Genomic DNA, 57,116 nt, shown 5'->3' with positions numbered 1-57,116 from the left:
CGACGCGCAGCTGCTCCACCGAGTACTCCGCATCAGCGGCGCGTTCGAGACACATCACCAGCGGGCCGCGTTCGACGGCCATCTGACCGCGGAGTGCGTCGATGCGAGCATCCGGGTGCACGACCCGGGGCTGCATCGGCAGCACAAGCTCGATGACCTGGTCCTGTGCGACGGCAACAGAGACCCAACCGGGCTCGACGTTGCGTCCGTCGATCGTTGCTCCCGAAGTCGCCCACCCCGGCACGCGTAGCACGACATTCGTGCCGACCGCCGGAGCATCGACAACGGTGACCCGAACAAATCCATCATGGGGGTAGGCGGTCTGCACATCGAGACGCACGGCGCCGGCATCGAACTGCGCGTCGATCGTTCCGTTGGCGTACTGCAGCACGTGGACGGCGTCGGCGGATACTGCCGCGACATACCCGCCCAGCGAGGCGAGCGTGCGTGCCACGTTCGGCGGGCAGCACGACACGGCGAACCACGGCGCGCGCATCGAAGCCGCCGCGCGGGGAGACACGGAGTCCGTCGAGGGCACGATGCCGGGTGAGCGGCGGTGCAGCGTGTTCGTGTAGAAGAACGACGTGCCGTCGACCGACGGCGAGGTAGCGACCACGTTGTAGAGCGTGCGTTCGACGACATCTGCCCAGTGCGCGTCGCCGGTGGCGAGCAGCATCCGATGGTGCGCCATGATCGACCCGACGCCCGCACAGGTTTCGCTGTACGCACGTTCGGAGGGCAACTCCCAGTCGTCGCCGAACGACTCGCCCTCGTGGTGCGCGCCCATGCCACCGGTCAGATATGTTCGGCGGGCGAGAGTGTGCTCAAGCTGCTGGCGGATCGCGCCCAGCAGGTCGTCGTCACCCGACTCGACCGCCTGGTCGATGGCTCCGGCCGCAAGGTAAGTGGCACGCACGGCATGACCGCGCAGTACATCGGCATCGCGCACGGGCACGTCGTCCTGAAAGTACTCACGCCCGAACTCGATATCGTCGAGCGTGGCGGTACCGCGGCGTTCGATGAAAAGGCGCGCCTGTTCGAGGTAGCGCTGGTTGCCGGTGGCGCGGGCGAGCTCGACGAGGGCGGGCTCCACCTCGGCGTGACCGCAGACCGAAGCGATGCCGGAGTCACCGAAGGTCTCGCACACGTGGTCGGCCGCCCTCAGCGCCGCCCGCACGAGGTCATCTTCGCCGTGGGTCCGGAGCCGCGCGACCGCCGCCTGAAACAGGTGCCCGTAGCAATAGAGCTCGTGCCCCCACTCGAGGTCGGAGTAGCGCGGAAGCTGGCCCTCACGCCCGAACTTCGTATTGAGGTATCCGTCGCTTTCCTGGGCGGGAACGATGCGGGCGATGAGCGCCTGGTAGCGCGCTTCGAGCGCAGCATCCTGGGTCCTGCCGATCTCCCACGCCATCGCCTCGATGAGCTTGTACACGTCGGAGTCGCTGAACTCGCGCCCGGTACGGGTGTCGGCGAGGTTTCCCGAGACAGCGTCGTCGAAGTTGCCGATCCAGCCGAGGCGTTCCATCCAGCCTTCGCAGTGCGCGAGGACGGCGCTGCCATTGAGTCGCTGCAGATCGGCCCAGAATCCGTCGGTGATGCGCGCGGCGTGCAAGCCGATGGGGCTGAGCGCGCCACTGGACGGAACGACAGGAGCATCGATCTGGTGCGCGGGCGTGGAGCGGGAGAAAACGAGAGTCACAGAGGTACCTTCCGGAGGCAGAGGTGGGTCACTTGACCGCGCCGAGGGTGAGTCCCTCGCGCAGAAGTCGGTAGGTGAAGAAGAAGAGCACGAGGATCGGCACCGACGTGATCACAGCGAGCGCCATGAGGCCTGGCCAGTTGATGCCGAACGCCGACACCTGGGCTGCGAGCAGGGCGCTGAGCGGGTAGTTCACCGGCGAGAGGAAGAAGTTCACCGCATAGAGGAACTCTCCCCACGCGAGCAGGAACACGAGGGTGCCGGTGGTGGCGATGCCGTTTCGGGCGAGCGGGAGCATGACGGAGAAGAACACGCGCAGGGTCGATGCGCCGTCGAGCGACGCCGCCTCTTCGATCGCGATCGGCACCGCGCGGAAGAACGGTCGCAGCAGCAGAATCGCGAATGGGGTGAGCAATGCCGTGTCGGCGAGGATGAGGCCGAGGTTGGAGTCGAGCAGGCCCCAGCCGCCGAAGATCTGGAACAGCGGGATGACGTTCGCCGTCTGCGGCAGCATCTGCAGCACGATCATCGCGCCGAGCATGATCGTGGTGATGCGCGCGTCGTAGCGGGCGAGTCCATAGCCAGCAGGAATGGCGATCGCGAGCGACAGCGCCGTGGTGCCGGCTGCGATCACGAGCGACTGCTGCATGGCGGTGTAGAGACCCGCGTTCGACAGCGCCGCGACGTAGGCATCGAGCGTTGGGGTGAAGAAAAACGACGACTGCGACCCGATGACGTCGCCCGGTGCCTTCAGCGAGGTGAGCAGGATCCACAAAAGCGGAATCGCGTAGATGAGGAACAGCACACCGCGAAGCGGGCCCGCGACGGGGGCGAACGGCAACTTGCGACGCCGACGGAGCGGGGACGCGGAGCCGGTGAGCAGGGTGGAGGTTGCAGACATCACTTCTCCTCGTTTCGCACGCCTCGGGCGTAGAACACCGCGAGCACCAGCACCAGCAGCACGGCGATGACGGCGGATGATGCGCCCAGGCCGTAGTCGAAGCGCACGAACGCTTGCAGGTAGCCGAGGAACGGCAGGGTGGTGGTGGCCGTGCCCGGGCCGCCGAAGGTCATGACGTAGATGAAGTCGAACGAGCGGAAGCCGTAGACCACCGTCAGCACGGCGAGGATCATGGTGGTCGATCGCACCGAAGGGATGATGATGTGGTGAATTTCCTGCCAGCGTGAGGCGCCATCGACCCGGGATGCTTCGAACAGTTCGGCCGGGATGCCGAGCATCGCCGCGCGGTAGACGAGCGCGTTGAAAGGGATCACAACCCACGAGTTCACGAGGGCCACCGAGACGAGCGCCAGGCGGTCGTCGTAGAGAAACGGCACCGCGTCCGAGGTGAGGCCGATGTCCATGAACACGGTGTTGAAGAGGCCTTGGCTGCCGAGGAGGAACTTCCAGACGCTGCCGTTCACCACAGGCGGGAGTGCCCACACGAACACGAGGATCGCGAGGATGATGGCAGTCCACTTTCCGGTGGGAGCCAGCAGAATGGCCGCGGCGAGCCCGCCGACGAGTCCGAGTACCGTGACGATGCCGACGAACACGACGGTGTTGAGGATCACGCTGCCGAATGCGCCGTCACCGAAATTGCGGATCACGTTGTCGAGGCCGATGAAGGGCCAATCGCCGCGCAGGTTCGAGACCTTGACGTCGCTGACGCTCATGCGCAGGAGCTGCGTGAGCGGGTAGACGGCGAAGACCAGCAGGAAGAGCGCGGCCGGCAGCACGAAGAGCAGCGTGCTGCGCGAGCCGGCCGCGGGCTTCAATCGGCGGCGGGGGCGGCCTTGCCCGCCCGATGGCGTCGGGTCGTCGGCGCGCGCGGCGTGTGCGGCGACTGTCAGCTTCGACATTGTGCTCCAGACGTCATTGATCGGATGGGCAAGGCCGGTGGGTTACAGCAGGCCGTCGAGTGCTGCGAGCACCTGGTCGGCGGCAGCATCCGGAGTCAACTGTCCGCTGATCACGCCGCTCCAGGCTTGCCCGACTGCGAGCTGCACGTCGGCGACAGCTGCCGGCGGGATGGCAGCATCCGGGTAATTGGCGCCGTGGGAGGCGATCGACTCGGCGAACGGCGCCATGAGCGTGTTCGAGGTGACGGCGTCGCTTGCAGCGGCGTCGGCGCGTGCCGGGATGCTGCCGACGGTCTCGGCTGCGATCACACCGCCCTCTTCGCTGAAGTACGTGCTCTCGAGGTACGCCCAGGCGAGGTCGGGATTGGCGCTGAACGCACCGATGCCCTCGCCTTCACCGCCGAGGTACACCCCGCCGTCTGCGCCGACCGGCAGCGCAACGACGCCGTACTCGAACTGCGCGGTGGATTCGGCCGTTCCCATCTGCCAGTTGCCATTTTCGGCGAAGGCGTGACCGCCGGCGGCGAACGTCTGGAACGGAACAGTCTGGTCCCAGGTGGATGCTTCGCGGGTCAGGGCGCCCGACTCGGTCCACTGCTGGATCATGGTGAACGCCTCGACGAGGGGCTCGCGCTGTGGGTCATCGTAGGTGAAGCCGTACGACGAAAGCCACGGGTATCCCTGCCACTCGCCCTGCGAGTTCGGCAGGCCCGAGAGAGTGATGCCGCCCTGACCGGCGGCGACGGCCGCATCGAGTGCTGCGCTGAGTTCGTCGAGGGTCGTGGGCGCTTCGACGCCGATCTCGGTGAGGATGTCGGCGTTGTACCAGAGGCCGAGCAGGTTCACGTAGCCCTGCACCGCGTAGGTGACGTCATCGACGCTGTGGATCACGGAATCCGGAAACTCCTCAGCATCCGCGAAGGATCCCCAATAGTCGTCAAGCGGGGCGAGCACGCCACCGAGTGCGAGGGTGGAGGCATCCGCGCCGTTGAAAACGACCACGTCGGGCCCGGTTTCGGTGGAGGCTGCCGAGATGAGTCGCGGGTTCAGCTGGTCGTACGGCACGAAGACGTTCTCGACGGTGACGCCGTCGTTCTCGGCTTCGAACTTGGCTTTGTAGTCGTCCATGACCTTCACCTGGTTGTCGTCACTGAAGTAGTGCCAGACGGTGAGTGTGTCGCTGCCACCTGCGGTCGCTCCACCGGCGTCGCTCTGCGCGCTGGGGGTGCAACCCGTGAGCACGAGCGCGAGCGCCGCGGTGGATACGAGCGCGGCACGGGCGCCCACGCGAGTTTTGCTGATCATCTTGGAAACTGCTCCTCATCTTCTTTGATGCATGCGGTGCCGGCTGGTGCACGGTGCCGTTCCTTCGGAAACTTCCTAAAAGGTTTTCTGAATACTATCTACCGGTTTTCTGGCCGTCAACTCGTCGGATGAAGCTCTCGACTTGCATGAGTTTCCGAAACCGTGGATGATGACGTTCACCACAATTCGCCGGATGTACGCCTGAATCGGCTTGTTATGGGATCTGATGAGCCAGGGATGAACACACGAGAGCGAGGCGTCATGGCACACAGCGCGGCGAAACGCGCCACCCTTCGTGATGTCGCGGATCTAGCCGGTGTATCGCTGGCGACGGCATCGAAGGCGCTGAACGGGCGACAGCACGTGAAGGCGGCGACCCGGGACAAGGTTCGCCAGGCGGCCGAAACGCTCAACTTCTCACCGAACGAGGCTGCACGCAGCCTGCTCATGGGCCAGACGGGTACCGTGGGGCTCATCACGGGCGACTTGGAGGGCCGGTTCAGCCTCCCGATTCTGATGGGCGCCGAGGACGCGTTCGGAGCAGGCCGAGTCTCGATCTTTCTGTGCGACGCGCGCGGTGACGCGATTCGCGAGAAGTATCACCTCGATGCGCTGCTGCGTCGCAATGTCGACGGCATCATCGTCGTGGGGTACCGCACCAACCCGCGCGCTCCGCTTCCCGGTTCACTGCCGGTGCCGGTCGTGTACGCGTACGCCCCGAGCCAGAACGAGTCGGATCTGTCGGTGATTCCCGACGACACGGATGCTGGCGCGCTGGCCGTCACGCACCTCGTGAGTACAGGGCGGCGACGCGTCGTGCATATCTCGGGCGATCCCGACTACACCGCCGCCCAAGAGCGCTCAACCGGTATCGCCGCGGAGCTTCAGCGCCAGCAGTTGTCCCTGGTGGGCGGCCGGCCGCTGTTCGGCGCGTGGACCGAACAGTGGGGGCGAACCGCGATCACCCGGCTGCTCGAACAGGGCGAAGATTTCGACGGTGTCGTCTGCGGCAACGATCAGATCGCGCGCGGCGTGCTCGATGCCCTGCACGCGGGAGGACGCAGCGTCCCGCGCGACGTGGGCGTGATCGGTGTCGACAACTGGGAAGCCATGACCACCGGCTCCTCGCCGACGCTCACCAGCATCGATCTCAACCTCGAACAACTGGGCCGGGAAGCCGCTGAGCTGTTGTTCGCCTCGATGCAAGGCCCGGTCGACCCCGGTATACGCCGTGTCACCGGCAGGGTCGTCACTCGGGAAAGCACGTAGGAGTCCGCGTCATACTCCGCCACCTCGATGCGCGCAGCAGCACCCGCCTCGGTCGCCTCGGGCGCTCGTGAGCTGGTCGTGACGCTTCGCTTCGCTGGTCATCCCATCGCCGGACATCGCCTGTCCTTCCGTGTTTACGGCCAGCAAGGCTAGGGCGTTTCCCGTAGACAGAGCAATTCCGGGCTGACCCGCAGTTTTCACTGATACGGTGAGCGAAGTCGGCATCTTGCCGGCGTCAGGGAAGACTTCTTGTCGACCAACGGGCCGCACTGGCCACTTCGTTCTCCGTCGCCTCCTCTGGACCATCTCGAGGAGACCCGATTTCCGTGCACCCGTATACCCATTCCACTGATCCTCGCACCGATGACGCATCGACCGCCCTCCCCGTGCTTCCGGTCGGCTCGTCCGCGATCGTCTACTGCGAAGCACAGTTCGGCGAACAGGATGGCAAGACGGCCAACGGTCTGGTTCGTCACTCCGAGAAGTACGACATCCTCAGCGTCATCGACAGCCGCCATACCGGCGCGGACGCGGGTGCCCTGCTCGACGGCACGGCTAACGGCATCCCGATCCTCGCGAGTCTCACAGCGGCCATCGCACACGCAGGTACGACGCCGGACTACCTGATCTGCGGTGTGGCACCCGCTGACGGTCTGCTCTCCGACGCGCAGCGCGTCGTTTTGCTGGACGGCATCGCCCACGGCATGCACATCATCAACGGTCTGCACGAGTTCCTGAACGACGATGCGGAGTTCGTCGCTGCCGCGCTTCTCTCGGGCGTGACCATAACCGACGTACGACGCCCGAAGGAAAAGAAGGATCTTCACCTGTTCTCGGGTCGCATCTTCGACGTCACGTGCCCTCGGATCGCCGTACTCGGCACCGACGGCGCGATCGGCAAACGGACGACCGCGACGCTCCTCGTCCAAGCCCTCAACGACCGCGGCATCCACGCGGTCATGGTCGGCACAGGCCAGACGACGATCATCCAGGGCGGTCGCTACGGCGTGGCGCTGGATGCTCTGGTACCGCAGTTCTGCTCCGGCGAGGTCGAGAACCAGGTCGTCTCAGCCTTTGAAGCAGAGGACCCCGACATCATCATCGTAGAGGGACAGGGGGCGCTGAGCCACCCCGCGTACCTCACTTCCGCGCACATCCTGCGAGGCAGCAGACCTGCCGGCGTCATTGTGCAGCACGCGCCGGGCAGACAGGTTCTCGGCGACTTCCCGATGATGCCGATGCCCACTGTTGCGAGTGAGGTGGCACTCATCGAGGCTTTTGCAGAAACACGTGTGATCGGTGTGACGGTCAACCACGAGAGTCTTTCCACCACGCAGATCGGCGACGCGATCGACGCGATCGAACTGGAGATCGGCGTACCTGCGACAGATCCGCTGACCCGCCCGCTGAGCGAGTTGGCCGACATGGTGCTGACGGCTTTCCCCGTACTGCGTGCAGCGGCGGCCTCCGAGCGCGTCTGACCCGGAGCGGCGTGTAACCGGCTGCTCAGCCGGTTACAGTCAGCGCCGCGCCCACCCGTATCGCACGACGAGCGCCGCCACCACCCGGTCGTAGCGCTTTCGATCGAGGATGGCGGCCTCACGACGCATCCCCTTCTCGTGCACGCTGTAGAGCTGCTCGATGTCGACCCAGGACTCGCGCCTCTGCGAGTCCCACTCCCCGGTGCCGATCGACAGGTAGTCGCGATCGCGGTCGTGGGCCTTGCTCGTCATCCGCACCGCGTACACGCGCGCAGCGGAATGGCGGCCGATCACGAGGACGGGGCGGTCCTTGCCGCGTCCGTCATTCTCTTCGTACGGGACCCACGTCCAGATGACCTCGCCGGAATCCGGAGCACCGTCCTTCGACGGCGAGTAGTCGACCTTGAGATTCTGGATGTGGTCCGGATCGATCCGGACGGTCTCACTCCCCTGCTCCCGCCCCGGTTCGATCGCCTCACCCGCATCACGCAGGCGCGCAGTCGGTGCGGTCACACCAGAACGTCCCGGCTTCTCAGAAGTCCGGGACGTTCTATCCGACAGCGCCCTGATGACGATGTCGGCGAGCTGGCGGAGGATGCTTCTGGAAGAACTCACCCCGCCACACTACCCACGCCTTCGTGGGCCGCACTCACGCGTCGATGAGTGCGTAGCCTTCCTCACCGTGGACCACTGAGTCGACTCCGGCGATCTCGTCCTCATTGGTGATGCGGAATCCGATCGTCTTCTGAATCACGATGCCGATGATGAAGGCGACGACGAAGGAGTACAGCATGACTCCGATGACGGCGATCACCTGGACAGCGAGCAGACGCGCGTCGCCCCCGACGAAGAGTCCCTGCTCGGTCGCGAAGAAGCCGAGGTAGACCGTGCCGAGCACACCGCCGACGAGGTGGATACCGACGACGTCGAGCGAGTCATCGAAACCGAGGCGGAACTTCAGCTCCACAGCGAGTGCGCACAACACACCGGAGAGTGCGCCGAGCAGCAATGCCCAGCCGGGCGTCAGGTTGGCGCACGCCGGGGTGATCGCGACGAGTCCGGCGACAGCACCCGATGCGGCTCCGACCGACGTGGGCTTGCCGTCCTTGATCTTCTCGATGAGGATCCAGCCGAGGATCGCAGCGGCAGTGGCGCCGAGAGTGTTGATACCGATGAGGCCGACGCCGCCCATGTCCTCGGAGTTCCACTCTGCGCCGGCGTTAAAGCCGAACCATCCGAACCAGAGGATCGCAGCGCCGAGCAGCGTGAGCGGCACGTTGTGCGGCTTGAGGATGCCCTTCTGGAAGCCGACGCGCTTGCCGAGAACCAGAGCGAGCGCAAGAGCCGCTGCACCTGCCGTGATGTGCACCGCGGTACCGCCGGCGTAGTCGATGACATGAATGCCGCTGTTTTCGCCGAAGAGCATGGTGCCGAGGTTCATGACCCAGCCACCGCCCCAGACCCAGGCTGCGATCGGGAAGTAGCCGACGGTGGCGAACACTCCCGCGAAGATCAACCAGCTGCCGAACTTCGCCCGGTCGGCGATGGCGCCGGAGATCAGGGCGACCGTGATGATCGCGAAGGTGGCACCGTAGGCGACACCGAGCAGAGCGACGTTCGACGAGTCCCCGCCTGCCATCGAGCTGAGCCCGAAGTCCGCGAACGGGTTACCGGCGAACTGACCGGGGTTCTCGACGGCACTCATCGAGTAGCCGAACAGAATCCAGAGCACCGCGACCAGACCGATGGAGCCGAAGCTCATCATCATCATGCTCACGACGCTCTTCGCCTTGACCAGACCGCCGTAGAAGAACGCCACGCCTGGGGTCATCAGAAGCACGAGCGCCGTGGCGGTAATACCCCACGAGATGTTGCCGGGAGCATCCATAGGAAAACCTCACATCCGAAGTAATTGAGAGCTTCAGTGTGGCGAGGCCCGATTTCGGGGATGCGCGTGGTCTGTTTCGGCGGCGTTACACCCGGGTTCGCGGTGTGAACATCGTGTTACGAAGCGCTCTGCAATTGCGCGGAATGCGTGAGGGCGTTGAGGCGAGAGATGGCGCGCAAGTATTTCTTACGGTATCCACCGCCCAGCATTTCTTCTGCGAACACCTGATCAAGGCTCACGCCGGTCGCAATGATCGGCACCTGGGCGTCATACACGCGGTCGACGAATGCGACGAAGCGCAGCGCCTCCGACTGGTCGGTGAGCACCTCGACATCCCGAAGTCCGACGAGAGAGATGCCATCGATCAACCGGATGTAACGAGAGGGATGCACCTTGGCGAGGTGCCGGACGACGTCGATGAACAGATCATCGGATGCCGTACCCACTGCCCCGGCGATGTGTGCCGCGTACTCAGCATCCGAGACTGCGACGGCCTTGCCGTCGAGCGCTCGCTGGCGGAAGTCGACGCCATCGATTCGGATCGTCTCGAAGCTGTCGGACATGGCGTGGATCTCTCGCAGGAAGTCCTGTGCTGCGAAACGCCCCTCACCCAGTGCGTTCGGCGGAGTGTTCGAGGTTGCGGCGAGCTTCGTGCCGGAGGCCACGAGCTCGCCGAGCAGACGGGTCATCACCATGGTGTCGCCCGGGTCATCGAGCTCGAACTCGTCGATGCAGAGCAGATCCGCCCCGCGAAGCAGGTCGACTGTATTCTTGTACCCCAGCGCACCGACGAGAGCGGTGTACTCGATGAACGAGCCGAAGTACTTCCGGCGAGCGGGCATCGCGTGATAGATGGATGCGAGCAGGTGCGTCTTGCCCACGCCGAAGCCGCCATCAAGATAGACGCCGGGTTTGAGGTCGGCTTCCTTCTTCTTGCCACGCCCGAAGAATCCGGACTTCTTCGGAGCGGGGCCGCGACCGACGAAGCGCTCGAGCAGCTCTTTGGACTCAGCCTGAGAGGGAAACGCATCGTCGGAGCGGTAGCTGTCGAAGCTCGCCGACGAGAACTGCGGCGGCGGCACGAGGCTTGCCAGCATCTCTGCCCCGGTCACGACAGGCTCGCGCGCGGTGAGGTGCGCGATGGTCGCACTGTCTGTGTCGGTCATGCGTTTCCTATGTCGAAGTCTTACGGATCCGGGACGAAGCGCGCCGAACGGCTCTATGGTCGAAGGTGCGGCTCAACATTACGCCGTCAACCCGAGAGCCCAGTACCCCAGGAGCGCCAGATGACCATTGAGTTCGACACCACCGTCGCGAAGTTCGCCGAGTATTCCGAGCCTGGACGCCTCGTCAGCACCGAGTGGCTCGCAGCTCGCCTCGGAGAACCCGGGCTTGTGGTGGTCGAATCGGATGAAGACGTACTGCTCTACGAAACCGGTCACATTCCGGGAGCTGTGAAGGTGGACTGGCACACAGAACTCAACGACCCTGTCGTGCGCGATTACGTCGATGGCGAGGGCTTCGCTGAGCTCCTCAGCCGCAAGGGCATCTCGCGCGACGACACTGTCGTCATCTACGGCGACAAGAGCAACTGGTGGGCGGCCTACGCGCTCTGGGTGTTCTCGCTGTTCGGCCACGAAGATGTGCGTCTGCTCGACGGCGGTCGTGATCGTTGGATCTCCGAGGGGCGAGAGATCACCACCGAGACCAGCAAGTCTGTGCGGACGAACTACCCGGTGATCGAGCGGGATGACTCGGCTCTTCGTGCATACAAGGACGACGTCGTCTCCTTCATCGGCAAGGGCCCGCTGATCGACGTCCGCTCCCCCGAGGAGTACAACGGTGAGCGCACGACCGCACCGGCGTACCCCGAGGAAGGCACCCTGCGGGCCGGACACATCCCGACTGCGCAGAGCGTGCCGTGGGGCAAGGCTGTCGCTGAAGACGGCGGCTTCCGTCCCCGTGCCGAGCTCGAGGCCATCTACCGTGACGGTGTCGGCATCACCGAAGGCGATGACATCGTCGCCTACTGCCGCATCGGGGAGCGCTCGAGCCACACGTGGTTTGTTCTGAAGCACTTGCTCGGCTTCGACAACGTGCGCAACTATGACGGGTCCTGGACCGAGTGGGGCAGCGCGGTGCGCGTGCCGATCGTCACAGGCGCTGAGCCCGGCTCGCTCTGAGCATGTGAGAATTGCTCGAATGAGCACTACGCACGTTCCCGACACCCTCGCGGAGATCCGCGGCGACTTCCTCGAGCTCCCCGAGGGCGAGCGTCTCCAGCTTCTGCTGGAGTTCTCCCAGGAGCTGCCTGCGGTGTCCGAGGAAGTCGCGGGCCACCCCGAGATGTACGAGCGTGTCGCCGAATGTCAGTCACCGGTGTACATCTACGTCGAGGTCGTAGACGACGTCGTCACCATGCACGCCACAGCGCCGCCAGAGGCGCCGACGACGCGCGGTTTCGCCAGCATCCTCGTGCAGGGCATCACCGGCCTTTCGGCCGACGAGGTCCTCGCGATCCCGGATGACTATCCGCAGTCGATCGGTCTCACGCGTGCCGTGTCACCGCTGCGAATCGGCGGGATGACCGGGATGCTGATGCGAGTGAAGCGTCAGGTCACTCTGAAGCGCTGAAGCGGTTCTCGCGCAGCCATGCCGTGATCGCGGCATTCCAATCGGTCTGATCGTAGTTCCAGATCTTGGTGTGCCGCGCCACGGTGAAGTGCGGCATCGTCACGATGTCTGGACGCGCCTCTGCGAGAGCGCGAGAAGAATCCACCGGCACAAAACCGTCGTCGTCGCTGTGCAGGATGAGGATCGGGACCGCGAGCTCCTCGGCTCGCGCCACCATGTCGAGACGGTCGAAGGGTATCGCTTCTTCTGCCCCGCTGATCCGCGCAGTCAATGGCGATGACAGCGCGTTCATCGCGAGCGTCGGCAGTGGATCGATGATGCCGGTCTCGCGAGCCTGGAATCGGAGGACTGTGCGCCAGTCCACGACCGGAGAGTCCAGCACCAGGCCTGCGATCGCCAGGCGGTTCGCTGAAGACACTGCGGCCTGGAGTGCGATTGCACCTCCCATCGACCACCCCATCAGCACCACTCGCTCAGCGCCGTGGCGCAGCGCGTACGAGATCGCAGCGTCGACGTCTTGCCACTCGGTCGCACCGAGCGCATACGAGCCACCTCGGCTGCGAGGGGCCTCGCCATCGTTGCGATAAGAGACGACCAGATTCGGCAGGCCCATCGAACGCAGGACGGGGACAGCGCGGAGGCACTCTGCCCTAGTGGCGCCTCTGCCGTGGATCTGGATCACCCAGGTCGACGACTCTGCGGGGAACAGCCAAGCAGGGCACGGTCCCGCTGGAGAGCCGATCAGCACCGGCTCCCACGGCAGGTGCAATTCTGTCGGCGACGAGTAGTACCAGCCGTTGAAGCCCGCAGGGCGGTCGATCCGCGCACCCGAATCGACCTGGGTGAGGAGCTTGCGACGCACCTGCTTCGCGTCGGAACTCAAAATCGCGCCCAGCTTGACGTAGCCGTAGGTGCCCGTCGTGAACAGACCGTAGCGGCCAGGCAGCTCCGTGTCGGGTGTGCGGGCGAGTTCGATTGTCTGCGCGCCGGTGTCCACCGCAAGGATTTCGGTGTCCGCTGCTCTCGCCGCCGGCGTTACGACGCGTCGACCGATCGAGAACACCAAAAAGGCAACCCCGGCGCACAGCGCGAATAGGGCGGGTACCAGCAGCGCAACGGCGTGCCTGAGACTCTTCATCGCTTCCTGACTCTAGCCTGTCACCGTGAGCGCACACCCCGACGCCGGAACTGAGTTCGCGCGCGTCTGCGCCGAACTGCGAGAAACGGCGTTCCGCGATGACATCGTGGTGCGCGAGATCGCCTCGCCACAGGGACTCGCGCCCTTCTCCATCGCACTGGCAGCCGACGTCCGCCCCGATGACCACGGAGAGTCAATCTACGGCACCGGCCGGTTCGTTCTGCTCTACGATCCAGACGAGCCTTCTGCATGGGGCGGCTCCTGGCGAATCGTCGCCTTTGCGCAGGCACCTTTGGAGCCGGAGATCGGCACGGATCCGCTGTTGGCAGATGTCACCTGGTCGTGGCTCGTCGATGCGCTTGATTCGCGCGGTGCGGTTTATCACTCGGCCTCTGGAACCTCGACGAAGACCATCTCGAAGGGCTTCGGGGCATTGGCTGCAGAAGGCGATGGAGCGCAGATCGAACTACGCTCTTCTTGGACGCCGGAAGAGCCATTCCGGCCGCACGTGGAAGCATGGGCCGAACTGGTCGGCATGCTTGCCGGCCTCCCGCCCGGCTCAGAGAACATCGCCGTGTTCGGCGCGCGAAAGGCAGGTCGTGACTGAGTACTCCGTCATCGACGATCCCAATGATTTCCAGGCTGCGTGTGCGGCTCTTGCCGCCGGCACGGGGCCAGTCGCTGTCGACGTGGAGCGAGCATCCGGTTTTCGCTATTCGCAGCGCGCATATCTCGTGCAGGTGTTCCGCCGTGACGCGGGCGTCTTCCTCTTCGATCCGCCCGCACTCGGTGATTTCGCACCGTTGCAGGCAGCGATCGGCGATGTCGAATGGGTCTTCCATGCCGCGAGCCAGGACCTGCCTTCCCTAAGAGAGCTCGATCTCGAGCCCCACACGCTGTTCGACACCGAACTCGCATCACGGTTGCTCGGGCACGATCGCGTCGGACTCGCTGCAGTCGTGGAAGACGTCCTTGAAATCACTCTCAAGAAGGAGCATTCCGCTGCGGACTGGTCGACACGGCCACTCCCCGACTCCTGGCTCGACTATGCGGCACTCGACGTGCTCTACCTCGTCGATGTCCGCGATCGGCTCGCAGAAGAACTCGAAGAAGCGGGCAAGACGGAGTTCGCCGCTCAGGAGTTCGCCGCAACTCTCGCTCAGCCACCGCGCCCTCCACGCGATGACCCGTGGCGTCGCCTCAGCGGTCTGCATCAGGTCAAGGGCGCCCGTAACCTCGCGGTCGCGCGCGCGCTCTGGGAGGCCAGAGAACAGTACGCCCAGCAGCAGGACACCTCACCTGGCCGGCTCGTGCCGGACCGGTCGCTCGTCGCCGCGGTACTGGCGAATCCGCAATCGAAGCACGCGCTCGCCGGCGTTCAGGCGTTCAACGGACGCGCAAGCCGCTCAGAGCTCGATCGCTGGTGGGAAGCAATCGTGCGCGGTCGCGAGTCGGACGATCTCCCTCGTGCGCGGGTCAGCAGCGACGCCCTTCCCCCGGCCCGTGCCTGGGCGGAGCGGAACCCCGAAGCGGATGCTCGGCTGAAGCTTGCTCGCCCCGCGGTCGAAACCGTCGCTGAAGAGCTGCACATGCCGACCGAGAACCTTCTGAAGCCGGATATGCTGCGGCGCGTGGCGTGGACGCCGCCGGAGCTGAGCACCGATGCGGTGGCCGCAGCGCTCGCAGCCCTGGGGGCTCGCCCCTGGCAGATTGAGCAGACTGCACAGAAGATCGCGGATGCCTTTGTAGAAGCCAGGCAAACGCCCGATCCGGGTCTCGCCTCCGAGTCGTAGGTTCAATCCAACCGATTCCCCACGCTCTCTCCGCGACTCCTAGGCTGAAGCCATCCCTAACTTTGGAGGCAGAGTGGCCGAGATCTCGGACGTCTACTTCGTCGATGGCATGCGTACCCCGTTTGGACGCGCCGGCGAAAAAGGCATGTACTGGAACACCCGCGCAGACGACCTCGCTGTCAAGGCGACGATCGGTCTGATGGAGCGCAACTCCGCCGTGCCTGCGGACCGCATCGATGATGTCGCGATTGCCGCGACGTCGCAGACCGGCGACCAGGGTCTGACCCTCGGTCGATCCGTTGCGATCCTGGCTGGTCTTCCCAACACGGTGCCCGGCCTCGCTGTCGAGCGCATGTGCGCCGGCGCGATGACCAGCGTCACCACGATGGCTGCATCGATCGGTATCGGCATGTACGACTTCGCCCTCGCGGGCGGCGTCGAGCACATGGGCCACCACCCGATCGGCGCCAATGCCGACCCGAACCCCCGCTTCGTCGCTGAGAAGATGGTTGACCCCGGCGCCCTCAACATGGGTGTCACTGCCGAGCGTATCTTCGATCGGTTCCCGCACCTCACCAAAGAGCGCTCCGACCGTTTCGGCATGCTCAGCCAGCACAAGGTGCAGGCCGCGTACGACGCTGGCAGGATTCAGCCCGATCTCGTTCCGGTCGCCGTGAAGGATGCCGCAGGCTCCTGGGGCCTCGCGACAGAAGACGAAGGTCGCCGTCCGCAGACGACGATGGAAGACCTCGCCGCCCTCAAGACGCCGTTCCGCCCACACGGGCGCGTCACGGCAGGTACCTCTTCTCCGCTGACCGACGGCGCGACGATGTCGCTGCTCGCCGGCGGTGGCGCTGTCAAGGAATTCGGCCTGCAGCCGAAGATGAAGATGGTCTCGTTCGCCTTCGCGGGCGTGCAGCCCGAGATCATGGGCATCGGTCCGATCCCTTCGACCGAGAAGGCGCTGAAGAAGGCCGGACTCGCGATCTCCGACATCGGCCTGTTCGAGTTGAACGAGGCGTTCGCGATCCAGGTGATCTCCCTGCTCGATCACTTCGGCATTGCTGATGACGACCCGCGCGTCAACCAGTGGGGTGGAGCCATTGCCGTCGGTCACCCGCTGGCAGCATCCGGTGTTCGTCTGATGATCCAGCTCGCGGCCCAGTTCGCCGAGCGCCCCGACGTTCGCTATGGCTTGACGGCCATGTGCGTGGGTCTTGGCCAAGGCGGCAGCGTCATCTGGGAGAACCCGTTCTACGACGGTAAGAAGCGCAAGTGAGGGATGCAGAGATGACTGACTACGAAAAGATCGACTTCTCCCCCATCATCAACCTCGCCGGTGACGACGAGGTCGTGACGCATTCCGTCGCACGCGACGTGCGCCTGCCTTCGGGCAAGGTGCTCGCGCTCATCACGCTCGACAACGGCCGCGATCACACGCGCCCGAACACCCTGGGACCGAAGACGCTCGCTGTACTCGGTGAGACACTTGCCACACTCAAGGCTCGTGCGAAGGCCGGCGAGATCCAGGCCGTCGGAATCACAGGAAAGCAGTACATCCTCGCGGCGGGCGCTGATCTCTCGGACATCTCGAAGGTCACCTCCAAGGATGACGCGCGCATGATCGCCCAGCTCGGACACAAGGTGTTCGGTTCGATCGGTGATCTCGGCGTACCTTCGTTCGCCTTCGTCAACGGCCTCGCGCTCGGCGGCGGGCTCGAGATCGCCCTGAACTCGACCTATCGCACGGTGGATGCCTCAGCGGCAGCAGTTGCACTGCCCGAGGTCTTCCTCGGGCTGATCCCCGGCTGGGGCGGCGCGTACCTACTGCCGAACCTCATCGGCATCGAGAACGCCCTCGAGGTAGTCATCTCGAACCCGCTCAAGCAGAACCGCATGCTGAAGCCGCAGCAGGCCTTCGACCTCGGCATCATGGACGCGATCTTCCCCGCCGCGAACTATCTCGAGAACTCGCTCGCCTGGGCGGATGCGGTTCTCGGCGGCAAGAAGGTCGAGCGCAAGAACGAGCCCGGCAAGATCGAGCGGCTCACCAAGTGGCCGATCGCGATCAAGATGGCTCGCGGAATGCTCGAGTCGAAGATCGGCACCGTTCCGAAGTCGCCGTACGTCGCACTCGACCTGCTCGACAAGGCCAAGAGCGGCACGAAGGCAGAGGGCTTCGCCCGTGAAGACGAGGCTCTCTCCGAACTCGTCGTCGGCGATCAGTTCGCGGCATCCATGTATGCATTCGATCTGGTGCAGAAGCGTGCCAAGCGCCCCGTCGGCGCGCCCGACAAGGCGCTGGCGAAGAAGGTCACCAAGGTCGGCATCATCGGTGCAGGTCTTATGGCCAGCCAGTTCGCGCTGCTGTTTTTGCGTCGTCTGCAGGTGCCGGTGCTCATCACCGACATCGATCAGGCGCGCGTTGACAAGGGCTTGGCGTACATCAACGACGAGATCAGCAAGCTCGAGGCGAAGGGCCGTCTCGACTCCGACGGAGCGAACAAGCTGCGCGCCCTCCTGCACGGCACAGTCGACAAGAGCGAGTACGCGGACTGCGACTTCGTGATCGAGGCTGTCTTCGAAGAGGTCGGCGTCAAGCAGCAGGTCTTCGGCGACATCGAGAAGATCATCGCGGAGGATGCCATCCTCGCGACGAACACCTCCTCGCTGTCGGTTGAGGAGATCGGTTCGCAGCTCGCTCACCCGGAGCGACTGGTCGGCTTCCACTTCTTCAACCCGGTCGCCGTCATGCCGCTGATCGAGATCGTCAAGACGCCTGCGACGAACGAGCAGAGCCTGTCGACGGCATTCGTTGTCGCCAAGGGGCTGGGCAAGAACGCGGTGCTCACCGCTGATGCGCCCGGCTTCGTCGTCAACCGTCTGCTCGCCAAGGTCATGGGCGAGGCAGCACGTGCGGTCTATGAAGGCACGCCGATCGCAGACGTTGAGAAGGCGTTCGGTCCACTCGGTCTTCCGATGGGCCCGTTCCAGCTGATCGACCTGGTCGGCTGGAAGGTCGCCGCCCACGTGCAGGACACGATGGTGGGGCACTTCCCCGAACGGTTCTACGCGAACGAGAACTTCCACGCGCTCGCTGAGCTCGAGAAGGTCGTCGAGAAAGACAAGGGCGGCCGTGTCGTCGGGTGGACCAAGGCTGCGGAGAAGGCTCTCAAGGGCAACATCGGCACCGCGCCGGCGTCTGCTGCCACGATCCTCCAGCGCGTGCAGGACGGTCTCGCCCAAGAGATCAAGCTCATGCTCGACGAGGGCGTGGTGCCGGAGGTCGAGGACATCGACCTGTGCCTCATCCTCGGTGCGGGTTGGCCATTCATCGATGGCGGCGCGTCGCCGTATCTCGACCGCGAGGGAGCATCCGAGCGCGTCTTCGGCTCGACGTTCCACACTCCGCCGGTACGCGGGATCGGGAGTTGAGCGAGTAATCGGCAGTAAAAGGAGGGGCCGCATCTTCGGATGCGGCCCCTCCTTCATGCTACGTTTTGAACATGTTCGAAACTGACGAGACGGCGGTCACCAAGAGCGAACGCACCCGGGTGAAGATCCGGGATGCGGCACTCACCTCGTTCATCGAGCACGGGTACGCCGACACGACGATGCGCGCGATCGCTGAGACAGCAGGCGTCTCTGTCGGCAACGCGTACTACTACTTCCCGTCCAAAACCCATCTGGTGCAGGAGCTCTACGTCCGCGTCCAGCGTGAACATGCGGCCCTCGCGCTTCCTCAGCTCGAAGGGGTTCTTGGGCTCGTCGACCGCCTGCGGATCGTGTTCGAGACGGGCCTGAGCGCAGTGCTCCCCTACCAGCACGTCGCGCCGGGGTTCCTGACCGCGATGATCCCTCCGGACTCTCCGCTCAACCCGCTTGCCGATGAGTCCGGGCCCGCGCGCGAGATGACCCTGAATCTGTTTCGGTCAGCCGTCTCCGGCGCGCAGCATCGACTGCCGGAAGAGATCGCAGAGCGAATGCCGCAGGCCCTGTTCGTTGCCTATCTTGCGCTCGTGCTGCGGTGGACGTACGACAGCACCCCTGGGCAGCGCAGCACGAGACGTCTGCTCGATAGCGGGCTGCGGACTCTGGCACTCGCGCTTCCGTTCGCCAGAGTCCCAGGAATCCGCAAGGCGACGAGCGAGCTGCTCACCCTGATCGGCGAGGTGCGAGCATGACCGAAGCCTCCCCGCGGACCGTTGAAGAACCGATGGCGTTCACTGACGGGGAGTTCCGTCAGGGCGCCTTCGCCGCATGGATCTCGTTCATGATTCTGCTCGTCGCGATGCTCATCGTGACGGCGGTGCTGAACTCCGGCCTTCCATGGGGCCCGCCTGTGGCCATGATCACGTTGTATTTGATGTTCGGGATCCCGGTCGGCGGCGTGGTGTCAGCGGTCGTCACGCTCATCGCGGCGCCTGTCCTGCGGCTGATCGCGCGACGCCTGGCACGAACCCCACGAATCATCGTGCACGTCGCCGTGTACGCGACCTTCGGTGCGTTGCTGGGTCTTGTCGTCCTCAGCGCAGGTGCGCTCATCACCCGCGGTAGCTTCGCCTATGTCTTCTCGACGTGGTTCCCCGCGATGGTGGCCGCAGTGTGCGCCCTGAGTGTGGTGTCAGGCTGGGCCTGGACAGCAAGGCGTCACAAGCGCGTCCCGCGTCACCGTGCGCCCGTTGCACGCCACGACACAGCTGTCTAGGACTCAGCGGCGCTCGTGCAGCGGCAGATCGATCGCACCGGTCTCCCCTGCGTTGCGCGCGACGGGGATCCGGGTCCCGAGAACCTGGGCGACGACGTCCTGGGCGATCTTGGACGCTGTGAGCCCGGCATCCGCCAGGATCTCATCACGCGAAGCGTGATCGATGAACTCATCCGGAAGGCCGAGTTCGTCGACTGCTGTATCGACCCCCGCCTCACGCAGAACCTGCCGCACACGCGTTCCGATACCGCCGACCCGGATGCCGTCCTCAAGAGTGATGACCAGGCGATGGCGCCCTGCGAGTTCGATGATGGACGGCTGCACCGGAATGGCCCAACGCGGGTCGACGACCGTCGCACCGATTCCCTGGGCGCGCAGACGCGCAGCGACATCCATTGCGAGAGATGCGAAGGGTCCGATGCCCACGATGAGGACATCTTCGCTCTCATCGCGTGCGAGCACATCGACGCCATCGGCAAGCCGCTCGATCGCCTCGATGTCTTCGGCGACCGCACCCTTCGGATATCGGATCACGGTTGGTGCGTCATCGACTGCCACCGCTTCATCCAGAGCCTCGGCAAGCCGCGCGCCGTCGCGGGGGGCTGAGATGCGAATGTGCGGCACGATCTGGAGCATGGCCAGATCCCACATCCCGTGATGGCTCGCGCCGTCTGGTCCCGTCACGCCTGCCCGATCAAGGACGAAGGTCACGCCGGCCTTATGGAGCGCGACATCCATGAGGACCTGATCGAATGCACGACCCATGAACGTCGCGTACAGGGCGACGACAGGGTGAAGCCCGCCATATGCAAGGCCGGCAGCCGCCGTCACCGCGTGCTGCTCGGCGATACCGACGTCATAGACGCGTTCCGGGAAGCGCTCAGCGAAGGGTGCAAGTCCGGTGGGACGCAGCATGGCAGCGGTCATGGCGATGACGCGCGGGTCGCGCTCTCCGACGCGCACAAGGGAATCGGAAAAGACATCGGTCCAGCCTGTCTTGCTCGACCCCAGCGGCTCACCAGTCGTGGGATCGATGCGGTTGACGGCGTGGAACTGATCCGCTTCGTCATCACGCGCAGGCTGGTAGCCGCGCCCCTTCTCGGTGATCGCGTGCACGATCACCGGCGCCCCGTACGACTTCGCGAGCTCGAGCGTCTCCATCAGAGCTGAGATGTCGTGACCGTCGACCGGCCCCAGGTACTTGATGTCGAGATTGGAATACAGCGCGACGTTGTTCGTGAAGCGAGAGAGGAATCCGTGCGTACCGCCGCGGACGCCACGGAACACTGCACGGCCAACGGGGCCAAAGGCGCGGAAGAACCGATCAGAGCGGTGGTGCAGGTCGCGATACGCACCTGCCGTGCGAACACGGTTCAGATAGCGCGACATTCCACCGATCGTCGGAGCATAGGAGCGGCCGTTGTCGTTGACGATGATCACGAGGTTGCGATCGTTGTCATCGGAGATGTTGTTGAGCGCTTCCCAGGTCATCCCTCCAGTGAGAGCACCGTCACCGACCACCGCGATCACGTGTCGGTCGTCTCTTCCTGTTGCCGCGAAGGCGCGCGAGATGCCATCGGCCCAGCTCAGGGAGCTCGACGCGTGTGACGACTCGACGACGTCATGTGCACTCTCGCCGCGCTGCGGGTAACCGGCTAACCCTCCGCGCACCCTCAGTCCGGAGAAGTCCTGGCGTCCGGTGAGCAGCTTGTGCACATACGACTGGTGGCCGGTGTCGAAGATGATCGGGTCTTCGGGAGATTCGAACACACGGTGCAGAGCGATCGTCAGCTCGACGACTCCCAGGTTGGGACCGAGGTGACCACCGGTCCGCGAAACGTTCTCCACGAGGAACGTTCGAACCTCGCCAGCGAGTTGGGTCAGCTGAGATGGGCTCAGGTTGTCGAGATCTCGCGGTCCGGTGATGCCGGGAAGAATGAGCATCAGCACCTCCTGAACGTGTTCGTCATTTGCCCTCGTGAGTGAGAAGGACGACCCTCTCGATACTACTGCCGGGTCCAGGGAATCGCCCGAGCAGACGCCGAGTGAACGCGGAGCGCCCGCCCCGATTCGATCGGAACGGGCGCTTTACTGGTGAGGAATTACACCAGCGAACGAAGCACGTACTGCAGGATGCCGCCGTTGCGGTAGTAGTCGGCCTCACCGGGGGTGTCGATGCGAACCACTGCATCGAACTCGACCGTCTGCTTGCCCTCGGGCGAGTGCTCGCTCGGCGCAGCCGTGACGCGCACAGTCTTGGGCGTGGTGCCGTTGTTGAGCTCTTCCAGGCCCGTGATCGAGACGACCTCGGTGCCGTCGAGGCCCAGCGACTCCCAGCTCTCGCCAGCGGGGAACTGCAGCGGGACGACGCCCATGCCGATCAGGTTCGAGCGGTGGATACGCTCGAAGCTCTCGGTGATGACAGCCTTGACGCCCAGGAGGCTCGTGCCCTTGGCCGCCCAGTCACGGGAGGAACCCGAACCGTACTCCTTGCCACCGAACACGACCAGCGGAGTGCCCGCAGCCTCGTAGTTCTGGCATGCGTCGAAGATGTACGACTGCGGAGCATCCGCCTTCGTGAAGTCGCGGGTGAATCCACCCTCGATCTCAGCGCCGTCGTTGACTGCGCGAACCAGCTGGTTCCTCAGACGGATGTTGGCGAAGGTTCCGCGGATCATCACTTCGTGGTTGCCACGGCGCGAGCCGAAGGAGTTGAAGTCCTTCTGACGGACTCCGTGCTCCTCGAGGTACTTCGCGGCAGGCGTACCGATCTTGATGTTTCCCGCAGGGCTGATGTGGTCAGTGGTGACCGAGTCACCCAGGGTTGCCATGACACGCGCACCGGTGATGTCCGATACGGGGGTCAGCTCCATCGTCATGCCCTCGAAGTATGGAGGGCGACGCACGTAGGTCGACTTGTCGTCCCACTCGAAGATCGGACCAGTCGGAGTCGGCAGGCTCGTCCAGCGCTCGTCACCGTCGAAGACCGTGGCGTACTGCTTGATGAACTGCTCGCGCGAGATCGACGAGTCGATGACTTCCTGGATTTCGGCGGGCGTGGGCCAGATGTCCTTCAGGAAGACATCGTTGCCATCGCTGTCCTTGCCCAGCGCATCCGTCTCGAAGTCGAAGTGCATGGAACCGGCCAGTGCGTACGCGACCACGAGCGGGGGCGATGCGAGGTAGTTCATCTTCACGTCGGGGCTGATACGGCCTTCGAAGTTGCGGTTGCCCGAGAGAACGGCCGTGACCGCGAGGTCGTGGTCGTTGACCGCAGCGGATACCTCCTCGATCAGCGGACCGGAGTTTCCGATGCAGATCGTGCAGCCATAGCCGACCGTGTAGAAGCCAAGGCCCTCAAGGTCCTTGTCGAGACCGGACTTCTCGTAATAGTCGGTGACGACCTTGGAACCGGGGCCGAGCGTCGTCTTGACCCAGGGCTTCTGCTTGAGGCCTTTCTCCCGCGCCTTGCGGGCGAGAAGACCAGCGGCCATCATCACCGACGGGTTCGACGTGTTCGTGCACGACGTGATTGCCGCCAGCGTCACCGCGCCATGGTCAAGAATGTAGCTCTCGCCGTCGGGCGTGGTCACCGGAACCGGCTTGGACGAGCCGTTGACTCCGCTGGAGATGTGCACGGGCCGCGTGTCGTGGTCCTCTTCACCGGGTACCGAACCGGGGTCGGATGCCGGGAAGGAGTGCTTCGATTCAAGATCGACGATGTCGTCGCTCGTGCTGGCGCCTGCGTAGTTGAGGATGTCCTGCTCGAACTGCGTCTTCGCCTCAGAGAGGAGAATGCGATCCTGCGGACGCTTCGGACCGGCGATCGACGGCACGACGGTGCTGAGATCGAGTTCCATGTACTCGCTGAAGACCGGCTCCTTGGCCGCGTCGTGCCACAGGCCCTGCAGCTTCGCGTACGCCTCGACGAGGGCGATGGCCTGCTCGTCGCGTCCGGTCAGACGCAAGTAGTCGGTGGTGACGTCATCGATCGGGAACATCGCGGCGGTCGAACCGAACTCCGGCGACATGTTTCCGATGGTGGCGCGGTTGGCGAGCGGCACAGATGCCACACCGGCACCGTAGAACTCGACGAACTTTCCGACGACGCCGTGTTTGCGGAGCATGTCGGTGATCGTGAGCACGACGTCCGTCGCGGTCACACCGGCGGGGATCTCACCGGTCAGCTTGAAGCCAACGACGCGCGGGATCAGCATCGAAACGGGCTGGCCGAGCATGGCAGCCTCTGCCTCGATACCGCCGACGCCCCAGCCGAGCACGCCGAGACCGTTGACCATCGTGGTGTGCGAGTCGGTTCCGACACAGGTGTCGGGGTAGGCCTGCAGCGCGCCGCCGTTGGTGCGGTCATAGATGACCTTCGCGAGGTGCTCGATGTTCACCTGGTGAACGATGCCGGTGCCAGGGGGAACGACCTTGAAGTCGTTGAACGCGGTCTGGCCCCAGCGCAGGAACTGGTAGCGCTCACCGTTGCGCTCGTACTCGATCTCGACGTTGCGCTCGAGAGCGTTCTCGGAACCGAACAGGTCGGCGATCACCGAGTGGTCGATGACCATCTCAGCGGGCGAGAGCGGGTTGATCTTGTTCGGGTCGCCGCCGAGAGCGGTGACTGCCTCACGCATCGTGGCGAGGTCGACGATGCATGGCACGCCGGTGAAGTCCTGCATCACGACGCGCGCAGGCGAGAACTGGATCTCGGTGTTAGGTTCTGCCGCAGCATCCCACGACCCGAGCGCCTCGATCTGCGCCTTAGTCACGTTCGCACCGTCTTCAGTGCGAAGCAGGTTCTCAAGGAGCACCTTCAGGCTGAACGGCAGCTTTTCAAAGCCTGGAACCGTGTCAATCCGGAAGATCTCATAGTCGGTACTGCCGACTGTCAGGGTGCTCTTGGCACCGAAGCTGTTCACCGTGGACACGAATCCGTCTCCTTCTAGTCTGAGGGGAGCGACAGGCGCTTCCATCTTGCTCGCCTCTGCCGCCGGCTGCCAGCAAGGCGCACCTAACAGTGTGCGCCTGTCCTGCTCTCGGCGAAAGGTCGAGATTTATCTTGATGTCAAGATAAATCTATCATGCGTCAGAAGTGTTCTCCTGCGGCGACTCGCGCGGATACAGGGCGCGCACGACGAGCCAGGAGACAGCGACCATCGGAGCGAACAGCGGAAGCCCCATGATCAGCTTCAACGTGCCGAGCGCCGTCACCTGATCGGTGAGATAGAGCGGCAGCTGTACGGCTAAGCGGGCGAAGAACAATCCCGCCCACGCGATGCCGAGCCACAAAAACGCGCGACGCTTGCGCTTGTCGGCACGCCAGCCCATCGCGTCGCCCATCAGGAAGCCTGCGGCGATTCCGATCAGAGACCAGCCAATGAGGGCGGAGACGAGGAAGACCGTCCCGTAGACGGCGTTCGTGACGAGCCCGGGGACGAAGTTGTCTGCTCCTCGCCCCGTCCACAGCGCCAGGGCAGCCGCAGCGCCGGCCGCGACGAGACCGCCGATCGCCGCAGACGGGGGCGACTTCTGCAGCAGTCTGACGATCGTGAAGACGGCCGCGAGACCGACAGAAACACCGAGCGAAAGAAAGAGCGGGTCTGGCTTGATCGTGAACAGGATCACGAAAGCGAGGCTCGGCAGGACGGATTCGAGGATGCCGCGCCACCCGCCGATCGCCGACCAGACGACCTTGTGCGTGCGGGAATCCTCAGCAGGATCGAGCCCCGCCCGCCGAGCGGCACCGCCAAGGGCAGCGCCGATCAACTCAGAGGCAGACCCCGGCTCGGTGGAGACCACATCGGGATCAGCATCCGGGCCCTGTGAGTCCGAGGCGCTCACGCCGACCCGGGCGTTGCCGGCATCTTGAGCGGGATGAGATCCCGCGGCGGCATCGGGGATCCCCCGCGCACCACGACGATCGAGCGGAAGAGGTCTTCGACCTTCGCGGCGGCTTCGGGGTCGGATGCCGCTGCACCACCGATCACTCCCCGCAGGAACCAGCGGGGGCCATCCACGCCGATGAAGCGCGCGAGGTTGAGACCGGAGCCCTCAGAGGCCGGTGCGGGAACCTCGGCCAGCAGTTCCTTGCCGAGCGGCCCTTCGCGTTCTTCGACGCGTCCACCCTGCTGGCGGACCTGGTCGACCAGCTGCATGCGCGTCTCGTGCCAGAGTCCCAGCGTCCGCGGAGCAGCGAACGGCTGCACCTGGAGCGAGGAATCCGCGTAGTCCAGACCGACGGCGACGATGCGCTTGGACTGCTCCTCCACCTCGAGGCGCAGATTCAGTCCCTCACGCGGGAGGATCTTGATCCCGCCCAGGTCGATGTACGGGCGAACAGGGTTCGCCTCTGACTCGTCGAACGGCCCATCCGTGGCACGGTTCGCAGGCGCCGACTTCGATGTGGGCTGTGTGATCTCTTCAGTCATTTCGTCTTTCCTGCCTGTTCGGCGGTCTGCGCCGCCTGATATCCCGTGGACCCGAAGCCATCTGCTCCGCGTGCACTTTCGGGGAGCTCATCTACCGGGATGAAGTTCACTCGCGTCACCGGCATGATGATCAGCTGCGCGATCCGGTCCCCGACCGCCACATCGTACGTGCTGGAGCTATCGGTGTTGAGCAGACTCACTTTGATCTCTCCGCGATAGCCGGCGTCGACGGTACCAGGAGAGTTCACGATCGTGATGCCGTGCTTGGCAGCCAGGCCACTACGCGGGACGACGAACGCGGCGTAACCGTCCGGCAGCGCGATGCGCACGCCGGTCGCAACCAGAGCGCGCTCCCCTGGCCCCAGACGCACGGCCTCGGCTGCGACGAGATCCGCACCTGCATCGCCGGGGTGGGCGTAGTGCGGGGTGACAGACGCGATAATGGGAAGATCAACGGAATCACTCACCCCACGAGGCTAATGCAGAACCACGACGCAGACACCCGCGTTCGCTACCGCGAGCGTCTTTCACCGAGCCTATGGATGCTGGTGGCCGCCGCGGTCGTCGCACCGATGGCGATGCTCGTGTTCACGCCGATCGGTGCGCTCCCAGGCCTGCTGATCGGCGCAGCGCTCGCGCTCGCGGTCATCCTCGCGATGATCTTCGGCTCGCCCCGCATCCGAATCGAAGGCACCACGCTCTATGCGGGCCGCGCCAAGATCGATGCCCATTGGCTCGGCGAGGTGGTCGAGTACACCGGCGAAGAGGCACGCGCGGCGCGAGGTCCGAAGCTGGCTGCTCGCGGCTGGCACCTGCTTCGTGGCGGAATCGACGGGATCGTGGTCGTGCAGAACACCGACCCGGACGACCCGATCCCTAGTTGGACGATCTCCACACGCACGCCTGATCGTCTTGCCGCCGCGATCCGCGCGGCTGAAGCAGACGCGGCCTGAGGCGCGCGAACCGCGGCCCAAGACGACGATGCGCCCCTGACCGAAAGGCCGGGGCGCACGAACGTGAGTGCGTCTGCGATCAGGCAGCGCACTCCTTGCAGATGAGGCCATCTGCGCCTTCGTGGTCGAGCTGCGAGCGGTGCTTCACGAGGAAACAGCTCATGCAAGTGAACTCGTCCTGCTGCGCGGGCAGCACGACGACGTCAAGTTCGAGGTCAGAAAGGTCGGCTCCTGGGAGGTCGAAACTCGAGGGGTTGTCCGAGTCTTCGTCTCCGGTAGTGCCGGACAGCTTGTCCGGCACACGCTCCTTCAGGGCTTCGATCGACTCGGAGTCGTCTTCGCTCTTTCGGGGGGCGTCGTAGTCGGTTGCCATGCGGTAGATCTCCACGTTCATGGTGCTAGTGGGCGGTTCGCCGTCGGGTACGCGGCGGGCATAGTTTGCACGACGCGAAGACATTTAGCAAATGACCTCGCGCATTCAAGACCAAACTCACGGCGCGCCCAGGGTATTCCCGTCTCGTTGGCGTGCACCGTGACACCATGTCTGAACAGCCATCAGAGGGGCATTCGCATGGAAAACGTCACGATCGTCGGCACCGAAGACGACCTGCTGATCCTCGCCACCGGTTCCGGCGCGAGATTCGCTCTCCCCATCGACGATGTGCTCCAACGCGAGATTCGTCGTGCGCGCCGCCGCAACGATGACGAAGCTCCGCGAGTCACCATCAGTCCGCGCGAAGTCCAGGCGCACATCCGTGCCGGATTGTCTGCCGCGGAGACCGCCGAACTGCTCGGAGTCAGCGTCGACGACGTTGCGAAATTCGAGGGTCCAGTGCTCGCCGAACGCGAGCATGTCGTCGGCCAGGCTCTTGCGGTTCCCGTTCTCATCGGCAGCGACGTCGAGCCGGACGCACAGCCGACGTTCGGTGCCGCCATCCGGGCGAAGCTGGCCGACCTCGGCGCAAGCGCTGAGCGGTGGGTCAGCTGGAAGGACGAATCGGGCTGGATCGTGAAGCTCGAGTTCACCGCCGCTGAGGTCTCCCACGATGCGCGGTGGAGCTTCGACCCGCGTCGCAGCGCGCTCGCACCGTTGAACGCCGATGCCACCCAGCTGTCTCGCCAGGGTTCGCTCCCCGAGGGACTAATCCCCCGGCTGCGGGCGGTAGAGGGCGACCGGCCCGAGTCGCCGTACAAGGACGAAAGCCGTTTCGACTCAGGAGCTTTCGGTCCTCGCAGGCTCCCTGCTCCCGAAGCAGACCTCGACGAGCCCCGAGGCCCCGAGCGCTCAGACCCGGCCGCACAGGCTGCGGCGATGAACCGCGCGCCCGACCAGTCGACCACGAGCGCCGAAACCGCCGATCTCCTCGAGGCGCTGCGTCGACGGCGAGGACAGCGCGAGAGCGCACCATCGGCGAGCGAACACGACGAAGACAGCTTCGACTCCCCCCGCAGCCCGATCGCACTGTTCGATTCCATCGACGAGCCTCTGGATGATGAGCCCGAGCCGGAGCCGTCCCCTGCGCCTACGTCTGCACAATCGCCGCAGGATGTCACGCAGGACAACAGCGGACGCCGACGCCGACGCAATGCCATGCCGTCGTGGGACGAGATCGTCTTCGGCGCCCGCACCGACGACTGAGCCTCGACGGGCTCAGGGAGCGGTGGTGCTGAATGCACCCCGGCGGATGTACGGCACTTGACGCTCCTCGGGAGTGAGTGCTCCGTGCTGGCCGATCATTCCCCGCGGGCGCTGATCCTTCGCAGTGCCGTCGTAGAAGGCCTTGTTGCCGCGTGAGATGACCACGAGGTCGCCGATACGCGCCGCGGCATCCGGAGTGACAACCGACCCGTACACCCCGGACGAGATCGCTTCCGCACCGGTGAGCACATCGGCATCCCCTTCGCTCGCGGTGCGCCACGTGCGGCTCACGTCTTCCACCGCGGCATCCGGTTCGAGATACACGTGGAGCATGCGGGGTTCGCCACCGATGTGGCGGACGCCGCGCAACCGCGCGTCGCCATGGTCCAGCACGATGTGTCGGTGAGCCGGCACATCGACCATCCCGTGATCTGCGGTGATGAGCACCCCCACCTGCTTCGGCGGCGCCACCGCAAGTGCGTGATCGACTTCTTCGAGTGCAGCGATCCACTCACGCGAGTCCACGCCGTGCCTGTGACCTGCCTTGTCGGCTTCGGGCAGGTAGCAGTACGTCAGGGAGCCCGGGTTATCCGCTGCCAGTTGATATGCGAGCCTGACGCGCTCCTCTGCCGATTGTGCTCCGAAGAACTCGGCTCCTCGCAGCGTCGCGCGGGTGAATCCGCTGCGGGCGTACTCCTGCATCCCGACGGCAAAAGCACGGTGACCCATCGCCGTCGCCTGTTCGAAGATCGTCGGCTGAGGCTGCCAGATCAACGGATCGATGCCATCGGTCTCCCAGCCGGAGAGGACGTTCACGAGACGGTCTCTCGAAGAGTCGAGCACACGATAGCCGACGAGCCCGTGCATGCCAGGGGCCACACCGGTCACGAGCGAGGTGAGCGCGGCCGCTGTCGTCGTTGGGAACACCGAGTATGCGACATCCTTCTTCCCGACCCCCGCCACAAGGTGCCTGGCGTGACCGGCATGAGCACGCAACTGGATCGCTCCGAGGCCATCGACGACGACGAGCACCACCGATCGGGCAGGCGGGAGAGCACCCGGCGCCAGTTCCAGCACAGCGATCAGGTCGCCCGCCACCCCGTCGAGCATCCGCGCAGACGTCGGCGCGGTCGGTAGAATCAGAGACATCCGGGCCAGTCTTTCACAGCGCCCGACGACGCCCCAGGAAGCACATGCCCCGCACTGAATCAGCCGAGCCCGCCGAGGAGCGCATCCAGGACATCGAACTGTCCAGCGAGATGCAGGGTTCGTTCCTCGAATATGCCTACTCGGTGATCTACTCGCGTGCGCTTCCGGATGCTCGTGATGGGCTCAAGCCCGTCCAGCGCCGCATCCTCTACCAGATGGCCGAGATGGGACTGCGGCCAGAACGCGGTCACGTCAAAAGCGCGCGCGTCGTCGGCGAGGTGATGGGAAAGCTCCACCCGCACGGCGATTCCGCGATCTACGACGCCCTCGTGCGTCTCTCCCAGGACTTCGCACTGCGGGTGCCGCTCGTCGACGGGCACGGAAACTTCGGCTCTCTCGACGACGGTCCCGCAGCGTCCCGCTACACCGAGGCGCGCCTGGCTGCCTCAGCGCTCGCGCTCACCGAGAGCCTCGACGAAGACGTCGTCGACTTCGTACCGAACTACGACGGCCAGTTCCAGCAACCTTCCGTGCTGCCTGCGGCATTCCCTAACCTGCTCGTCAACGGCGCGAGCGGCATCGCCGTCGGCATGGCGACCAACATGGCGCCCCACAATCTCATCGAGGTCGTCGCCGCTGCCATCCATCTGCTCGACAACCCGGCTGCCACGACCGAAGAGCTGATGGAGTACGTGCCGGGACCGGACTTCCCCTCCGGCGGCATCCTGATGGGTCTCGACGGGGTCAAAGACGCGTACGCTAACGGTCGCGGCGCGCTGCGGGTGCGCGGCAAGGTCTCGGTGGAGCCGCTCGGGCCCCGCCGCACCGGAATCATCGTCACTGAGCTGCCCTACATGGTCGGTCCTGAGCGCCTGATCGAGAAGATCCGGGATGCTGTGCAGGCGAAGAAGCTGCAGGGCATCAGCGACGTCAACGACCTGACCGACCGGAAGCACGGGCTGCGCGTCGCGATCGGCATCAAGACGGGATTCGACCCGAATGCGGTGCTCGAGCAGCTGTACCGTCTGACGCCGCTGGAAGACTCCTTCAGCATCAACAACGTCGCTCTCGTCGAGGGCCAGCCGCGCACGCTCGGCCTCAAGGAGATGCTGAGCGTCTACGTCGGCCACCGTCTCGAAGTCATCACCAGACGCAGCCGGTACCGTCTCGCGCGTCGCGAAGAACGCCTCCACCTCGTAGAAGGTCTGCTCGTCGCGATCCTCGATATCGACGAAGTCATCCAGGTCATTCGCTCCTCGGACGACTCCGAACAGGCGCGCACGCGCCTGCGCACCGTCTTCGATCTCTCTGAGCTCCAGGCCGAGTACATCCTCGAGCTGCGCCTTCGACGGCTGACGAGGTTCTCACGCATCGAGCTCGAAGCCGAACGCGACAAGCTGCAGGCCGAGATCGCCGAGCTGCGCGAACTGCTCGGCAGCGAGGTGCTTCTGCGCGCGCAGGTCGCACTCGAGTTGGATGCCGCGGCCGAAGCGCATGGCACCCCTCGCCGCACGATGCTGCTCAATGCTGCTCCTCCGAAACCGCGCAGCACCAAGGGACCCGTCGATCTTCAGATCGCCGATACTCCGACCGTCGTCGTGCTCTCCACGACCGGCAAGGCCGTTCGGGTCGATCTGGAAGAAGGCCAGCTGCTGCAGCCCGCCGCCCGCCGGAGCAAGCACGACGCGGTTCTCACGACGCTCACGACGACGACCAGGAGCGAGATCGGCGCGGTGACGAGTGCAGGGCGAGTGCTGCGCTTCTCCCCCGTCGACCTGCCGTCGGCACCGTCGTCGGCCGTGCATCTGTCGGCCGGAGTCGCGCTGCGCGACTACGTCGGCCTCCTGGATAAGAGCGAGCGCATCATTGGAATGCTGCGCTTCGACGATGACACGCCATACGCACTGGGCACCCGCTCAGGGGTCGTCAAGCGCGTCATCCCCTCTGCCCTCCCTGTGCGCCCTGAGGCCGAGGTCATCGGCCTCAAGCCCCGCGACGTCGTCGTCGGTGGTGCCTCTGCGCCGGACGACGCCGAACTCGTGTTCGTCACCTCTGATGCACAGCTGCTGCACTACGCGTCATCCAACGTGCGTCCCCAAGGTGGCGCTGCCGGCGGCATGGCGGGCGTCAAGGTCGGAGCCGGCGCGGAGGTCATCTCGTTCACCGTCGTCTCTGCTCCGGAATCGGCGATCGTTGTGACGATCTCAGGTGCGGACGGCACGATCGCTGGGACGGATGCTGGACGCGCGAAGACTTCGCTGTTCTCAGAATTCCCTCCGAAGGGGCGTGCGACCGGCGGTGTTCGCGCACACTCGTTCCTGAAGGGCGAAGACCGGCTGCGCCTGGCGTGGGTCGGTCCGCAGGAGGCACTCGCCGTCGGAACAGATGGCGCTGCCAGGACTCTTCCGGAAGCCGGTGCGAAGCGCGACGGATCGGGACAGCCCCTCGACACCGTCATCGGGTCAGTGGGAACCCACCTCTGCTCGTAGCCCTTCGGCGGGCTCAGGGAACAGCGCAGCCTCAGGCGTCGATGGCTTCGCGCGAAAGCTGGTCCGAAGACTCGACGATGAACTCGCGGCGCGGCGCGACCTCGTTGCCCATCAGGAGTTCGAAGACCCGACCGGCCTCCTCAGCGTCTTCCATGCGCACGCGTCGCAGCAGACGACCGGATTTGTCCATGGTCGTGTTCGCGAGCTGGTCGGCATCCATCTCACCGAGGCCCTTGTACCGCTGAATCGGCTCATGCCAACGCTTGTTCTGCTTGCGCAGCTTCGCCAGCAGCGTGTGCAGTTCCTGCTCTGAATACGTGTACCGCGTCTCGTTCGGCTTCGAGCCTGGATTCATGACGATCACACGGTGCAGCGGAGGCACCGCCGCGAAGACCCGCCCCTCGTCGATCAGGGGACGCATGTAACGGAAGAAGAGCGTGAGCAGAAGGGTACGGATATGCGCACCGTCAACGTCCGCATCGCTCATCAGGATGACCTTGCCGTAACGCGCTTGTGAGATGTCGAAGGTGCGACCAGAACCCGCACCGATCGTCTGGATGATCGCTGCGCATTCGGCGTTGGAGAGCATGTCACCGACAGAGGCGCGCTGGACGTTGAGGATCTTGCCTCGGATCGGCAGGAGCGCCTGCACCTCGCTGTCGCGAGCTCGTCGAGCCGTGCCGAGAGCAGAGTCGCCCTCGACGATGAACAGCTCGCTGCGTGCGACATCGTGCGAGCGGCAGTCCACGAGCTTCACCGGAAGAGACGAGGACTCCAGCGCGTTCTTGCGTCGCTGGGTCTCTTTGTGTGCGCGCGCGGAGACCCGCGCCTTCATCTCAGAGACGACCTTGTCGAGCAGCTGGCTCGTCTCGCTCTTGTCATCACGCTTGGTGGAGGAGAATCGGGCGCCGAGCTCCTTGCGCAGAACTTGGGAGACGATCTGGCGAACCGCCGGGGTGCCGAGAACCTCTTTGGTCTGGCCTTCGAATTGCGGCTCTGGGACCTCGACGGTGAGCACAGCCGTCAGGCCCGCCAGCACATCGTCCTTCTCGACCTTGTCATTGCCGACTTTCAATCGGCGCGAGTTCTGCTCAACCTGCGCACGCAGAACCTTGAGCAGCTCCTGTTCGAAGCCCTGCTGGTGCGTGCCCCCCTTGGGCGTGGCGATGATGTTGACGAATGAGCGGGTCACCGTGTCGTAGCCGGTTCCCCACCGCATCGCGATGTCAACGCGGCATTCGCGTTCGACCTCGGTCGATGCCATGTGGCCGTCCGGCTGCAGTACCGGCACGGTCTCCTTGAATGTGCCGGAGCCCTGGATGCGCCAGGTGTCGGTGATCGGAGCATCCATCGCGAGATAATCGACGAATTCCGAGATGCCGCCCTGGTAGAGGTAAGACGTCTCTTTGGACTCCTCGCCGCGCTCGTCCCGAACGACCAGTTCGAGGCCGGGAACGAGGAACGCTGTCTGCCGTGCGCGATTCTCGAGCTCACCGAGCTGGAAGGCCGCGTCCTTCGTGAAGATCTGACGGTCCGCCCAGTACCGCACGCGGGTCCCGGTGACGCCGCGCTTGGTCTTGCCGATCACGCGCAGTTCGCTGCTCTTCTCGAACGGCGTGAACGGTGCATCCGGCCGCTTCTCGCCCGTGTCTGCGAAAAGACCCGGCTCGCCGCGTCTGAACGACATCGCGTACGTCTTCCCGCCGCGGTCGACTTCAACATCGAGACGTTCGGAGAGCGCGTTGACGACGGACGCGCCCACGCCGTGCAGACCACCGGATGCCGCGTACGAGCCGCCACCGAATTTTCCACCGGCGTGAAGCTTCGTGTACACGACCTCGACACCCGTCAGCCCCGTGCGCGGCTCGATGTCCACCGGGATGCCACGACCGCGGTCGTGGACCTCGACGCTGCCGTCGGGGTGCAGGATGGTATCGATCTTGGTGCCGTTGCCGTCGACAGCCTCATCGACTGCGTTGTCGATGATCTCCCACAGACAGTGCATGAGGCCGGGTGAGCCGTTGGACCCGATGTACATTCCTGGGCGTTTGCGGACCGCTTCGAGCCCCTCAAGCACCTGAAGATGATGGGCAGAATACTCGCTGGTCACAAGGATCAATTCTATTCGCCATACCGCCTGACCGAGCCTAGACACTCCCCAGACACCGCGTACCTGCGGCGTTGCGTACGCGGTGAGCGAAACACGCCGCCTTCCGGGCATGACATACAGCGAGGCGTGGTTGTATTGAGGACATTCGAAGAACCGACGCCGATACCCGAGGAGGCACCGAGATGAACGCTACAACCGAACGTGATACCTCCACTGTCGAGTACCGTCTGACGGCTGCGGACCGTTGCGACTCGTGCGGTGCGCAGGCCTATATCGCAGCTGAGGTCAACGGCTCCGAGCTGTTGTTCTGCGCACACCACGGACGCAAGTACGAAGAGAAGCTGCGCAGCATGGCCACGTCGTGGCACGACGAGACCGCCCGCCTCGTCGACGCAGTCTGACCGTTCTCAGACCACGCACTGACTCAGAGTCGTGACCCGCGTCTTCATCAGCGGGTCGCGACTCTTCTCACTGCCGGGGTGAGCCGGGTGAGGATTTCCTCGCCGACGGTATCGATATGCTCGGCAAGAGCAGTCGCATCTCCCTCGCCCTGAGCGCCCGCGCCGAAGATGTTCACGACGTCGCCGGCGGCTGCGCCTGCCCACCCCGTCACGGTCGATCGGTCGTCACGGATCTCCGTGATCGGGCGCGGCCCTGCGGGAGTACCGACTGTCGCGCCCCGCAACGTCGAGAGCAGGCCGTGCAACGCGCCGATCCCGACGTCGACACCGTCGTCACGCACGTCCAGAACGCGCGCACGCAAGGTCGCAACCGGGCGGATGCCGGGAATCTGCGGACCGTCAGCGGAACGGATGCCGTAGCAGAACGCGCCGATCCGACACACGGTGCCGCGAAGCTCCGGTCGCCACCATGATGCGGCAGACGCGGTCAGATGCGTGTCCACGGGCTCGATGCCCTGGCGGTGAAGTTCGTCGAGCGCGCCCCTGAATCCAGCTGCGGCTTCATCGTCCTCGCGGTCACTCGCTTCGGCCAGGTGACTCCAGATGCCCACGATGTCCAGATGGCCTGCGCGCTGAGCCTTTGCTGCCCTGGACGCGAAAGCAGACCACTCCTCCGGCCGGATGCCGTTGCGATGCAACCCGGTGTCGATCTTCAGATGCACGGCGGCTGGGTTCCCGGTGGCACGTGCCATCCGCACCACCCGCTCGAGATACTCAACGCTGCCGATGCCGAGCTCGAGAGCAGCATCCAGCGCCGCGGCAATCTCTTCGTCGTCGGAGATCGTCCAGGCGAAGACGCGGGCCTGCGAGCGGCGGGATCGGATGCGCAACCCGGTCTGCACGTCGAAGCTGCCGAAGCGGTCGAGCACCGTGTCGTCGGAAAGAGCGTCCAGCGCCCATTCGATGCCGTGGCCGTACGCGTCGTCCTTCATCGCGAACATGAGCGTCGACGGAGCGATATGGGCACGCACCGCGGAGACGTTCTGCACGAGCTGCGAGCCAGAGAGCTCGAGCACCGGTATTGTCAGCTCGCCCATTCGCGCACCGCCTTGGCACCCGCCGCTGCGACGAGCTCGGTCGCACGCATCCCGGTCACACGGGTCCACGTCGCGAGCTCACCCACAGCCGACCCCGCACCGAAGTAGACGATCTCCGCCCCCAGTTCTTCAGCGTCGTCGCTGGTCTGCAGATCGACAACACAGACATCCATGGCGACTCGTCCGACAATCGGCCGAAGCACCGTCCCAACCCCAACGGCCGCGTGATTGCCGAGTGCCCGCACGATCCCTTGCGCGTAACCACCGGTGACGAGCGCGACCGTCGTGTCTCTCTCAGCTCTGTGCGTATAGCCGTAGGAGACGGCCTCGCCGGCGCGCAGCGGTTTGAGCGAGAGAATCCGCCCGGTGAGAGACATCACAGGGGCCGTTCCGGCGCCGGGCAGCCCGTAGAGCGCGTCAGCGCTGATGTCTGCCTGCGCACCGAGCACCGCATCGATTCCCTCCGCCACCAGCGTGGCGGCGATCGACGAATCATCGACGAGGAGTCGCTCGACGCCCGCGTCATGCACGATCCGCGCAGTGTTCAGCACGCCGTGTCCGAACGCATCCCCGCGCAGATCGGCGACCGATCCCCCGGCGCCCACCGCCGCCCGTGCGTTCGCACGGAGCGCGACACGGGAGATGATCGCGCGCGGAAGGCTGCCGGATACCGTCACTTCCTGCTGGCCTCGATCACAGAACGGTGCCGCGCACGGCTGCCAGTGCGGATGCCGGTGGCACTGACGCGCGTCTCGTAGAGCCCAGGTGTCCAGTTGCCCTCGATGAGCACCGGACCGTCAGGGGTCACTGCGACGTCCCAGCCGATGTACGGCACAGTGGGCACCTCCTTGGCTGCCCTGGTGACCAGGTCGACGACCTGATCCCACATCGGCACCTGGAAGTCGACGATCGACTTCCCTGAGTCGGGGTGGGTCTCGTAGCGTGACTTGTGCTTGCCGGTATGGCCCGGGCCGAAGGACTTGCCGTTCTCATCGATCATCGTGAAGAAGCCGCCCCACGTGAACTGATCGCTGACCGCGCCGCGTCCGAACTTCTGGGCAGCCATGAGCACGTGCACCTTGTCGCCGTCGAAGAAGGTCGCCACACGCGTCGTGTTGACCGTGCCTGCGCAGTACTCAGACAGATACGGATGCTGCACGATGCGCTGCTCGATGAGCCGCTGGCCCTTGTCGCGAAGCTCATCGCGGAAGGCATTCCAGTCCGTGACATCTGCAGCGTCGTAGCGGAAGACGCCCTTGCCCTCACGTCCGACGGGAGTCTTCGCGATGAAGACCGGATTCTTCTCGGCGAATGCGCGAAAGCCCTCGGCGTCCGTCTCGTCAAGGTCGAGCCAATCGCGCCCCAGATACTCTGCGAAGCGCTTGTTGAACGTGAGCTTGTTCTCGAACTGCAGCACATCGGTGCGATCGTTGACCGCCTGAGCCAGATGGTGCTGCACCAGGGACGTCATGAACGTCTTGCGCTCGGCCTTCGTGAGAAGGGCGAAATCGGCCTCGTAGTAGTCGATGTACGCCGTGTCGTGAAAGGCCGCCCAGATGAGCATGTCGACGAAGATCCGCGGGGTCCACTTGCCCTGCTCCTGCCCGATCTGGGACGCGAAGGTCCACACTCGGCGGACATCGAACGACTTCAGTCGTTTGAGCATGTACTTCATGCGCGCAGCAAGCGCGACGTCTCGAGACAAAACAACCCTTTCGAGATGGACGGTCCAGCACCCCATCGTAGTCGGCTGACCCGCAAGGTCCGTGGGAGCCCGCATGTTAAGGTGGAGGAGTGGATCAGAAGCGTTTGCGCGTTCGGTATCTCTTCGACCGGGCACGGCGACTGAATCCGACGCAGTTGATTGAACTCGCCCGTCAGGTGAAGCGAGTCTCCAAAGCGCCCATCCCCGTCATCATCGGTGACATGGTGTGGTGCTCAGTGCGCTACGAGATGGGATTCCGCGACTACGTCGTATGGGACATCCGCGTCCTCAACGCACGAGAGCGCGCCACCTGGATGACGCATCCCAAAGCCTTCCGGCTGAACAAGACGCTCAACGGTCCTGACTCGAGGATCATCCTCGGCGACAAGGCGCGCTTCCTCACCGACTTCTCCGACCTCGTCGGTCGCGAGTGGATGGATGCAGCGACTGCAAGCGTCGTCGATCTGGGTGCATTCCTCGCTCGTCACCCCCGCGTCATCGCGAAGCCGGCCGCCGGAGAAGGCGGAGCAGGCATCGCGATCTTCGAGACCGCGGACATCGATGACGTGGCCGCCTGGCAGGCCGAGCGCATCGCGTCGGACCAGACCCTCCTCGAGCAGGTGCTCACTCAGCACGATGACCTCAACGCGGTCTATCCGGACAGCGTCAACACCGTGCGCATGATCACCTACCGCGACCCGCAGGGCGAACTGCACGTGATCGCCTCAGTGCTCCGCATCGGCAACGGCGCCGTGATCGACAACTTCGCTTCCGGCGGCATGTTCACGATGCTCGACGACGAAGGCGTTGCCCTGTACCCCGGCGTCGACAAGCAGTCGAACATCTTCGAGCAGCACCCGGTCACCGGGACGACGATCAAGGGGACGAAGGTTCCGTTCTACCCCGAGGTCGTCACGATGATCGCTGAGGCGTCCAGGCGCCTGCCCACCGTGCCGTACGTCGGCTGGGACATCGCCATCACGCCGGACGGTCCTGCCCTCATCGAGGCGAACCACAACTCCAGCGTGTTCCAGATGAAGCCTTCGGCATCCGGCATCCGGACCGGGCTCCTCTACCGCTACCGCGACGCGATCGGTGCGGACATCGTCGACAACCGGCGCTGAGCGTCAGCCGCGCCGGCGGCGCACGGCGCTCACCGCGACGGTGAGTTCCGGAGCACGGAAGAGCGCGAGCAGGCCGACGTAGACCAGCACGCTCACGATGCCGATGATTGCGGCGCCAGCTGCTCCCTGGAGCATGCCCTGAAGCATCCAGCCGTCGATCCCTCCCGCGAGCAGGAAGATTCCCCAGCCGGCAGCGCCCGCGGGAACCGCCGCGAGGACGAAGCGCACCATCGCCCACCACGTCGAGCCGAGCCCGAGCGGGCCGATCTTGCGGCGCAGCAGCACGGTGGCGATGATCGTCTGCACGATTCCGACGAGCGACTGCACGAGGGCCACCGCTGCTGCGAGATGCGCGAGTGGGACCGTCGCTGCGACCGCGAGCGTCCCCACGAGGACCAGAGACCCCTGGATCACCGTGAAGACGAAGGGCGTGCGGGCATCGCCATAGGCGTAGAACGTGCGTTGGATGATGAAGAGCACACCCATCGGGATGAGGCTCACCAGATATGCGATGAGGACGGGAGCCATCGCACTCGCGTCAGACGGAGTGTTGCTGAACACGCGTGACGCGGGGATCGCAGCTGCCGACACGGCGGCGACGGCGATCACGGTGAAGACGCCGAGGATCCGGATCGACTGCCCGATATCCGCACGCAGCTCGTCGTGTCGTTCAGCAGCGGAGTGCTCGCTGATCCGCGTGAAGTAGGGCGTCCCGATCGCGAGGATGATCATCGAGTACGGAAGCATGTAGACCAGCCAGGCGTACTGCGAGGCTGCCGCCGACGCGTACTCTCCCGATGCCGTGGTCACCGTGAGCGACTGCACGATGCCGACCCCCTGACCGATGAGGGTCGTGAGGAACGTCCAGGTCGCAAGCTTGCCCATGCGGCTGAGGCCCATGCCTCGCCAGCGGAAGTCGAGCTTGAGCGGAATGCCCGCTTTGCGCCAGAAGAAGACCAGAACGATCAGCTGAGCGATAACGCCCAGGGTGGCGGTTCCTGCCAGCGTGAGCACCATCGACGAGTCCCAGCCATCGAGCGTGTTCCGGTTCTGACCGAACAGCACGATGAAGAGCACGAATCCGGCGATGGAGACGACGTTGTTGACGATAGGCGCCCACGCGTAGGGGGCGAAGATCTTCCGCGCGTTCAGGATCTCGCCGAGCAGCGCGAACATGCCGTAGAAGAACAGCTGCGGGATGCACCAGTAGGCGAACTGCGACGCGAGAGCGAACTGCTCAGGTGACTTGAAGTTCGAGTAGAGATCGATCAGCAGCGGCGCGCAGAGCGTCGCAATCACTGTCACGACGCCCATGATCAGCGCGCCGAGAGTGAGCAGTTTCGCGAGGAAGGCGTGCCCGCCGTCGCGCTGGGCGCTGACCCGCACCACCTGCGGCACGATCACACCGGTCAGAACGCCCGCGGAGATCACCATGTAGATGCTGTTGGGCAGCTGGTTGGCAATCGCGAAGGCGTCGGGAGCCTCGCCGAACGAGTTGATCGCGATGACGAGGACGACAGTGCGCAGCAGTCCCGTCAGACGGGAGGTGAGCGTGCCCGCCGCGATCATCGCACTGGCGCGACCCAGTCCCATGCGTGACTCTCAGACCGTCCGGATGATGCCCATCGGGGTGGACTCGCGTCCCTGCCCCAGCGGGTTGTCCTTCAGAATGCGAAGAAGACGCTGCTCGCCGGCGCGATCGAGGGTCGAGCCCAGGATGTTCCCGCCCAGATCGTTGATGTCGACGACCGCGACATCGGCCTTTCCGCCGATGAGCGCCTGAAGATGCGCCGATACCTGGCGGGGGTGCACAGGTCCGAGCACGACGGCCTCGTTGTACGGGGGAATCGTGTGCTTGGTCGGGCCATCGATGGCACGCGCCTTGTCGCCGGCGATCCGGTAGAAGTCGCCCTTGCGGCCGAATGCCTTGGTCACCGCTGCGACGGCCGCCGCGAGAAGAATCCGCGGTGTGCCGCACTCCCGGAGCGCCATCTCCATGGTCTCGGGCATGCCGAGGCCAATGCCGTACGGTGTGCGGGTGACGTACTTCGACAGGAACAGGGCGAGCTTTCGGGGCTTGATCTCGTCGATCCGGTAGGACCGGCCCTGCGTGATCGCCACGATCTTCTCGGTCACGAAGAGCAGATCACCGGGCAGCACGGCGGATGCCGCGTACTCAGTGATCACCGCATCCAGATCGTCCTCAGGCATGACCACGCGCGTCCGCAGCGGGATGCGCGCGTAGGTCGTGCCTTCGATCGTCGTCTCGAGCGCCTTGCCCTCGTTCGCGGTGCCGGCGTTCTCCTGGCTCATTCGAGATAGTCCCGCAGCGACTGCGAACGGCTCGGGTGGCGCAGCTTCGCCATGGTCTTCGACTCGATCTGGCGGATGCGCTCACGCGTGACACCGAAGGTGTCGCCGATCTGATCGAGAGTCTTGGGCTGGCCGTCGCCGAGGCCGAAGCGCATGCGGATCACGCCAGCCTCACGCTCGGAGAGCGAGTCGAGCAGCTGCTCGAGCTGACGCTGCAGCATCGTGAAGCCGACGGCATCCGCCGGCACGACCGCCTCGGTGTCCTCGATGAGGTCACCGAACTCGCTGTCGCCGTCCTCACCGAGAGGCGTGTGCAGCGAGATGGGCTCACGGCCGTACTTCTGCACCTCGACGACCTTCTCAGGCGTCATGTCGAGCTCACGACTGAGCTCTTCAGGAGTGGGCTCACGGCCCAGATCCTGCAGCATCTGCCGCTGAACACGCGCAAGCTTGTTGATGACCTCGACCATGTGCACCGGAATACGGATGGTGCGGGCCTGGTCAGCCATCGCGCGGGTGATCGCCTGGCGGATCCACCACGTGGCGTAGGTCGAGAACTTGAAGCCCTTGGTGTAGTCGAACTTCTCGACGGCGCGGATGAGACCGAGGTTGCCCTCCTGGATCAGGTCCAGGAACTGCATGCCGCGGCCGGTGTAGCGCTTGGCGAGAGAGACGACCAGGCGAAGGTTGGCGCCGAGCAGGTGGCTCTTCGCGCGCTGGCCGTCACGGGCGACCCACTGCAGGTCGAGGCCCAGCTGACCCGTCTTCTCAGCTGCCGACATCGCCGACAGCTTCTCTTCGGCGAACAGTCCGGCCTCGATACGCATCGCGAGCTCGACCTCTTCGGCCGCGTTCAGCAGGGCGACCTTACCGATCTGCTTCAGGTAGTCCTTGACGGGGTCAGCGGTCGCACCGGTGATCTGCGTCGAGTAGACCGGAACGTCGTCTTCGTCCTTCGATGTGAGGACGATGGCGCCGGTAGGCAGCGGCTCGGTGAAAGCCGGCTTCTTGTTCTCTTCTTCTTCGGGCTCTTCGACGATGTCTTCGGAAGCCTGCGCCTCGGCGACGGGATCGTCGGCCTTCTTGCGCTTCGCGGGAGCCTTCTTCGCGGCAGGCTTAGCGGCCGCGGGCTTCTTCGCCGCAGGCTTCTTAGCAGCTGCAGTCTTCTTCGCCGCCGTCGAGGTCACGGTCTCATCCGTCTCAACGGCGTCGGCCTCAGCGGTGGTCATCGTCTTGGTCGTCCGGGAGTTCTTGGTCGCGGCAGGAGTCACGTTTCGCCTTTCACGGAGCGGCGCGCCCGCCCCGGGACATTTCGGACACTAGTAAGACCCTTGTCAAGTCTTCCACGCGAGCGCGGACGATTGACAACGGGTCGGATTACCAGTATCTCACATGAATTGCGTGCCGGATGCAACGTGCGATGAAGAAGTTCAGGACCGTGAACGCTTGTCGTCATCGCCCGGCGGCCTGGTGGCGAGGTACCGCTCGAGCTCAGCGGCCAGCTCATCAGCGCTCGGCAGGTCGCGCTCGTCGAATCCGCCGTCATCGAAGCGGTCGACATCTTCGGGGTCCCGTCCCGCCATGTAGGAGTCGTAGCGGTTCTCGAGTGTGTGGATCATCTGCCGAAGCTCGTCGTTGCCTGCCACCTGATCGTTGACCTTGGCGAGATACTCCTCGCGGCTCTCGCGCAGATCGTCGAGCGCCAGCACGATTCCCGTCGAGCCCATCACCCGGTCCGCTGCCGCGATGACGGCCTCGGGATACTCGGTCTCTGCCAGGTAATGCGGCACGAGGAGGACGAAGCCGACGACCCGGTCTCCCCGCTCGGCGAAGCGGTACTCGAGCAGGTGCCCCACGGTTCCCGGAACCTGGGTCCGCGGACGCCATACCGAGAGGCTCGCGGTGATCTCCTTGCGGTTGCCGCTCACTGTTGTGCTGATAGGCCTTGTGTGCGGAACCGGCATGGCGATCGAATGCACCCACGTGATGCCCGAGATCGCGAACTCGTCCACGAAATCCATCACGGACTGTGTGAACGCATTCCAGGCGAAGTCCGGCTCGTAGCCTGAGAGCAGGAGGAACTGCTGGCCGAGCGTGTCATGCGCGATCGACAGCTCCAGTCGCGCAGGACGGTACTCAGTCAAATGGTCCTGCTCGAACACGAAGACAGGGCGACGAGCCCGATAGTCGAGCAGAACATCGTTGTCGTAGATCGCGATCGGCTGCGGATCTGTCACATCGCGCAGATGCTCGATCAATCCGGATACCGCGTTGCCCGCGTCTGTGAAGCCGGTGATCAGAATGACCAGCGGGAGTCCCTGCGGGACGGCGGGTGCGTTCGAGACGCGTTCGTACAGCTCTCCGGGGACGGGCATGCTTCCATGCTACGAGTCACCGCAGTCGGGAGGGGCGCAGTGGTCTCGCTCACAGCGAACATGCCTGGAGTGCTCGTGGCTTCCGGTGCCTAGGATGGAGGCATGACGCTTCCTGCGCTCTCGCACACAACTGATCCATTTCCCGGAAGCGCTGCAGACGCCGCAGTGCTCCTCGTCCCTGATCTCGAGGCGTACCCAGATGCCCTGGATGCCTATCCAGGATTGAAGGACGTGCTGGTCGCCATCGGCTTCACCGGCTCTGCTTCTGCATTCGCACGGGTTCATCTGCCTTCGCTCACCGAGCTTCCCTTCGCGGTGGTCGGTGCCGGCAAGGAGCTGAGCGCAGCCGCCGTCCGCGATGCGTCCGGAACCGCGCTCCGCACACTCACCGGCTTCGGCAGTGTTGCACTTGCTCTCGCCGGCCCGCTCGACGAGTTCGCTGCGGCCGCCGCAGAAGGCGCCGTCTACGGCGGCTATCGCTTCGAGGGATACCGCGCCAAGGCCGGCAAAAGCCGAGCGGATGCCGTCAGCGTGCACAGCTCGACGATCACCGATGAAGAAGCCAACCGCGCCCGCGTGCTGGGCGACGCTCTCGCACTGGTCAAGGACCTCGTCTCGGTTCCCGCCGAGTGGCAGAGCCCGACAGATCTTGCGCAGAGCGCAGTGGATGCTGTCGCCGACCTCGACGTTTCGGTCGAGGTCCTCGACGAGCAGGCGCTCGCCGAACAGGGTTTCGGCGGCGTCCTCGGCGTGGCACAGGGCTCGGACCGCCCGCCGCGCGTGGTGCACCTGGACTACTCGCCTGAGGGCACCACGAGCCACATCGCGCTGGTCGGCAAGGGCATCACCTTCGACACCGGTGGGCTCTCGCTCAAGCCGGCTGCCTCCATGGTCGGCATGAAGTTCGACATGGCCGGCTCGGCCACCGTCCTCGCCGCGCTGCGCGCGATCGCCGAACTCAAGCTGCCCGTCCGCGTCACAGCCTGGATGTGCATCACCGACAACATGCCTTCTGGCAGCGCGACACGCCCGGGAGATGTCCTCCGGATGCTGGATGGGCAGACGGTCGAGGTGCTCAACACGGATGCCGAGGGACGACTGGTCCTCGCAGACGGCCTCGTTTCGGCAAGTCGTGAGAACCCGGATGTCATCTTCGATGTCGCAACCCTCACCGGAGCGATCCTCGTCGCACTCGGCCACCGGCACACCGGTGTGATGGGTGACGACGACGCTGTCAGGGAGTACCTTGCGGCCACCGAGACCGCCGACGAGCTCGCCTGGGCACTTCCGCTGCCCAGCTACATGGAGGATTCGCTCGACTCCCCCATCGCCGACATGATCAACGCCAACATGGGCGACCGCGCCGGTGGCTCCATGTTCGCTGGACTGTTCCTGCAGCGCTTCGTCGGCCGGGTCTCCGGTGAGGCAGACGCTGATCGCATTCCCTGGGTGCACCTCGACATCGCGGGCTCTTCGGAGAACGGCAGCGCAGCGTATGGATTCACCGATAAGGGCGCGACCGGCGCAACTGTGCGCTCGCTCGTGAGCTTCGCTGAAGCACGAGCCACGGAGGGCCGATGACCGCGCACACCTTCGACATCGTCATCCTCGGGGGTGGAAGCGGCGGCTATGCCGCGGCTCTCCGGGCCGCCGAGCTGGGCAAAAGCGTCGCCCTGATCGAGAAGGACAAAGTCGGCGGCACCTGCCTGCACCGCGGCTGCATCCCGACCAAGGCGCTCCTCCACGCCGCCGAGGTCGCAGATCACGTCCGTGATGCGGCATCCGTCGGCGTCAGCGCGACCTTCGGCGGTGTGGATGCTGCTGGCGTCCGCACGTATCGCGAGAACATCGTCGCCAAGAAGCACAAGGGCCTCGAGGGCCTGATCAAGGCACGCGGCATCACGACCGTGAGCGGCACTGGTCGGCTGAATCCCGACCGCACGGTTTCGGTCGGCGACGACGTGTACACGGGTACCGATGTCATCCTCGCGACCGGTTCGTACAGCCGGTCCCTGCCAGGGCTCGAAATCGGCGGGCGCGTTCTGACCAGTGAGCAGGCCCTCGCACTGGACGTCGTTCCCGAGCGTGTTCTCGTGCTCGGCGGCGGGGTCATCGGAGTCGAGTTCGCGAGCGTCTGGCGCTCCTTCGGCGCCGAGGTGACGATCATCGAGGCACTGCCCCACCTCGTGCCCAACGAGGACATCGCCCTGAGCAAGGGCCTCGAGCGTGCTTTCCGCCGCCGCGGCATCAAGTATTCGTTGGGCACCCGCTTCCAGACAGCCGAGCAGGATGACACGAGTGTCACCGTCACTCTCGAGGACGGCACGTCCTTCACCGGCGACTATCTGCTGGTCGCGGTCGGGCGAGGGCCGGTCACTTCTGACCTCGGTTTCGAAGAGGCCGGGGTAACTCTCGAGCGCGGTTTCGTCACCGCAGATGAGGAACTGCGCACGTCGGCGCCTCATGTCTGGGCTGTCGGCGACATCGTGCCGGGACTCCAGCTCGCTCACCGCGGGTTCCTGCAGGGCATTGCCGTTGCAGAGCGGATCGCAGGGCTCTCCCCTGCGCCGATTGCCGAGTCGCAGATTCCCAAGATCACATACTGCAACCCAGAGGTCGCGTCCGTCGGAATCACCGAAGACGCCGCTATCGCAGCGCACGGATCCGCTGGCGTCATCTCCTACGAGTACAGCCTCGCCGGGAACGGCAAGAGCGAGATCATCGGCACGAGCGGTCTCGTGAAGGTCGTCCGCCTCAAGGATGGCCCTGTGTTGGGTGTTCACCTGCTCGGCGATCGCGTGGGCGAGCTCATCACCGAAGGGCAACTCGCCGTCGCGTGGGAAGCGCATCCCGAAGACATCGCGCCTCTCATCCACGCGCATCCGACCCAGAGCGAGGCACTCGGCGAGGCTTTCCTCGCACTCGCCGGAAAACCATTGCACGCCCTCTGAACACCAACCGGTGTCAGGGTCACTAAGCTGAATATGTCATACACATTCTTGAAGGAGACTCCGTCATGAGCACATCCGTGGTCCTCCCCGCTCTCGGAGAGAGCGTCACAGAGGGTACGGTCACCCGCTGGCTGAAGCAGGTGGGAGACACCGTTCAGGCGGACGAAGGCCTGCTCGAGATCTCGACCGACAAGGTCGATACCGAGATTCCTTCGCCGGTCAGCGGCGTCATCGAGGAGATCCTCGTGGCCGAAGACGAGACCGTAGAGGTCGGCGCCTTGCTTGCCCGCATCGGCGATGGCAGCGGTGCTGCCGCTGCAGAGGCCCCCGCTGAGGCGGCGCCTGCCGCTGAGGCTGCTCCGGCAGCTGCGGAGCCCGCTCCGGCCGAAGCGGCTCCGGCGGCTGAGCCCGCTCCGGCCGCCGAGGCTGCGCCTACGGCATCCGCAGACGCGACCGACATCCGACTCCCTGAGCTCGGTGAGAGTGTCACCGAGGGCACGGTCACTCGCTGGCTGAAGCAGATCGGTGACGAGGTCGCTGTCGATGAGCCTCTGCTGGAGATCTCCACAGACAAGGTCGACACCGAGATCCCCTCGCCCGTCGCTGGTGTTCTGCAGGAGATCGTTGCTGCAGAGGACGAAACCGTCGAGGTCGGCGGTGTTCTTGCCCGCGTCGGCTCTGGCGCTCCGGCCGCAGCACCTGCTGCTCCTGCGGAGGCTCCTGCTCCTGCTCCTGCAGCAGCAGCTCCTGCGGCAGCAGCTCCTCCTGCGGCAGCTCCGGCTCCCGAAGCAGCTCCGGCGGCCCCCGCACCTGCTGCAGCACCGGCAGCTCCGGCTCCTGCCGCTGCACCGGCTCCTGCTGACGGCGCTAAGGACTCGCTCTACGTGACCCCGCTCGTGCGCCGTCTGGCTTCGCAGCAGGGCATCGACCTGGCAACCGTCACCGGTTCCGGTGTCGGCGGACGCATCCGCAAGGAAGATGTCCTCAAGGCCACAGAATCCAAGAGCGCAGCTCCGGCTGCAGCTGCAGCCCCTGCCGCTGCGCCTGTCGAGGTCTCGCCGCTGCGCGGAACGACGCAGAAGATGTCTCGTCTGCGCAAGGTCGTCGCCGAGCGCGCCGTCGCATCCCTGCAGCAGACCGCTCAGTTGACGACCTTCGTCGAGGTCGACGTCACGGCCCTGGCCAACTACCGCAACAGCGTCAAGGACGAGTTCCTGAAGAAGACGGGCGACAAGCTCTCCTTCCTCCCGTTCTTCACGCTCGCGGCAGCTGAGGCTCTGCAGGCGTTCCCGATCATCAACGCAACGGTGGACGGCGAGAACATCGTCTACCCGGCGACCGAGAACATCTCCATCGCGGTCGACACCGAGCGCGGTCTTCTCACGCCGGTCGTTCGTGACGCTGCGACGAAGAACCTCGCTCAGCTCGCTCACGACATCGCAGACCTCGCAGCGCGCACTCGTGACAACAAGCTGAAACCCGACGAGCTGGCCGGTGGCACGTTCACCATCACCAACACCGGTTCGCGTGGCGCGCTGTTCGACACTCCGCTCGTATTCCTGCCGCAGTCGGCGATCCTCGGCACCGGCACGGTCTTCAAGCGCCCCGGCGTCGTGACCGTCGACGGCATCGACGCGATCGCTGTGCGTTCCTACGCATATCTCGCGATCTCGTACGACCACCGCATCGTGGACGGTGCCGACGCGGCGCGCTTCCTCGGAGCGGTCAAGGCTCGCCTCGAGGCAGCGAACTTCGCAGCCGACCTCGGAGCCTGATAGCGGTTCGAACTAATCTGGCTGGTGCGCGACGTCGTAGATGTCGCGCACCAGCCATTTCTGTCTGTCGCGCTCAAGCACGAGAATCTGCCCCGACGACTCCGCGTTCGCGTCGATCGGCGTGAGCCTGACGACAGCGACGTCACCGTAGTCATCGACGAGCTCAGCCGTGCTGCCATCTGGGCCGTGAGATACGGGACCGGCGGCCGGCACAGCGACACCAGCTGACAGCGCTTGCGGACAGGACTCGAGACGCGCTTCGGCACACGCAGCGATGCTCTGGAGCATCGCTGGCACTGCGTCGAGCGCCTGCTCCTCCACTGCCGGTGAGGGCTCTTCCTGCGGTTCTTCCGTCTCCGCGCCGCCCTGTTCCTCTGCTGCCGGAGGTGGGACCTCAGCATCCGGTGTGCTCTTCGGCGTCGATTGCGATGCCTGCGCCGCCTCAGGATCCTGCCCTTCCGGCCACATCAGACCGACGACGAGGACGAGCCCCGCCAGCGCTCCCGCGACGATCAGCGCCCGCTTGCGCGTGGGTGGTGGTCCGGTACGAGGTGTCGCAGCCGCACCACGCGGTTTCCCTTCAGTGCGTCGGTGCAGGAGCGACATCGCGCCGTCGTGCGATGAGCCGGCGAGCCCACGCAGGGTGGTGAGCAGCTTTCGCCATGCGCGCTGAGACGTGCGTGATTCGCGCAGCGATCGCCGCAACGGTCGTCGCATCTCCGTTCCGGGGCGCAGCGCACGCCTTGATTGCACATCTGAAGCCTTCTCCGGAGCGAAGATGTCCGTTCGCAGCGCGCGGGGCGCAGCGATCGCGAACAGCTCACCCTCCCAGCGCACGTCGTCATCGTGATGGTGTCGGCGTTCACGAAGTGCACTCTGCATTTCGTCCAGTATTCGCAGGGTGGCGCGATCATTCGTGTGTGCGGTGAGCCTCTCGACGAGGCCTCCGGTGCGCGAACGAGCGGCACCCCCGTCACCGTGGACGAAAAGAGGACGCCCGTCGCCTGTCAGCCACCAGTCGCCGATCCCGTCCGACGCCGCATCACCGAGTTCGCGCAGACCTCGGAGGAAACTGGCAGCGAGCGTGGCGAGCTCGCCCGGTGCGAGCAGCGCATTCGCGGCGCGCCTGCGCCCCAGAAAGGTCTCCACTCGCTGCGTGCACCACGGCAGAAGCGCGTCGTGTCCGTCCCTCCGGCGACGAACATCGAGGATCCCGCACACATGCTCGGTGTCGGAGTATGCCCATCCGCCCCATTCTGAAAGCTCCTGCGTATCGATGCAGACAGCGACGCTGTCTTCGTAAACCACCAACGCGCCGGAGAACGGCCCCTCGCCTCCATCCACTGTGCGGACCCGACGATGGACGCCGGGCACCAGAGCAGAGGAATCAGAGGCGGCTGCAATCTCGGTCATCGCCTCATCACATCGCATCCGATCACCGCTCCGCGCCGGCAGCGACGTGAATGTGGAGAGATCCGTCAATCTACGACAATGTGCATGACAAGTGCGCCCCCCGCGAACGCGAACTTCAACACTGCGTTGAATCGGTATTCTGGTGGGTATGGCTAAGCGTGCTCCTGAACCCGAAAAGCGTCCGGGGTTCTTCTCCCAGATCAAGTCCCTCTTCCGGTTCACACGCGAGGTGTATGGGTGGTTGCCGTGGGCGCAGATCGCAATCCTCGTTGCGGGTGTGCTGATCGGTCTTGTCATCGGCTACCTCATCCCGCCATTCCAGATCTGGTCGCTCGTGCTCTGGGGCGTCACCGGCCTCATGCTCGGTGTGCTGGGTGCGCTGTTCCTGATGACGCGTCTATCGACGACGGCGATGTACCAGAAGATCGACGGAATGCCCGGTGCGACCGGTCACATCCTCAGCAGCAGTCTCGGCCGCAAGTGGCAGGCGTCTGACACTCCGGTCGGCATCAACCCGAAGACGCAGGAAGCGGTCTACCGCGCGATCGGCCGCGGCGGCATTGTGATCGTCGGCGAGGGCTCGCGGGGACGACTCACGCGCCTGATCAACGAGGAGCGCACGAAGGCTCAGCGTGTCGCACACGGCGTGCCGGTCAACGTCTTCTACGTCGGCCACGGCGATGACGACGTCGCGATCTCCGATCTCGCCAAGACCATCAAGAAGCTTCCCAACGCGATCAACAAGACCACGCTCGCTGCCGTGATCCGCCGGATCGACTCCGTCTCGCAGTCTGTCGCGTCGTTGCCGATCCCGAAGGGGATCGACCCGACGAAGATGCGGGCACAGCGCCCGCGCTGAGCCTGAGGGTGCGGGAACGCTGCGCACGCATCGTCAGATGAGCGGCGCCTTCGGGAGCTTGCGCACCTTCGCACGGCGTCGGCGTCGTTCGGGGATCATCGATCGCATCTCGTCGAGCTTTCCGAAGCAGAGCAGCCTGTCATCGGCCTCGAGCACGAAGTTCTTGCGGGGGTTGGGGATCACGCTCACGCCGCGGTGCAGCGTCAGCACGGTGATATCTCGCTCCCACAGCCCTGACTCCCCCAGAGTCTTGCCCACGAGCTCTGCGGCGTGGTGCACACTCAGCTCCGCCACCCCGTAGCCGGTGGACACCGTCAGGCGCTGCCGTACGTCGATCTCGGGGAACGCGACCTGCGCGGCGATGTAGTCGATGATCGCGCCCGCGACGTCGAGCTTCGTCGCCTGCTCGATTCCCTGCAGACCCGGTGAAGAGTTCACTTCCATCACCAGCGGCCCGTCGTCGCCCTCGAGCATGTCGACACCCGCGACCCGCAATCCCATGATCTGCGCCGATCGCACGGCAACCGCCTCGTACGCCGGGTCGAGCTGCACGGCCTCGACGCTGCCGCCGCGGTGAACGTTCGATCGGAACTCGTCACCAGCGGCGACTCGACGCATCGCCGCAACGACACGGTCCCCGACGACGAGCGCACGGATATCACGGCCGCGGCTCTCGGCGATGAACTTCTGGATCAGCACGTTCTGCCGCGTGGAATGCAGTGTCTCGATGATCGCCTCGGCGACCTTCACCTGAGGCGCGAGGATGACGCCGATGCCCTGGGTTCCCTCGAGCAGCTTGATCACCACGGGGGCGCCGCCGACGCGCTCGATCGCCGGACGTACATCAGCGCGATTGCGCACGAATGCCGTCGCCGGCATCGCGATGCCATGCCTCGAGAGGATCTGGCTCGCGCGCAGCTTGTCACGCGCACTGGAGATGCCGTTGGCCGTATTGGGCGTGTAGACGTCCATCTGCTCGAACTGGCGCACCACAGCGGTGCCGAAATAGGTGATCGAACTGCCGATCCTCGGAAGGATCGCGTCGTAGTCGCTCAGCTGTTTTCCGCGGAAGTGCAGGTCTGGTTCGTCACCGGTGAGGTCGATGGCGAACTTCAGAGTGTTGAGCACTTTGACGTCGTGGCCGCGTTGTTGTGCAGCCGCGCGTAGACGCTGGGTGGAGTATGCCTGCGGTGCACGGGAGAGGACGGCGATCTTCACGTAGATTTCCTGCCAAGATGTATCGCGTGGTTATGACATCCCATTCAAACACTCTTATCGGGTGGCGTGAATGGGTGAGCCTGCCGGATGTCGGCGTCGATTGGATCAAGGCCAAGATCGACACCGGTGCACGGACTTCTTCGCTGCATGCGTTCGACATCGTAGAGTTCGATCGCGAGGGTGAAGACTGGGTGCGGTTCCGCGTGAATCCATGGCAGGACACCGATGCGGATGCCACGATCGTGGAATGCCCGATCCACGATCGTCGTGAGGTGCGCAGTTCTTCAGGACATGCGCAGCAGCGACTGGTGGTTCTGCTGGCCATCCGCCTCGTTGATCAACCCATCATCGCGGAAGTGACTCTCAGCAGAAGAGACGAGATGGGGTTTCGGATGCTGATCGGCCGGGAGGCCTTGCGGCGAGGATTCATCGTCGACCCGGCGCGCTCTTTCCTCGGCGTTCGTGCGCCCAAGGCAGCACGAAGACGCAATCGCGGCCGCGCCTAACCGCGGATCAGGATCGTTCCCGCGGCCTTGTCATGAAGTCCGCGCTGGTCGGCGTCCCATATCACCGCGGGAACGACGATCACCAAGAGGAGCGTTCGTACGATCGGGCGCCAGAGCCCTACCCATCCACCGCCCATACGCACCACGCGCATCCCGAGAATGCGGTGTCCAGGGCTTCCGCCCAGAGTCGGGATGAAAATGATCTGAAGAGCCGCGAAGACCATCATCGGAGCGAACAGGGTGAGCCCCGCCTCGTCGGGCAGGGCGAACTGGTCGTAGCCGAAGAACCCTGTGGCGATCAGTGTTGCCGCGAGGTAGTCGATGACGAGTGCGCCAATGCGGCGACCGGCTCTGCCGATGCTGCCGTGGCCGGTTTCGGGGAGGCCGAGACGCTCACCTGGGTATGAATTGCGTTCTTCGGTCACCGAGTCAGTCTACCGAGGGTCTGTAACATGGCTGAAACAAAGAGGACACGGCGGAGTAATGCCTCGCCCATAGTCTTCGTGAAGGTCTCAAGACCAACAACCCGAATCATCCAGGAGTGATACATGTTCACCGATTCGTCCGAAGTACTGAGCTACATCAAGGAGAACGACGTCAAGTTCCTTGACATCCGCTTCACCGACCTGCCAGGTGTGCAGCAGCACTTCAACATCCCGGCATCGACCGTCGACGAGGCATTCTTCACCGATGGACAGCTCTTCGACGGGTCGTCCATCCGCGGATTCGCCAGCATTCACGAGTCCGACATGCAGCTCATTCCAGATGTCACCACGGCCTACCTCGACCAGTTCCGCGAGGCCAAGACGCTCGTGATGCTGTTCGACATCTACAACCCGCGCACCGGTGAGATCTACTCGAAGGACCCGCGTCAGGTGGCCAAGAAGGCCGAGAAGTACCTCGCGTCGACCGGCATCGCCGACACCGCATTCTTCGCCCCTGAGGCCGAGTTCTACATCTTCGACGACGTCCGCTACTCGGTGACCTCGAACACCAGCTCCTACAGCGTCGACTCCGAAGAGGGCGCGTGGAACACCGCCCGTGAAGAAGAGGGCGGAAACCTCGGCAACAAGACGCCGTACAAGGGCGGCTACTTCCCCGTCGCCCCCGTCGACAAGACCGCAGATCTGCGCGATGAGATGACTCTCAACCTCATCGAGGCGGGCTTCGCTCTCGAGCGCTCGCACCACGAGGTCGGCACCGGTGGTCAGCAGGAGATCAACTACCGCTTCGACACGATGGTCCACGCAGCGGACGACATCCTGAAGTTCAAGTACATCATCAAGAACACCGCCGAGCAGTGGGGCAAGACAGTCACGTTCATGCCCAAGCCCCTGTATGGCGACAACGGCTCGGGAATGCACACGCACCAGTCGCTGTGGAGCGAGGGCAAGCCGTTGTTCTATGACGAGGCTGGCTACGGTCAGCTCAGCGACATCGCCCGCTGGTACATCGGTGGTCTGCTCAAGCACGCCAACGCCGTCCTCGCGTTCACGAACCCCTCACTGAACAGCTACCACCGCCTGGTGAAGGGCTTCGAAGCACCGGTCAACCTCGCGTACTCCGCCGGCAACCGCTCAGCGGCGATCCGCATCCCGCTGACGGGATCGAACCCGAAGGCCAAGCGCATCGAGTTCCGCGTCCCGGATGCTTCGAGTAACCCGTACCTTGCCTTCGCTGCTCAGCTGATGGCAGGACTCGACGGCATCAAGAACCGCATCGAACCGCTCGCGCCGATCGACAAGGACCTGTACGAGCTTCCCCCAGAGGAAGCGAAGAACATCCCGCAGGTCCCCAACTCGCTGCTCGACTCGCTCGAGGACCTGCGTGCAGACCACCAGTTCCTCCTCGAGGGCGGCGTGTTCACCGAAGAGCTCATCGAGACCTGGATCTCGTACAAGATGGAGAACGAGATCCTGCCGATCGCTCAGCGACCGCACCCGTTCGAGTTCGAGCTCTACTACGGCGTGTAGCCATTTCCCGCGGGAACACTGACCAAAACGGGCCTCTAGTCCGCGGTTAGTCCGCAGAAGTTTCGACAGACCCCTCTGAGTCCGCACTCAGGGGGGTCTTTCGTGCGTTCAGGACAGCCGCGACCGCAGCCCTTGACGTGTCGTCGGTGTCGGGCCACAGATGCCCGTACGTGTTCAGCGTGACCGTAGCCGAAGCGTGACGCATCCGGGCCTGTACGACCTTCACATCAAGGCCCGCGGCGATCAGCATCGATGCGTAGTAGTGCCGCAGATCGTGATGCCGGAAACCTTCAGGTAGACCCTCAACCTTCGCCCGCGCATCGATCCACTCACGGTTCATCTGGTACGGCGAGATACCCCGGCCGAAGACGCCAGGAACGATACGCACGTCGCCAGCGTGATCCTTGATCATTGTCAGCAGCTCGAGCGGCACCGGCACTGGATCTCCGGATCGATCCGACTTGAGATCATCCTTCGCGTGCTGCTTCGAGACGGTCACGACACCTGTCTCCCAGTCGATGTCGTCGCGTTCAAGGGCAGAACATTCCGCGATCCGAAGGCCGACGAACGCGCCGAGCAGCAGCATGTTCCGGTACGACGGTTTCAGTGCCTCGCACAACGCCCACACTTGCGCCGTCGTCGCCACATAGGGCCGCTGAGAGGCCGCAGGAGGGCTTGTGCGGCGCGAGCACGGGTTACGCGCAAGGATGCCATCATGGACCGCATCCGAGAGGACCTGAGACAGCCTCGCGTGGATCGCATATGTGTAACTCGTCGCGTACTTCTCCGATAGTTCCGCCATCCAGGTCTTCACATCAGACGGCTGGATCGTTCGCAGCTGCCGAGTGCTGAACTTCTCACGAATCAGCTTGATGTGCACCTTCGCCTGCACAACCGTCTGGGGTTTCTTCGAGGCGTAGCCGGCGATCCATTTATCAAGCCACTCCCCCATCGTCATCTTCGACGTATGCGGATCAACCCACTTACCGGCACGAATCGCCGCGGTCGCTTCATCAAGCCACTCTTGAGCCGAGCCGAGATGGGGTTCAGTCTTCGACCCGTTCTTGTACTTGAAATGCTTCGCGTACTCCTTGCCATCCGGACCCCGATACCTCGCCCGCCAGACCCCATCGGGTCGCTGCTTAATGCTCGCCATCGGAACCCTTGATCTCCCCCATGCGCTGAAGGTCTGTCCACACGAGAGCGTCGGGGGCATCCCGCATCGGATCGGTTGCCACTTCCGCAGCCCATGTCGCGATTACGGACGCCGGGTAGACGTAGGCCTCCAAGTCTGCGATTGCCTCGCGCGCTTCGTCCGCATCGTAGGATCTCAGCCGCGACATCGCTTCGCTGGCGTGCCCCAATGCGTCGACATAGTTATCCAACCTGCGCGCCGTCTCGATGATCTCCGTCGTGAGCCCGTGCTTGACGAGCTCCGCGTAAGAGACGTTCTCTTCGACATCCGAACCCCGCGTCATCTGCTCGACGCTGCTATCCAGGATCTTCGCCAGCACGCGGGCTTCACCGAGCCGGATCGGTCGATCGCCCTTCTCGGTACGACTGACGGTCATCTGCGAATAGGTATCGAAGCCTGCCTCGACCATCTTCCGTGCTAGCTCGCTCTGGCTCATCTCTTGTTGCACGCGGAGCTCGGCCATCCGTCGAGCGAAGTTCTCTTCATCTTGTGGCGGCGTCATGCCTTCATCATTCCACAATTCTGTGTATGGTTGCACATTGTTGTGGAGGCATGCTAGACTGTGGGTCTACCATCAAAAACGCATTGGGAGGAAATCATGGCAGCACAGGAAGCACGGCCCAGGTTCTACTTCGTTGAAGAAGTCGCCGCAGAGCTTCGCCGCTCCGTAGCATCCGTCCGCTGGATGATCCACACCGGAGCCATCAAAACCGGCAAGATCGGTGGCCGCGTCGTCATCTCGCCGGCAGAACTCGACCGCCTCATCGATGGCGCATTCGCAGCCGCCTAATTGCCGGTGACCGCTTCCAGTGGCGCTGACAACTCGCGCGACTACTACTCCCTGAACTACCGGGACCCCACAGGAGAGACAGCAGTGCGCAACCTCATGGGACGCACAGTCACTCTCACCAGTGAGGACGGGGCCGTGCTGTTCCTCAACATTGAGGACCTACGCCCGTACCTACAAACGCTCGACTTCCGACAGTCCCGAAAGGGTCACATGTGGGGATCGAGAAAAAAGAAAACCCCGGCTGCAACCGGGGTTCATGACCAGAACACCAACCCTTACGAAGGAGAACGATCATGACCATGGTAGCAACCTCCACTGACATTCAGGACACGGACGGACTCTTCTACGAGTTCCCGCAGATCCGTGCAGCACTCCCCCAATGGGTAAACGAGATCCAGACGCTCGAGTACGTCGAGAGTGACAAGATGACGAGATTCGTTATGCGCAACGCACTCGATGACATTGTCATGCTGTGGAGTTCGGGTGAAGTTCGCTCAGACGGAACAGTGCACATCGATGCGGGCACGGACATCCTCGTTGGCAACGGTGAACTCGGGCACGACTCCGTTGAGGACGCCATCAACACGGCCCGCGACGTCAGCCAGACGCTGAGAACCGCAGCCTCGCTTCTTGCCGCTGACTGTGACGACTGCGATGGTGGCCCGACCGTCAGTGAGTGCATGGCGTTCGCGGAAGCGCTGGGCGTATCTGTCACTGACTTCTGCGCAATGGTGTTCCGCCTGATCGGTGAGGCCCGTGACAAGGCGCCGCGTGAACTCCACCGGAAACCGGACGTCACGACCGAACTCATGGAGCGGGACGCATGAGCGCTCGGGACTGCTGACGGTTTAGTTGACTCCAACGCTGTG

Annotated in this window: 51 protein-coding genes (1 of these 51 running past the window's edge); 23 read left to right on the top strand and 28 right to left on the bottom strand. The window is 64.5% G+C overall.

Annotation, left to right across the window (positions count from 1 at the left end):
• The 4 genes in view from ACTU6V_RS07685 to ACTU6V_RS07670 are tightly spaced (at most 42 nt apart) and all read right to left on the bottom strand, a layout consistent with a single transcriptional unit that may run on beyond the window.
• Positions 1–1,699, bottom strand: partial view of a glycoside hydrolase family 127 protein gene (locus ACTU6V_RS07685; RefSeq protein WP_443475367.1) — the 5' portion only. The gene continues 197 nt to the left of window position 1, outside the view; only the first 1,699 of its 1,896 coding nucleotides appear in the window; its start codon is at positions 1,697–1,699; its stop codon lies off the left edge, out of view.
• Positions 1,700–1,727: 28 nt separating this feature from the next.
• Complete coding sequence (locus ACTU6V_RS07680) at positions 1,728–2,600, bottom strand: carbohydrate ABC transporter permease (protein WP_443468336.1); 873 nt, start codon at positions 2,598–2,600, stop codon at positions 1,728–1,730.
• On the bottom strand, positions 2,600–3,562 hold the full coding sequence (locus tag ACTU6V_RS07675) for a carbohydrate ABC transporter permease (protein WP_443468337.1): 963 nt from the start codon (positions 3,560–3,562) through the stop codon (positions 2,600–2,602). Before ACTU6V_RS07675 ends, ACTU6V_RS07680 begins: the two co-directional genes overlap by 1 nt.
• Before the next feature lie 42 nt (positions 3,563–3,604).
• On the bottom strand, positions 3,605–4,867 hold the full coding sequence (locus ACTU6V_RS07670) for a sugar ABC transporter substrate-binding protein (protein WP_443468338.1): 1,263 nt from the start codon (positions 4,865–4,867) through the stop codon (positions 3,605–3,607).
• A gap of 237 nt (positions 4,868–5,104) precedes the next feature.
• On the opposite strand from ACTU6V_RS07670, the gene ACTU6V_RS07665 reads away from it, so the two are divergent.
• Entirely contained in the window at positions 5,105–6,136 is a 1,032-nt protein-coding gene (locus tag ACTU6V_RS07665; protein WP_443468339.1) for a LacI family DNA-binding transcriptional regulator, read from the top strand.
• A 326-nt stretch (positions 6,137–6,462) separates the two neighbouring features.
• Positions 6,463–7,617, top strand: coding sequence for an N-acetyltransferase DgcN family protein (locus tag ACTU6V_RS07660; RefSeq protein ID WP_443468340.1), 1,155 nt, complete (start codon positions 6,463–6,465; stop codon positions 7,615–7,617).
• Between the two features lie 39 nt (positions 7,618–7,656).
• On the opposite strand, the gene ACTU6V_RS07655 is transcribed toward ACTU6V_RS07660, so the two are convergent.
• The 3 genes from ACTU6V_RS07655 to zapE form a co-directional block, all read right to left on the bottom strand.
• Complete coding sequence (locus ACTU6V_RS07655) at positions 7,657–8,232, bottom strand: type II toxin-antitoxin system PemK/MazF family toxin (protein ID WP_443475366.1); 576 nt, start codon at positions 8,230–8,232, stop codon at positions 7,657–7,659.
• Between the two features lie 34 nt (positions 8,233–8,266).
• Positions 8,267–9,505: an ammonium transporter gene (locus ACTU6V_RS07650; protein WP_443468342.1), complete on the bottom strand. Its 1,239-nt coding sequence runs from the start codon at positions 9,503–9,505 to the stop codon at positions 8,267–8,269.
• 116 nt (positions 9,506–9,621) lie between these two features.
• Complete coding sequence (gene zapE, locus ACTU6V_RS07645) at positions 9,622–10,671, bottom strand: cell division protein ZapE (protein ID WP_443475365.1); 1,050 nt, start codon at positions 10,669–10,671, stop codon at positions 9,622–9,624.
• A gap of 120 nt (positions 10,672–10,791) precedes the next feature.
• Between zapE and ACTU6V_RS07640 the strand changes: the two genes are divergently transcribed.
• Positions 10,792–11,688, top strand: a complete 897-nt coding sequence (locus ACTU6V_RS07640; protein ID WP_443468344.1) for a sulfurtransferase — start codon at positions 10,792–10,794, stop codon at positions 11,686–11,688.
• Positions 11,689–11,707: 19 nt separating this feature from the next.
• Positions 11,708–12,139 (top strand): SufE family protein, encoded by a 432-nt coding sequence (locus ACTU6V_RS07635; RefSeq protein WP_443468345.1) that lies wholly within the window; start codon positions 11,708–11,710, stop codon positions 12,137–12,139.
• Here ACTU6V_RS07635 and ACTU6V_RS07630 read toward each other — a convergent pair.
• Positions 12,123–13,277 (bottom strand): alpha/beta hydrolase family protein, encoded by a 1,155-nt coding sequence (locus tag ACTU6V_RS07630; RefSeq protein WP_443475364.1) that lies wholly within the window; start codon positions 13,275–13,277, stop codon positions 12,123–12,125. The genes ACTU6V_RS07635 and ACTU6V_RS07630 overlap by 17 nt on opposite strands.
• 25 nt (positions 13,278–13,302) lie before the next feature.
• Between ACTU6V_RS07630 and ACTU6V_RS07625 the strand changes: the two genes are divergently transcribed.
• The 6 genes from ACTU6V_RS07625 to ACTU6V_RS07600 all read left to right on the top strand — a co-directional run bounded on the left by ACTU6V_RS07625 (position 13,303) and on the right by ACTU6V_RS07600 (position 19,778).
• Positions 13,303–13,884, top strand: coding sequence for a DUF3000 domain-containing protein (locus ACTU6V_RS07625; RefSeq protein WP_443475363.1), 582 nt, complete (start codon positions 13,303–13,305; stop codon positions 13,882–13,884).
• Positions 13,877–15,070, top strand: a complete 1,194-nt coding sequence (locus ACTU6V_RS07620) for an HRDC domain-containing protein (protein WP_443475362.1) — start codon at positions 13,877–13,879, stop codon at positions 15,068–15,070. Before ACTU6V_RS07625 ends, ACTU6V_RS07620 begins: the two co-directional genes overlap by 8 nt.
• A 73-nt stretch (positions 15,071–15,143) precedes the next feature.
• Complete coding sequence (locus ACTU6V_RS07615; RefSeq protein ID WP_443468349.1) at positions 15,144–16,349, top strand: thiolase family protein; 1,206 nt, start codon at positions 15,144–15,146, stop codon at positions 16,347–16,349.
• A gap of 11 nt (positions 16,350–16,360) precedes the next feature.
• Positions 16,361–18,505 (top strand): 3-hydroxyacyl-CoA dehydrogenase NAD-binding domain-containing protein, encoded by a 2,145-nt coding sequence (locus tag ACTU6V_RS07610; RefSeq protein WP_443475361.1) that lies wholly within the window; start codon positions 16,361–16,363, stop codon positions 18,503–18,505.
• Positions 18,506–18,576: 71 nt separating this feature from the next.
• Entirely contained in the window at positions 18,577–19,254 is a 678-nt protein-coding gene (locus ACTU6V_RS07605) for a TetR/AcrR family transcriptional regulator (protein ID WP_443475360.1), read from the top strand.
• A complete protein-coding gene (locus tag ACTU6V_RS07600; protein WP_443475359.1) occupies positions 19,251–19,778 on the top strand; it encodes a hypothetical protein in 528 nt (175 codons plus the stop codon). The genes ACTU6V_RS07605 and ACTU6V_RS07600 overlap by 4 nt, the downstream gene beginning before the upstream one ends.
• Before the next feature lie 3 nt (positions 19,779–19,781).
• On the opposite strand, the gene dxs is transcribed toward ACTU6V_RS07600, so the two are convergent.
• The 5 genes from dxs to dut form a co-directional block, all read right to left on the bottom strand.
• A complete protein-coding gene (gene dxs, locus ACTU6V_RS07595) occupies positions 19,782–21,722 on the bottom strand; it encodes a 1-deoxy-D-xylulose-5-phosphate synthase (protein ID WP_443468353.1) in 1,941 nt (646 codons plus the stop codon).
• A 158-nt stretch (positions 21,723–21,880) separates the two neighbouring features.
• On the bottom strand, positions 21,881–24,757 hold the full coding sequence (locus ACTU6V_RS07590; RefSeq protein ID WP_443475358.1) for an aconitate hydratase: 2,877 nt from the start codon (positions 24,755–24,757) through the stop codon (positions 21,881–21,883).
• A 106-nt stretch (positions 24,758–24,863) separates the two neighbouring features.
• Positions 24,864–25,625: a DUF3159 domain-containing protein gene (locus ACTU6V_RS07585; RefSeq protein ID WP_443468355.1), complete on the bottom strand. Its 762-nt coding sequence runs from the start codon at positions 25,623–25,625 to the stop codon at positions 24,864–24,866.
• The gene (locus ACTU6V_RS07580; protein WP_417512013.1) at positions 25,622–26,212 is read right to left on the bottom strand and encodes a DUF3710 domain-containing protein; all 591 of its coding nucleotides are present in this window, start codon (positions 26,210–26,212) and stop codon (positions 25,622–25,624) included. The genes ACTU6V_RS07585 and ACTU6V_RS07580 overlap by 4 nt, the downstream gene beginning before the upstream one ends.
• Positions 26,209–26,679 carry a dUTP diphosphatase gene (gene dut, locus ACTU6V_RS07575; protein ID WP_443475357.1) on the bottom strand — a complete coding sequence of 157 codons (471 nt, stop codon included), beginning with the start codon at positions 26,677–26,679 and terminating at the stop codon, positions 26,209–26,211. Before dut ends, ACTU6V_RS07580 begins: the two co-directional genes overlap by 4 nt.
• Positions 26,680–26,691: 12 nt before the next feature.
• Between dut and ACTU6V_RS07570 the strand changes: the two genes are divergently transcribed.
• On the top strand, positions 26,692–27,165 hold the full coding sequence (locus ACTU6V_RS07570) for a DUF3093 domain-containing protein (protein WP_443468357.1): 474 nt from the start codon (positions 26,692–26,694) through the stop codon (positions 27,163–27,165).
• Between the two features lie 79 nt (positions 27,166–27,244).
• Here ACTU6V_RS07570 and ACTU6V_RS07565 read toward each other — a convergent pair whose 3' ends face one another.
• Positions 27,245–27,538 carry a DUF4193 domain-containing protein gene (locus ACTU6V_RS07565; RefSeq protein WP_417512106.1) on the bottom strand — a complete coding sequence of 98 codons (294 nt, stop codon included), beginning with the start codon at positions 27,536–27,538 and terminating at the stop codon, positions 27,245–27,247.
• Positions 27,539–27,736: 198 nt separating this feature from the next.
• Between ACTU6V_RS07565 and sepH the strand changes: the two genes are divergently transcribed.
• Positions 27,737–28,804 carry a septation protein SepH gene (sepH, locus tag ACTU6V_RS07560; RefSeq protein ID WP_443468358.1) on the top strand — a complete coding sequence of 356 codons (1,068 nt, stop codon included), beginning with the start codon at positions 27,737–27,739 and terminating at the stop codon, positions 28,802–28,804.
• 12 nt (positions 28,805–28,816) lie between these two features.
• Here sepH and ACTU6V_RS07555 read toward each other — a convergent pair whose 3' ends face one another.
• Positions 28,817–29,953, bottom strand: coding sequence for an alkaline phosphatase family protein (locus tag ACTU6V_RS07555; protein ID WP_443475356.1), 1,137 nt, complete (start codon positions 29,951–29,953; stop codon positions 28,817–28,819).
• Positions 29,954–29,997: 44 nt separating this feature from the next.
• Here ACTU6V_RS07555 and ACTU6V_RS07550 point away from each other — a divergent pair, with 44 nt between their 5' ends.
• A complete protein-coding gene (locus tag ACTU6V_RS07550; RefSeq protein ID WP_443475355.1) occupies positions 29,998–32,442 on the top strand; it encodes a DNA gyrase/topoisomerase IV subunit A in 2,445 nt (814 codons plus the stop codon).
• A gap of 31 nt (positions 32,443–32,473) precedes the next feature.
• Here ACTU6V_RS07550 and ACTU6V_RS07545 read toward each other — a convergent pair whose 3' ends face one another.
• On the bottom strand, positions 32,474–34,552 hold the full coding sequence (locus ACTU6V_RS07545; protein ID WP_443475354.1) for a DNA gyrase/topoisomerase IV subunit B: 2,079 nt from the start codon (positions 34,550–34,552) through the stop codon (positions 32,474–32,476).
• A gap of 182 nt (positions 34,553–34,734) precedes the next feature.
• Here ACTU6V_RS07545 and ACTU6V_RS07540 point away from each other — a divergent pair, with 182 nt between their 5' ends.
• Positions 34,735–34,953 carry a DUF7455 domain-containing protein gene (locus ACTU6V_RS07540; protein ID WP_443468362.1) on the top strand — a complete coding sequence of 73 codons (219 nt, stop codon included), beginning with the start codon at positions 34,735–34,737 and terminating at the stop codon, positions 34,951–34,953.
• A gap of 47 nt (positions 34,954–35,000) precedes the next feature.
• On the opposite strand, the gene ACTU6V_RS07535 is transcribed toward ACTU6V_RS07540, so the two are convergent.
• From ACTU6V_RS07535 to ACTU6V_RS07525, 3 genes are read right to left on the bottom strand one after another with little or no spacing between them, the layout of a single operon-like run.
• Positions 35,001–36,050 carry an alanine racemase gene (locus tag ACTU6V_RS07535; protein ID WP_443468363.1) on the bottom strand — a complete coding sequence of 350 codons (1,050 nt, stop codon included), beginning with the start codon at positions 36,048–36,050 and terminating at the stop codon, positions 35,001–35,003.
• On the bottom strand, positions 36,038–36,727 hold the full coding sequence (locus tag ACTU6V_RS07530; RefSeq protein ID WP_443475353.1) for an alanine racemase: 690 nt from the start codon (positions 36,725–36,727) through the stop codon (positions 36,038–36,040). The genes ACTU6V_RS07535 and ACTU6V_RS07530 overlap by 13 nt, the downstream gene beginning before the upstream one ends.
• Positions 36,724–37,755, bottom strand: a complete 1,032-nt coding sequence (locus ACTU6V_RS07525) for a sugar-transfer associated ATP-grasp domain-containing protein (RefSeq protein WP_443468365.1) — start codon at positions 37,753–37,755, stop codon at positions 36,724–36,726. The genes ACTU6V_RS07530 and ACTU6V_RS07525 overlap by 4 nt, the downstream gene beginning before the upstream one ends.
• 89 nt (positions 37,756–37,844) lie before the next feature.
• On the opposite strand from ACTU6V_RS07525, the gene ACTU6V_RS07520 reads away from it, so the two are divergent.
• On the top strand, positions 37,845–38,879 hold the full coding sequence (locus ACTU6V_RS07520; protein WP_443475352.1) for a sugar-transfer associated ATP-grasp domain-containing protein: 1,035 nt from the start codon (positions 37,845–37,847) through the stop codon (positions 38,877–38,879).
• 3 nt (positions 38,880–38,882) lie between these two features.
• Here the strand turns inward: ACTU6V_RS07520 and murJ are convergent, their stop codons facing one another.
• The 4 genes from murJ to ACTU6V_RS07500 form a co-directional block, all read right to left on the bottom strand.
• Positions 38,883–40,472, bottom strand: a complete 1,590-nt coding sequence (gene murJ / locus ACTU6V_RS07515; protein WP_443475351.1) for a murein biosynthesis integral membrane protein MurJ — start codon at positions 40,470–40,472, stop codon at positions 38,883–38,885.
• A 9-nt stretch (positions 40,473–40,481) separates the two neighbouring features.
• A complete protein-coding gene (locus ACTU6V_RS07510) occupies positions 40,482–41,192 on the bottom strand; it encodes a coenzyme F420-0:L-glutamate ligase (protein WP_443468368.1) in 711 nt (236 codons plus the stop codon).
• Positions 41,189–42,421: an RNA polymerase sigma factor gene (locus ACTU6V_RS07505; protein ID WP_443475562.1), complete on the bottom strand. Its 1,233-nt coding sequence runs from the start codon at positions 42,419–42,421 to the stop codon at positions 41,189–41,191. The genes ACTU6V_RS07510 and ACTU6V_RS07505 overlap by 4 nt, the downstream gene beginning before the upstream one ends.
• Positions 42,422–42,622: 201 nt before the next feature.
• Complete coding sequence (locus ACTU6V_RS07500; RefSeq protein ID WP_443468370.1) at positions 42,623–43,567, bottom strand: proteasome assembly chaperone family protein; 945 nt, start codon at positions 43,565–43,567, stop codon at positions 42,623–42,625.
• A gap of 102 nt (positions 43,568–43,669) precedes the next feature.
• On the opposite strand from ACTU6V_RS07500, the gene ACTU6V_RS07495 reads away from it, so the two are divergent.
• From ACTU6V_RS07495 to sucB, 3 genes are all read left to right on the top strand, one after another.
• Complete coding sequence (locus ACTU6V_RS07495; RefSeq protein ID WP_443475350.1) at positions 43,670–45,148, top strand: leucyl aminopeptidase; 1,479 nt, start codon at positions 43,670–43,672, stop codon at positions 45,146–45,148.
• Positions 45,145–46,518 carry a dihydrolipoyl dehydrogenase gene (lpdA, locus tag ACTU6V_RS07490; RefSeq protein ID WP_443475349.1) on the top strand — a complete coding sequence of 458 codons (1,374 nt, stop codon included), beginning with the start codon at positions 45,145–45,147 and terminating at the stop codon, positions 46,516–46,518. Before ACTU6V_RS07495 ends, lpdA begins: the two co-directional genes overlap by 4 nt.
• Positions 46,519–46,583: 65 nt before the next feature.
• Positions 46,584–48,293: a 2-oxoglutarate dehydrogenase, E2 component, dihydrolipoamide succinyltransferase gene (gene sucB / locus ACTU6V_RS07485; protein ID WP_443475348.1), complete on the top strand. Its 1,710-nt coding sequence runs from the start codon at positions 46,584–46,586 to the stop codon at positions 48,291–48,293.
• Between the two features lie 12 nt (positions 48,294–48,305).
• Here the strand turns inward: sucB and ACTU6V_RS07480 are convergent, their stop codons facing one another.
• Positions 48,306–49,706: a hypothetical protein gene (locus tag ACTU6V_RS07480; protein ID WP_443475347.1), complete on the bottom strand. Its 1,401-nt coding sequence runs from the start codon at positions 49,704–49,706 to the stop codon at positions 48,306–48,308.
• A gap of 148 nt (positions 49,707–49,854) precedes the next feature.
• On the opposite strand from ACTU6V_RS07480, the gene ACTU6V_RS07475 reads away from it, so the two are divergent.
• A complete protein-coding gene (locus ACTU6V_RS07475) occupies positions 49,855–50,565 on the top strand; it encodes a DUF4191 domain-containing protein (protein ID WP_443468375.1) in 711 nt (236 codons plus the stop codon).
• 33 nt (positions 50,566–50,598) lie between these two features.
• Here ACTU6V_RS07475 and ACTU6V_RS07470 read toward each other — a convergent pair whose 3' ends face one another.
• Positions 50,599–51,783, bottom strand: coding sequence for a RimK family alpha-L-glutamate ligase (locus ACTU6V_RS07470; RefSeq protein ID WP_443468376.1), 1,185 nt, complete (start codon positions 51,781–51,783; stop codon positions 50,599–50,601).
• Between the two features lie 32 nt (positions 51,784–51,815).
• Between ACTU6V_RS07470 and ACTU6V_RS07465 the strand changes: the two genes are divergently transcribed.
• Entirely contained in the window at positions 51,816–52,289 is a 474-nt protein-coding gene (locus tag ACTU6V_RS07465) for an ATP-dependent zinc protease family protein (protein WP_443475346.1), read from the top strand.
• Here ACTU6V_RS07465 and ACTU6V_RS07460 read toward each other — a convergent pair.
• On the bottom strand, positions 52,286–52,714 hold the full coding sequence (locus ACTU6V_RS07460) for an RDD family protein (protein ID WP_443468377.1): 429 nt from the start codon (positions 52,712–52,714) through the stop codon (positions 52,286–52,288). The two genes, ACTU6V_RS07465 and ACTU6V_RS07460, sit on opposite strands and share 4 nt — an antisense overlap.
• 123 nt (positions 52,715–52,837) lie before the next feature.
• Here ACTU6V_RS07460 and glnA point away from each other — a divergent pair, with 123 nt between their 5' ends.
• Positions 52,838–54,262, top strand: a complete 1,425-nt coding sequence (gene glnA, locus ACTU6V_RS07455; RefSeq protein WP_443468378.1) for a type I glutamate--ammonia ligase — start codon at positions 52,838–52,840, stop codon at positions 54,260–54,262.
• A gap of 46 nt (positions 54,263–54,308) precedes the next feature.
• On the opposite strand, the gene ACTU6V_RS07450 is transcribed toward glnA, so the two are convergent.
• Both ACTU6V_RS07450 and ACTU6V_RS07445 read right to left on the bottom strand, forming a co-directional pair.
• A complete protein-coding gene (locus tag ACTU6V_RS07450; RefSeq protein ID WP_443475345.1) occupies positions 54,309–55,418 on the bottom strand; it encodes a tyrosine-type recombinase/integrase in 1,110 nt (369 codons plus the stop codon).
• On the bottom strand, positions 55,405–55,959 hold the full coding sequence (locus ACTU6V_RS07445; RefSeq protein WP_443475344.1) for a helix-turn-helix transcriptional regulator: 555 nt from the start codon (positions 55,957–55,959) through the stop codon (positions 55,405–55,407). Before ACTU6V_RS07445 ends, ACTU6V_RS07450 begins: the two co-directional genes overlap by 14 nt.
• A gap of 96 nt (positions 55,960–56,055) precedes the next feature.
• Here ACTU6V_RS07445 and ACTU6V_RS07440 point away from each other — a divergent pair, with 96 nt between their 5' ends.
• The gene (locus tag ACTU6V_RS07440; RefSeq protein ID WP_443475343.1) at positions 56,056–56,247 is read left to right on the top strand and encodes a helix-turn-helix domain-containing protein; all 192 of its coding nucleotides are present in this window, start codon (positions 56,056–56,058) and stop codon (positions 56,245–56,247) included.
• Between the two features lie 293 nt (positions 56,248–56,540).
• Complete coding sequence (locus ACTU6V_RS07435; RefSeq protein ID WP_443475342.1) at positions 56,541–57,074, top strand: hypothetical protein; 534 nt, start codon at positions 56,541–56,543, stop codon at positions 57,072–57,074.
• The last annotated feature ends 42 nt before the right edge of the window (positions 57,075–57,116 follow it).

Source organism: Microbacterium zouquanmingi (assembly GCF_052266675.1).
GTDB lineage: Bacteria > Actinomycetota > Actinomycetes > Actinomycetales > Microbacteriaceae > Microbacterium.
This window is presented reverse-complemented; position numbering and strand designations above follow the sequence as displayed.

Coding starts and splice junctions, on each gene's coding strand:
- ACTU6V_RS07680 (WP_443468336.1), bottom strand. CDS start 2,600: ATGTCTGCAACCTCCACCCTGCTCACCGGCTCCGCGTCCCCGCTCCGT.
- ACTU6V_RS07675 (WP_443468337.1), bottom strand. CDS start 3,562: ATGTCGAAGCTGACAGTCGCCGCACACGCCGCGCGCGCCGACGACCCG.
- ACTU6V_RS07670 (WP_443468338.1), bottom strand. CDS start 4,867: ATGATCAGCAAAACTCGCGTGGGCGCCCGTGCCGCGCTCGTATCCACC.
- ACTU6V_RS07665 (WP_443468339.1), top strand. CDS start 5,105: ATGAACACACGAGAGCGAGGCGTCATGGCACACAGCGCGGCGAAACGC.
- ACTU6V_RS07650 (WP_443468342.1), bottom strand. CDS start 9,505: ATGGATGCTCCCGGCAACATCTCGTGGGGTATTACCGCCACGGCGCTC.
- zapE (WP_443475365.1), bottom strand. CDS start 10,671: ATGACCGACACAGACAGTGCGACCATCGCGCACCTCACCGCGCGCGAG.
- ACTU6V_RS07640 (WP_443468344.1), top strand. CDS start 10,792: ATGACCATTGAGTTCGACACCACCGTCGCGAAGTTCGCCGAGTATTCC.
- ACTU6V_RS07635 (WP_443468345.1), top strand. CDS start 11,708: ATGAGCACTACGCACGTTCCCGACACCCTCGCGGAGATCCGCGGCGAC.
- ACTU6V_RS07630 (WP_443475364.1), bottom strand. CDS start 13,277: ATGAAGAGTCTCAGGCACGCCGTTGCGCTGCTGGTACCCGCCCTATTC.
- ACTU6V_RS07610 (WP_443475361.1), top strand. CDS start 16,361: ATGACTGACTACGAAAAGATCGACTTCTCCCCCATCATCAACCTCGCC.
- ACTU6V_RS07605 (WP_443475360.1), top strand. CDS start 18,577: ATGTTCGAAACTGACGAGACGGCGGTCACCAAGAGCGAACGCACCCGG.
- ACTU6V_RS07600 (WP_443475359.1), top strand. CDS start 19,251: ATGACCGAAGCCTCCCCGCGGACCGTTGAAGAACCGATGGCGTTCACT.
- dxs (WP_443468353.1), bottom strand. CDS start 21,722: ATGCTCATTCTTCCCGGCATCACCGGACCGCGAGATCTCGACAACCTG.
- ACTU6V_RS07590 (WP_443475358.1), bottom strand. CDS start 24,757: ATGGAAGCGCCTGTCGCTCCCCTCAGACTAGAAGGAGACGGATTCGTG.
- ACTU6V_RS07580 (WP_417512013.1), bottom strand. CDS start 26,212: ATGACTGAAGAGATCACACAGCCCACATCGAAGTCGGCGCCTGCGAAC.
- ACTU6V_RS07570 (WP_443468357.1), top strand. CDS start 26,692: ATGCAGAACCACGACGCAGACACCCGCGTTCGCTACCGCGAGCGTCTT.
- ACTU6V_RS07565 (WP_417512106.1), bottom strand. CDS start 27,538: ATGGCAACCGACTACGACGCCCCCCGAAAGAGCGAAGACGACTCCGAG.
- sepH (WP_443468358.1), top strand. CDS start 27,737: ATGGAAAACGTCACGATCGTCGGCACCGAAGACGACCTGCTGATCCTC.
- ACTU6V_RS07555 (WP_443475356.1), bottom strand. CDS start 29,953: ATGTCTCTGATTCTACCGACCGCGCCGACGTCTGCGCGGATGCTCGAC.
- ACTU6V_RS07550 (WP_443475355.1), top strand. CDS start 29,998: ATGCCCCGCACTGAATCAGCCGAGCCCGCCGAGGAGCGCATCCAGGAC.
- ACTU6V_RS07540 (WP_443468362.1), top strand. CDS start 34,735: ATGAACGCTACAACCGAACGTGATACCTCCACTGTCGAGTACCGTCTG.
- ACTU6V_RS07535 (WP_443468363.1), bottom strand. CDS start 36,050: ATGGGCGAGCTGACAATACCGGTGCTCGAGCTCTCTGGCTCGCAGCTC.
- murJ (WP_443475351.1), bottom strand. CDS start 40,472: ATGGGACTGGGTCGCGCCAGTGCGATGATCGCGGCGGGCACGCTCACC.
- ACTU6V_RS07510 (WP_443468368.1), bottom strand. CDS start 41,192: ATGAGCCAGGAGAACGCCGGCACCGCGAACGAGGGCAAGGCGCTCGAG.
- ACTU6V_RS07505 (WP_443475562.1), bottom strand. CDS start 42,421: ATGACCACCGCTGAGGCCGACGCCGTTGAGACGGATGAGACCGTGACC.
- ACTU6V_RS07500 (WP_443468370.1), bottom strand. CDS start 43,567: ATGCCCGTCCCCGGAGAGCTGTACGAACGCGTCTCGAACGCACCCGCC.
- ACTU6V_RS07495 (WP_443475350.1), top strand. CDS start 43,670: ATGACGCTTCCTGCGCTCTCGCACACAACTGATCCATTTCCCGGAAGC.
- lpdA (WP_443475349.1), top strand. CDS start 45,145: ATGACCGCGCACACCTTCGACATCGTCATCCTCGGGGGTGGAAGCGGC.
- sucB (WP_443475348.1), top strand. CDS start 46,584: ATGAGCACATCCGTGGTCCTCCCCGCTCTCGGAGAGAGCGTCACAGAG.
- ACTU6V_RS07480 (WP_443475347.1), bottom strand. CDS start 49,706: ATGACCGAGATTGCAGCCGCCTCTGATTCCTCTGCTCTGGTGCCCGGC.
- ACTU6V_RS07475 (WP_443468375.1), top strand. CDS start 49,855: ATGGCTAAGCGTGCTCCTGAACCCGAAAAGCGTCCGGGGTTCTTCTCC.
- ACTU6V_RS07465 (WP_443475346.1), top strand. CDS start 51,816: ATGACATCCCATTCAAACACTCTTATCGGGTGGCGTGAATGGGTGAGC.
- glnA (WP_443468378.1), top strand. CDS start 52,838: ATGTTCACCGATTCGTCCGAAGTACTGAGCTACATCAAGGAGAACGAC.
- ACTU6V_RS07450 (WP_443475345.1), bottom strand. CDS start 55,418: ATGGCGAGCATTAAGCAGCGACCCGATGGGGTCTGGCGGGCGAGGTAT.
- ACTU6V_RS07445 (WP_443475344.1), bottom strand. CDS start 55,959: ATGACGCCGCCACAAGATGAAGAGAACTTCGCTCGACGGATGGCCGAG.
- ACTU6V_RS07440 (WP_443475343.1), top strand. CDS start 56,056: ATGGCAGCACAGGAAGCACGGCCCAGGTTCTACTTCGTTGAAGAAGTC.
- ACTU6V_RS07435 (WP_443475342.1), top strand. CDS start 56,541: ATGACCATGGTAGCAACCTCCACTGACATTCAGGACACGGACGGACTC.